This window comes from Streptomyces sp. NPDC005195 (assembly GCF_040608315.1).
Classification (GTDB): Bacteria; Actinomycetota; Actinomycetes; order Streptomycetales; family Streptomycetaceae; genus Streptomyces; species Streptomyces kaempferi.
The window spans coordinates 1-55,882 of sequence record NZ_JBEXHZ010000041.1 but is presented as its reverse complement, the minus strand read 5'-3'; the positions used below and the strand labels follow the sequence as shown (position 1 = coordinate 55,882).

At 70.6% G+C, this 55,882-nt stretch carries 51 protein-coding genes and 2 tRNA genes; 41 read left to right on the top strand and 12 right to left on the bottom strand.

Annotation, left to right across the window (positions count from 1 at the left end; all coding sequences use genetic code 11):
- Positions 1–196: 196 nt before the first annotated feature.
- On the bottom strand, positions 197–610 hold the full coding sequence (locus tag ABZV34_RS29200) for an SsgA family sporulation/cell division regulator (protein ID WP_003959770.1): 414 nt from the start codon (positions 608–610) through the stop codon (positions 197–199).
- A 191-nt stretch (positions 611–801) separates the two neighbouring features.
- Here ABZV34_RS29200 and ABZV34_RS29195 point away from each other — a divergent pair, with 191 nt between their 5' ends.
- The 4 genes from ABZV34_RS29195 (at position 802) to ABZV34_RS29180 (ending at position 2,908) form a co-directional block, all read left to right on the top strand.
- Entirely contained in the window at positions 802–1,236 is a 435-nt protein-coding gene (locus ABZV34_RS29195; RefSeq protein ID WP_356282929.1) for a TIGR02611 family protein, read from the top strand.
- 106 nt (positions 1,237–1,342) lie between these two features.
- Positions 1,343–1,417: transfer RNA gene (locus ABZV34_RS29190), tRNA-Val, on the top strand.
- Positions 1,418–2,350: 933 nt separating this feature from the next.
- Complete coding sequence (locus ABZV34_RS29185) at positions 2,351–2,797, top strand: SRPBCC family protein (RefSeq protein ID WP_356282926.1); 447 nt, start codon at positions 2,351–2,353, stop codon at positions 2,795–2,797.
- Between the two features lie 39 nt (positions 2,798–2,836).
- Positions 2,837–2,908 (top strand) — tRNA-Val (locus ABZV34_RS29180).
- Positions 2,909–3,020: 112 nt separating this feature from the next.
- On the opposite strand, the gene ABZV34_RS29175 is transcribed toward ABZV34_RS29180, so the two are convergent.
- A complete protein-coding gene (locus ABZV34_RS29175; protein ID WP_266697750.1) occupies positions 3,021–3,746 on the bottom strand; it encodes a 3'-5' exonuclease in 726 nt (241 codons plus the stop codon).
- Between the two features lie 170 nt (positions 3,747–3,916).
- Between ABZV34_RS29175 and ABZV34_RS29170 the strand changes: the two genes are divergently transcribed.
- The 3 genes from ABZV34_RS29170 (at position 3,917) to thrS (ending at position 7,788) form a co-directional block, all read left to right on the top strand.
- Positions 3,917–4,483: a DUF4365 domain-containing protein gene (locus ABZV34_RS29170; RefSeq protein ID WP_356282923.1), complete on the top strand. Its 567-nt coding sequence runs from the start codon at positions 3,917–3,919 to the stop codon at positions 4,481–4,483.
- Complete coding sequence (locus ABZV34_RS29165; protein WP_356282920.1) at positions 4,480–5,697, top strand: hypothetical protein; 1,218 nt, start codon at positions 4,480–4,482, stop codon at positions 5,695–5,697. Before ABZV34_RS29170 ends, ABZV34_RS29165 begins: the two co-directional genes overlap by 4 nt.
- Positions 5,698–5,802: 105 nt before the next feature.
- A complete protein-coding gene (gene thrS / locus ABZV34_RS29160; protein ID WP_356282917.1) occupies positions 5,803–7,788 on the top strand; it encodes a threonine--tRNA ligase in 1,986 nt (661 codons plus the stop codon).
- A gap of 79 nt (positions 7,789–7,867) precedes the next feature.
- On the opposite strand, the gene ABZV34_RS29155 is transcribed toward thrS, so the two are convergent.
- Positions 7,868–8,524 (bottom strand): ion channel, encoded by a 657-nt coding sequence (locus tag ABZV34_RS29155; protein WP_356282915.1) that lies wholly within the window; start codon positions 8,522–8,524, stop codon positions 7,868–7,870.
- Between the two features lie 67 nt (positions 8,525–8,591).
- On the opposite strand from ABZV34_RS29155, the gene ABZV34_RS29150 reads away from it, so the two are divergent.
- A complete protein-coding gene (locus ABZV34_RS29150) occupies positions 8,592–9,152 on the top strand; it encodes an HIT domain-containing protein (protein ID WP_356282912.1) in 561 nt (186 codons plus the stop codon).
- Positions 9,153–9,317: 165 nt separating this feature from the next.
- Here ABZV34_RS29150 and ABZV34_RS29145 read toward each other — a convergent pair whose 3' ends face one another.
- Together ABZV34_RS29145 and ABZV34_RS29140 are read right to left on the bottom strand one after the other, a co-directional pair.
- Positions 9,318–11,027 (bottom strand): hypothetical protein, encoded by a 1,710-nt coding sequence (locus ABZV34_RS29145; protein WP_356282909.1) that lies wholly within the window; start codon positions 11,025–11,027, stop codon positions 9,318–9,320.
- A 211-nt stretch (positions 11,028–11,238) separates the two neighbouring features.
- On the bottom strand, positions 11,239–13,437 hold the full coding sequence (locus ABZV34_RS29140) for an elongation factor G-like protein EF-G2 (protein WP_356282941.1): 2,199 nt from the start codon (positions 13,435–13,437) through the stop codon (positions 11,239–11,241).
- A 242-nt stretch (positions 13,438–13,679) separates the two neighbouring features.
- On the opposite strand from ABZV34_RS29140, the gene pgsA reads away from it, so the two are divergent.
- The 15 genes from pgsA to ABZV34_RS29065 all read left to right on the top strand — a co-directional run bounded on the left by pgsA (position 13,680) and on the right by ABZV34_RS29065 (position 29,188).
- Positions 13,680–14,399: a phosphatidylinositol phosphate synthase gene (gene pgsA / locus ABZV34_RS29135; protein WP_356282938.1), complete on the top strand. Its 720-nt coding sequence runs from the start codon at positions 13,680–13,682 to the stop codon at positions 14,397–14,399.
- On the top strand, positions 14,396–15,322 hold the full coding sequence (locus ABZV34_RS29130; protein ID WP_356282906.1) for a phosphatidylinositol mannoside acyltransferase: 927 nt from the start codon (positions 14,396–14,398) through the stop codon (positions 15,320–15,322). Before pgsA ends, ABZV34_RS29130 begins: the two co-directional genes overlap by 4 nt.
- Entirely contained in the window at positions 15,319–16,506 is a 1,188-nt protein-coding gene (locus tag ABZV34_RS29125; protein WP_356282903.1) for a glycosyltransferase family 4 protein, read from the top strand. Before ABZV34_RS29130 ends, ABZV34_RS29125 begins: the two co-directional genes overlap by 4 nt.
- A 75-nt stretch (positions 16,507–16,581) precedes the next feature.
- Complete coding sequence (locus ABZV34_RS29120) at positions 16,582–17,127, top strand: hypothetical protein (protein WP_356282900.1); 546 nt, start codon at positions 16,582–16,584, stop codon at positions 17,125–17,127.
- A gap of 220 nt (positions 17,128–17,347) precedes the next feature.
- Positions 17,348–18,271 carry a pyridoxal 5'-phosphate synthase lyase subunit PdxS gene (gene pdxS, locus ABZV34_RS29115; protein WP_356282899.1) on the top strand — a complete coding sequence of 308 codons (924 nt, stop codon included), beginning with the start codon at positions 17,348–17,350 and terminating at the stop codon, positions 18,269–18,271.
- 12 nt (positions 18,272–18,283) lie between these two features.
- Complete coding sequence (pdxT, locus tag ABZV34_RS29110; protein WP_356282896.1) at positions 18,284–18,886, top strand: pyridoxal 5'-phosphate synthase glutaminase subunit PdxT; 603 nt, start codon at positions 18,284–18,286, stop codon at positions 18,884–18,886.
- A gap of 78 nt (positions 18,887–18,964) precedes the next feature.
- Positions 18,965–19,717, top strand: a complete 753-nt coding sequence (locus ABZV34_RS29105; RefSeq protein WP_356282893.1) for a YebC/PmpR family DNA-binding transcriptional regulator — start codon at positions 18,965–18,967, stop codon at positions 19,715–19,717.
- Positions 19,718–19,846: 129 nt separating this feature from the next.
- Positions 19,847–20,440 (top strand): crossover junction endodeoxyribonuclease RuvC, encoded by a 594-nt coding sequence (gene ruvC, locus ABZV34_RS29100; protein WP_356282890.1) that lies wholly within the window; start codon positions 19,847–19,849, stop codon positions 20,438–20,440.
- On the top strand, positions 20,437–21,045 hold the full coding sequence (gene ruvA / locus ABZV34_RS29095; protein ID WP_356282887.1) for a Holliday junction branch migration protein RuvA: 609 nt from the start codon (positions 20,437–20,439) through the stop codon (positions 21,043–21,045). The genes ruvC and ruvA overlap by 4 nt, the downstream gene beginning before the upstream one ends.
- 66 nt (positions 21,046–21,111) lie before the next feature.
- Complete coding sequence (gene ruvB / locus ABZV34_RS29090; RefSeq protein ID WP_356282884.1) at positions 21,112–22,182, top strand: Holliday junction branch migration DNA helicase RuvB; 1,071 nt, start codon at positions 21,112–21,114, stop codon at positions 22,180–22,182.
- Positions 22,183–22,345: 163 nt separating this feature from the next.
- Positions 22,346–22,846: a preprotein translocase subunit YajC gene (gene yajC, locus ABZV34_RS29085; RefSeq protein ID WP_356282881.1), complete on the top strand. Its 501-nt coding sequence runs from the start codon at positions 22,346–22,348 to the stop codon at positions 22,844–22,846.
- A 142-nt stretch (positions 22,847–22,988) separates the two neighbouring features.
- Positions 22,989–24,746, top strand: a complete 1,758-nt coding sequence (gene secD, locus ABZV34_RS29080) for a protein translocase subunit SecD (RefSeq protein ID WP_356282878.1) — start codon at positions 22,989–22,991, stop codon at positions 24,744–24,746.
- Position 24,747: 1 nt separating this feature from the next.
- Complete coding sequence (gene secF / locus ABZV34_RS29075) at positions 24,748–25,869, top strand: protein translocase subunit SecF (protein ID WP_356282875.1); 1,122 nt, start codon at positions 24,748–24,750, stop codon at positions 25,867–25,869.
- Positions 25,866–26,414, top strand: coding sequence for an adenine phosphoribosyltransferase (locus tag ABZV34_RS29070; protein ID WP_356282872.1), 549 nt, complete (start codon positions 25,866–25,868; stop codon positions 26,412–26,414). The genes secF and ABZV34_RS29070 overlap by 4 nt, the downstream gene beginning before the upstream one ends.
- Positions 26,415–26,668: 254 nt before the next feature.
- Complete coding sequence (locus ABZV34_RS29065; protein ID WP_356282869.1) at positions 26,669–29,188, top strand: RelA/SpoT family protein; 2,520 nt, start codon at positions 26,669–26,671, stop codon at positions 29,186–29,188.
- Between the two features lie 85 nt (positions 29,189–29,273).
- Here ABZV34_RS29065 and ABZV34_RS29060 read toward each other — a convergent pair whose 3' ends face one another.
- Together ABZV34_RS29060 and ABZV34_RS29055 are read right to left on the bottom strand one after the other, a co-directional pair.
- On the bottom strand, positions 29,274–30,503 hold the full coding sequence (locus tag ABZV34_RS29060) for a DUF349 domain-containing protein (protein WP_356282866.1): 1,230 nt from the start codon (positions 30,501–30,503) through the stop codon (positions 29,274–29,276).
- A 135-nt stretch (positions 30,504–30,638) separates the two neighbouring features.
- On the bottom strand, positions 30,639–31,460 hold the full coding sequence (locus ABZV34_RS29055) for a peptidylprolyl isomerase (protein WP_356282863.1): 822 nt from the start codon (positions 31,458–31,460) through the stop codon (positions 30,639–30,641).
- Positions 31,461–31,639: 179 nt separating this feature from the next.
- On the opposite strand from ABZV34_RS29055, the gene ABZV34_RS29050 reads away from it, so the two are divergent.
- Positions 31,640–32,356, top strand: coding sequence for an MBL fold metallo-hydrolase (locus ABZV34_RS29050; RefSeq protein WP_356282860.1), 717 nt, complete (start codon positions 31,640–31,642; stop codon positions 32,354–32,356).
- A gap of 12 nt (positions 32,357–32,368) precedes the next feature.
- Positions 32,369–33,631 carry a histidine--tRNA ligase gene (hisS, locus tag ABZV34_RS29045; RefSeq protein WP_356282857.1) on the top strand — a complete coding sequence of 421 codons (1,263 nt, stop codon included), beginning with the start codon at positions 32,369–32,371 and terminating at the stop codon, positions 33,629–33,631.
- A gap of 107 nt (positions 33,632–33,738) precedes the next feature.
- Here the strand turns inward: hisS and ABZV34_RS29040 are convergent, their stop codons facing one another.
- Genes ABZV34_RS29040 through ABZV34_RS29025 form a run of 4 tightly spaced genes read right to left on the bottom strand, consistent with a single transcriptional unit; the run spans position 33,739 to position 37,293 of the window.
- On the bottom strand, positions 33,739–34,362 hold the full coding sequence (locus tag ABZV34_RS29040; RefSeq protein WP_356282854.1) for a response regulator transcription factor: 624 nt from the start codon (positions 34,360–34,362) through the stop codon (positions 33,739–33,741).
- Positions 34,359–35,588, bottom strand: a complete 1,230-nt coding sequence (locus ABZV34_RS29035; RefSeq protein WP_356282935.1) for a sensor histidine kinase — start codon at positions 35,586–35,588, stop codon at positions 34,359–34,361. Before ABZV34_RS29035 ends, ABZV34_RS29040 begins: the two co-directional genes overlap by 4 nt.
- On the bottom strand, positions 35,585–36,430 hold the full coding sequence (locus ABZV34_RS29030; protein WP_356282851.1) for an ABC transporter permease: 846 nt from the start codon (positions 36,428–36,430) through the stop codon (positions 35,585–35,587). The genes ABZV34_RS29035 and ABZV34_RS29030 overlap by 4 nt, the downstream gene beginning before the upstream one ends.
- Positions 36,427–37,293, bottom strand: a complete 867-nt coding sequence (locus ABZV34_RS29025; RefSeq protein ID WP_356282848.1) for an ABC transporter ATP-binding protein — start codon at positions 37,291–37,293, stop codon at positions 36,427–36,429. Before ABZV34_RS29025 ends, ABZV34_RS29030 begins: the two co-directional genes overlap by 4 nt.
- A 138-nt stretch (positions 37,294–37,431) precedes the next feature.
- Between ABZV34_RS29025 and ABZV34_RS29020 the strand changes: the two genes are divergently transcribed.
- The 3 genes from ABZV34_RS29020 (at position 37,432) to rpsD (ending at position 40,422) form a co-directional block, all read left to right on the top strand.
- Entirely contained in the window at positions 37,432–38,067 is a 636-nt protein-coding gene (locus tag ABZV34_RS29020) for a vitamin K epoxide reductase family protein (RefSeq protein WP_356282845.1), read from the top strand.
- 44 nt (positions 38,068–38,111) lie between these two features.
- Positions 38,112–39,467, top strand: coding sequence for a replication-associated recombination protein A (locus ABZV34_RS29015; RefSeq protein ID WP_356282842.1), 1,356 nt, complete (start codon positions 38,112–38,114; stop codon positions 39,465–39,467).
- A 340-nt stretch (positions 39,468–39,807) separates the two neighbouring features.
- A complete protein-coding gene (gene rpsD / locus ABZV34_RS29010; RefSeq protein WP_217457101.1) occupies positions 39,808–40,422 on the top strand; it encodes a 30S ribosomal protein S4 in 615 nt (204 codons plus the stop codon).
- A gap of 33 nt (positions 40,423–40,455) precedes the next feature.
- On the opposite strand, the gene ABZV34_RS29005 is transcribed toward rpsD, so the two are convergent.
- Entirely contained in the window at positions 40,456–42,615 is a 2,160-nt protein-coding gene (locus ABZV34_RS29005; protein ID WP_356282839.1) for an AAA family ATPase, read from the bottom strand.
- 161 nt (positions 42,616–42,776) lie between these two features.
- On the opposite strand from ABZV34_RS29005, the gene ABZV34_RS29000 reads away from it, so the two are divergent.
- The 13 genes from ABZV34_RS29000 to nusB all read left to right on the top strand — a co-directional run bounded on the left by ABZV34_RS29000 (position 42,777) and on the right by nusB (position 55,805).
- Positions 42,777–43,211: a DUF948 domain-containing protein gene (locus ABZV34_RS29000; RefSeq protein WP_356282836.1), complete on the top strand. Its 435-nt coding sequence runs from the start codon at positions 42,777–42,779 to the stop codon at positions 43,209–43,211.
- Positions 43,212–43,218: 7 nt separating this feature from the next.
- Positions 43,219–43,557, top strand: a complete 339-nt coding sequence (locus ABZV34_RS28995) for a DUF6167 family protein (RefSeq protein ID WP_356282833.1) — start codon at positions 43,219–43,221, stop codon at positions 43,555–43,557.
- Complete coding sequence (alaS, locus tag ABZV34_RS28990; protein ID WP_356282830.1) at positions 43,557–46,229, top strand: alanine--tRNA ligase; 2,673 nt, start codon at positions 43,557–43,559, stop codon at positions 46,227–46,229. Before ABZV34_RS28995 ends, alaS begins: the two co-directional genes overlap by 1 nt.
- A gap of 35 nt (positions 46,230–46,264) precedes the next feature.
- Positions 46,265–46,729 (top strand): Holliday junction resolvase RuvX, encoded by a 465-nt coding sequence (gene ruvX, locus ABZV34_RS28985; protein ID WP_356282932.1) that lies wholly within the window; start codon positions 46,265–46,267, stop codon positions 46,727–46,729.
- A 122-nt stretch (positions 46,730–46,851) separates the two neighbouring features.
- Positions 46,852–48,642, top strand: coding sequence for an endolytic transglycosylase MltG (mltG, locus tag ABZV34_RS28980; protein ID WP_356282827.1), 1,791 nt, complete (start codon positions 46,852–46,854; stop codon positions 48,640–48,642).
- The gene (locus ABZV34_RS28975; RefSeq protein ID WP_356282824.1) at positions 48,623–49,462 is read left to right on the top strand and encodes a shikimate dehydrogenase; all 840 of its coding nucleotides are present in this window, start codon (positions 48,623–48,625) and stop codon (positions 49,460–49,462) included. Before mltG ends, ABZV34_RS28975 begins: the two co-directional genes overlap by 20 nt.
- Before the next feature lie 200 nt (positions 49,463–49,662).
- Positions 49,663–50,847, top strand: a complete 1,185-nt coding sequence (aroC, locus tag ABZV34_RS28970) for a chorismate synthase (protein ID WP_356282821.1) — start codon at positions 49,663–49,665, stop codon at positions 50,845–50,847.
- On the top strand, positions 50,844–51,362 hold the full coding sequence (locus tag ABZV34_RS28965; RefSeq protein WP_356282818.1) for a shikimate kinase: 519 nt from the start codon (positions 50,844–50,846) through the stop codon (positions 51,360–51,362). The genes aroC and ABZV34_RS28965 overlap by 4 nt, the downstream gene beginning before the upstream one ends.
- Positions 51,359–52,450 carry a 3-dehydroquinate synthase gene (aroB, locus tag ABZV34_RS28960; protein WP_356282815.1) on the top strand — a complete coding sequence of 364 codons (1,092 nt, stop codon included), beginning with the start codon at positions 51,359–51,361 and terminating at the stop codon, positions 52,448–52,450. The genes ABZV34_RS28965 and aroB overlap by 4 nt, the downstream gene beginning before the upstream one ends.
- Before the next feature lie 203 nt (positions 52,451–52,653).
- Entirely contained in the window at positions 52,654–53,535 is an 882-nt protein-coding gene (locus tag ABZV34_RS28955) for a Pro-rich N-terminal domain-containing protein (RefSeq protein ID WP_356282812.1), read from the top strand.
- A 100-nt stretch (positions 53,536–53,635) separates the two neighbouring features.
- Complete coding sequence (locus tag ABZV34_RS28950; RefSeq protein ID WP_356282809.1) at positions 53,636–54,742, top strand: aminopeptidase P family protein; 1,107 nt, start codon at positions 53,636–53,638, stop codon at positions 54,740–54,742.
- 59 nt (positions 54,743–54,801) lie between these two features.
- Entirely contained in the window at positions 54,802–55,368 is a 567-nt protein-coding gene (gene efp / locus ABZV34_RS28945; protein ID WP_330303171.1) for an elongation factor P, read from the top strand.
- Between the two features lie 2 nt (positions 55,369–55,370).
- Entirely contained in the window at positions 55,371–55,805 is a 435-nt protein-coding gene (gene nusB, locus ABZV34_RS28940; protein WP_356282805.1) for a transcription antitermination factor NusB, read from the top strand.
- Positions 55,806–55,882: the final 77 nt, after the last annotated feature.

Below are 55,882 nucleotides of genomic sequence, written 5' to 3'. Positions count from 1 at the left end.
GGCGGCGGCCCCCGGGGGGGGGGGCGCGCCCCCCCCGGGCGCGGCGCGGGGGTCTGCCGGGGGCGACGGCGCCGGTGTTCGAGATCTGTTCGGTTGTGCCACATGCTGTCGTGCCTAACTCGGTTGTGCCCTATGCGGTTGTGTTAGCCCGAGCCGTCTCCCCGAGTGGACGGCGCCGGGCGGCTCTGTGGGGTCGCTAGCTCTCGGCCAGGATGTGTGAGAGCTCCGTGTCGAGATCGAAGTGCCGGTGTTCCGTGCCCGGGGGCACGGCGGCATCCGTTCGCTTCAGGAAGGACTCCAGGGCCCGCGCCGGGGCCTCGAGCAGAGCCTCGCCCTCCGGGGAGCTCAGGGCGATGCATACGACGCCCTGACCATGACTTCGGGACGGCCAGACTCGGACGTCGCCGGTTCCGGTGGGCCGATGGAGGCCCTCCGCGAGGAGGTCGCGGGCGAACACCCACTCGACGGTTTCCTCGGCTCCGGTGTGGAAGGTGGCGTGCACGGCGTAGGGATCGGCCGTGTCATACCGCAGTCCTGCGGGAACAGGCAGTGAGGACTCGCTCGACACAACGAGGCGCAGGTGCAGCTCGCAGCTGACCGTGGTGTTCATAAGCGCCAGGGCCTTTCGCTCAGTGTGCGCTCGGGGATTCGCACGTCGGCGAAATCGACATGCCACCTACGGTGCCGTTGTAAACCCCTCTGAGTGTTTTGCGTGCCTTTACGTAACTCATCCGGCCGAGGGCGCCTTCGCCGGATAGGGCCATTCCGGTGACTGGTTTCTCTCCGGTAGGGTTTGGTCGTATGAATACGGGGAGTGACGAGCCGGGCGAGAGTGCCATGGCCGATGGCGAGAGCAAGACCGAGCAGCCGCTCGGTTCGCGGGCGCCGGAATTCATCAAGGCGCGTCCCGCGCTGCACCTGAGCTGGCAGGTGGGCGTTTTCGTCGTGGGGCTCGCGGTGGTCGTCGCGGGCGTGATCATGCTGCCGCTGCCCGGTCCGGGCTGGCTGGTGATCTTCGGCGGCATGGCGATCTGGGCGACCGAGTTCGTCTGGGCGCAGCTGGTGCTCCGCTGGACGAAGCGCAAGGTCACGGAGGCGACGCAGCGGGCGCTCGACCCGGCGGTCCGGCGTCGCAACATCATCCTGACGACCGTCGGCCTCGTGATCATCGCGGCCCTCTGCGCCGTCTACCTCTGGAAGTTCGGCTTCCAGATGCCCTGGAACATCAAAGAGTGACAAAGAGTGACAAGAGGTGGCGGAGAGGCGTCCTCGGGACGGCCCCGCAGCGCCCCTGGCCGGTCGGAGTCACCCTCTGACTTGGGGTAATGTTCTCCCTGCGCCCGGGCGATTAGCTCAGCGGGAGAGCGCTTCGTTCACACCGAAGAGGTCACTGGTTCGATCCCAGTATCGCCCACCAGCACGGCTGGCGGCCCCGATCCACGGATACGTGGACAGGGCCGCCTTCGTCGTTTCCGTGCCAGGTCACGACAGGCCGCGTCACTCTGCGTAGCGCGGCGATGGCGCGTAGCGCGTGATCTCGGCCATGGGGCCGTGTGGCCGGAGAGTGACGTCGAGGGCGGACGAAGATGGCCTCGCCGCTCGCCGCTCGCCGCTCGCCGCTCGCCGCTCGGGGCTGGCCCCGGCCTCGGTGGCGGTGACGGTCGCCTGCGGATCGCACCGGCGGGGTGATGGCGCCTCCGCCGGGGGGGCGGGCGTGGCGGGCAGCGGCCGGCGGCTGCACCCCCCTGTGCCCGCCCCCGCTTCGGGTGACCCGCCGTCAGCCCTCGCGTCTGAACCGCACACCGCCTCCGGGTGGCGTCTCCCGTGCCCGGAGATCAAGGGGAAGTGGGACTTCCAGGATTATGTGGCCTTTTGGGAGAAGTTCCGGACCCGGGCCGCCGGTGGAAATCGGCCGGACGTATTCCGGAACGCGGTCGGCTTGTTGCGGAAGTACGACAAGAGAGGTGTGCTGCCCGACCTCAGGGCGCGGATAGGCGCCGGAAATGCTGGAGTCGAGAAGGTCGGCCAAGTCGGCGTAAAGCAATCGGGTATTCCGGTCGGAACCAACACGATGTCACTTGTCGCCGACGAGGGGGTATTTGAGAAGTCGGGCAGCGGGCCGTGGCGGGGGCTGGACCTGGGGCGGGTACCTCGCCACTCCGAAGAAGATCCACGGCGCCCGCGAGGTGTCCGGCGGCACGGACCGCGTCCGCGTCGTTGACGGGCCGTCGGCCGTCGGTCCGCCACTCCGTCAGACCGCCCCCGTCGAAACCGAGTCCGTGACCCCCGGTGCCAGAACGCGGCACGTACCCGCCTCGTGCTCGCGACCCCGGACCGGCACACTCGGTCCATGGACTGGTGTCACTACCGCTTCCGCAGCCTGTGGGTCCTGCCCGCGCCGCCCGCCGACGTCTACCGCGCTCTCGAACAGGCCGAGGACTATCCCCGCTGGTGGCCCCAGGTCCGCGAGGTGCGCCCGGCCGACGAACGGAGCGGCGTCATCCGTGTCCGCTCGTTCCTGCCGTACGACCTCGTGTTCACCGCACAGGAGGTGCGCAGCGACCCGGTCGCCGGGGTGCTGGAGATCGCGATGTCGGGCGACATCGAGGGCTGGGCCCGCTGGACCCTGTGCCCCGACGGGCCGGGCACCCGCGCCCGGTACGACCAGGAGGTCGACGTGCGCAAGCCCCTGCTGCGGCGGTTCGCCCTGCCGGGACGGCCTCTGTTCCGGCTCAACCACGCCCTGATGATGCGTGCGGGGCGGCACGGACTGAGGACCTCGCTGCGAGCGGTTTGAACGACACCCGCCACAACCTGTATTGTTCAGTGCGTTCCCGGGCGATTAGCTCAGTGGGAGAGCGCTTCGTTCACACCGAAGAGGTCACTGGTTCGAACCCAGTATCGCCCACCGGGAAAGGCCGGTCCGTCGCAGACGGACCGGCCTTCTTGCCTACCCGGACGGACGGCGCCGGTGTCCACGCGGGCCGCCGTGACCTCGCGTGGGCCGTCGCACGCCCCGCTCAAGCCGCCGCGGACAGCTCCGGCCGCAGTGGCCACGACGGATCGACCGACTCCTCCGAGCCGCTGCGCGCGAACCAGGCCTGCAGCCCACGCGCCTGCGCCGCGTGCCACACCGACTGCAAGGTGTGCAGCTCGGCCGGGGAGAGCCGCTCCAGCCGGGGCGCGAAGCGGCGCCCCACCGCCCTCACCACCTCCATCGCGGCCAGCGCGTCGGCCGCCGCGTCATGCGCGCCCTCCAGCGCGACGCCGTAGTGCGCGCACAGGTCGGTGAGCGTGCGCCGGCCCTTGCGGTAGCGGTCCAGATGTTTGTCCAGGACCCGTGGATCGAGCACGCGCAGCGGCGCCGACTCGAACCAGCGGTCGAGACAGGACGCCCGGTGCCGACGCAACTCCCGGTCCAGCAGCGTCAGATCGAACGGCGCGTTCATCACCACCAGTGGGCGGCCCACCGCGGCCTGCTCGTCCAGCACCCTGACTATCTCGTCCATCACCGGCGACGGCCAGCGGCCGTTGCGCTGCAGATGTTCCTCCGTCAGCCCGTGCACCGCCGTCGCGCCCTCGGGCACCGGGACACCCGGGTTCACCAGCCACCGGGTCACCCGGGGGCGGGAACCCGCGGCGTCCTGGACGACGACGGCGGCCGACACGATCCGGTCGGTCTCGACGTCCACGCCCGTGGTCTCCGTGTCGAACGCGGCCAAGGGGCCCTCGTACCAGCACGTCATACGCACACAACTCCTCGTTCACCCACGGCAGCTGACGCACCGTCTTCTGCCCGTTTGGTGATACCCGGGCTGTTTGCGCCGTACGCCGGAAGGAGACAACAGAGGTACGGGTCTTTGCAGTTCAGCGGCCCGTCGCGGGGATTCTCTTGGCTTGGAAGGCTGTTGGACTCATGGCAATCGCGCAGCCCGAGCGGGGTGGGCTGCTGCCCCAGCGGACGGCACCCCATCGCGGCACGCTCGCCACCACCGCCTGCATGGAGACACTGCAGGTCGGCTACCTGCACGCCGTCGCCGCGGCGGCGGGCTGCTCCCTGTCCCAGCCCTTTCCGGACAACGGGATCGACTGGCACGTCAGTCACAGCGGTCCGGGACACACGGTCGACGACGAAGTCACCATCAAGGTGCAGCTCAAGTGCACCTACCAGATCCCGCCGAACCCCCCGGGTCCTGCCTTCTCCTTCACGCTCGACAACGAGCACCTGGCGAAGCTCGCCCGCACCCCGGTCTCGGTGCACAAGATCCTGGTCGTGATGCTCGTGCCCCGGTCCCAGGACGACTGGCTGCGCGCCAGCCACGACCGCCTCGACCTGCGGCACTGCTGCTATTGGATCAACCTCGCCGGGCAGCCCGTCACGGGCCGGCGCAGAACCACCGTCCGCATACCGACCTCGCGCATCTTCGACGACCGGGCCCTGTGCGAGATCATGACGCGGGTCGGGACGGGAGGCAGGCCATGACGCACCGCCCGATCGACGAACCCCTCCGGCCGGTCAGGCCGCACCCCGCCGAGGCCCACTGGACCGAACCGCCCGAACCCGGCCAGGTCGACCCCGCCGTGCTCAGCGCCCTGCTGCACCGGCACGGCTGGCAGCGCCGCGGCGGCGCCGCGGGACGGTACGGCAGGTGGACCCCACCCGGGCCCGGCGGCTCGGGCACCAGTCTGCTCGTTCCGGAGAACCGGGCCTTCCCCGACAGCGACGACCTTCTCGGCGAGGCCCTCGACGCGCTCTCCCGCAGCGGGTCCCCCTCCGCGCGCGACGTGCTGGTCGCCCTCGCCGTGCCCAGCGACGAGATCCGCTGGTGGCGCGATGTCCCGACCGGTCCCGTCGGCGCCACGCCCTGGAGCGTCGAGGAGCGGCTGCGCTCGGCCGCCCGCCAGATGCTGCTCGCGGCCGCCCTCGCCACCCGCGCGCGGGCCGGCTACTACGGCACCCGGTACCGCAGGCCCGCCGCCGCGTCCCTGGAGAACATCCTCGTCGGCGCCGAACCGGGCGGACGCCGGCTCACCGCCTTCGTGCCCGTGGACACCGGCCGGTCGCTGGCCATACGCCTGCACCAGGCCCTGTACGCCGCCCGCGAGGCCATCGACTACCAGCGGGCCACCGGCGGCATGGACGCCTTCGACGCGGCCGTCGAGGCGGGCGTCAGCCATGAACTCACCGAGGCCGTCGTCGCCCTCGTACGCGGTACCGAGGGTGCCCGCGTCGCCGTCGAGTGGGCGCCCGCGGCCGGCGTCCCCGAGGGCTGCGCGGCGCCCGACGAGGCCGTCGAGTTCTCGCCGGGCGACGTGCCCGTGCTGCGCGAGGCCGCGGCCCGGTATCTGCGTGAGGAGCCGTCCGTGCCGGTCAGGATCACCGGCGCCGTGGTGCGGATGCGCAGGTCGGAGCCGCGCGGCGAGGGCACCGTACGACTGCGGGTCATCGCGGGCGCGGAGGTCCCGTACGTGCGCGTGACCCTCGACGAGGAGGCCTACCGGATAGCGGGACAGGCGCACCTCGTGGGGCTGCCGGTGCGGGTGCACGGGCGGCTGGAGAGCCGCGGCGGCTTCCGCAGGCTCACGGACGCCTCCGGGGTCGTACCCGTGCAGGTCGACGAGGCCGAACGCGACCGGCTGATGAAGTCGCTCCAGGAGAATCTGGACTTCTTCGAGGAGGCGTGCAGCGGGGACTGAGCCCGGACCGGCGGGAACCGTTTCGCGGAGGGGGGCCTCGGCTCGGTACGATTCCTGTCTGCGCCCGCGCGTAGCGGTGCGCCCACCTTCAGGCAGGAGAGTCCGGTGTCAGACGTCCGTGTGGTCATCCAACGCGATTCCGAGCGGGAAGAGCGCGTGGTGACGACGGGCACTACGGCCGCCGATCTCTTCCCGGGCGAGCGCACCGTCGTCGCGGCGCGCGTGGCCGGCGAGCTGAGGGACCTCGCGTACGAGGTGCAGGACGGCGAGGAGGTCGAGCCCGTCGAGATCTCCTCACCGGACGGCCTCAACATCCTGCGCCACTCCACCGCGCACGTCATGGCCCAGGCCGTGCAGGAGCTCTTCCCCGACGCCAAGCTCGGCATCGGCCCGCCGGTCAAGGACGGCTTCTACTACGACTTCGACGTCGAGAAGCCGTTCACGCCCGAGGACCTCAAGGCCGTCGAGAAGAAGATGCAGGAGATCCAGAAGCGCGGCCAGCGCTTCTCCCGCCGCGTGGTCACCGACGAGGCCGCCCGCGAGGAGCTCGCCGCGGAGCCGTACAAGCTGGAGCTCATCGGCATCAAGGGCTCCGCGGCCGCCCAGGACGGGGCCGACGGCGCGGACGTCGAGGTCGGCGGCGGCGAGCTGACGATCTACGACAACCTCGACGCCAAGACCGGCGAACTGTGCTGGAAGGACCTCTGCCGGGGTCCTCACCTGCCCACCACCCGGAACATCCCGGCGTTCAAGCTCATGCGCAACGCCGGCGCGTACTGGCGCGGCAGCGAGAAGAACCCGATGCTCCAGCGCATCTACGGCACCGCCTGGCCGTCCAAGGACGAGTTGAAGGCGCACCTGGACTTCCTCGCCGAGGCCGAGAAGCGCGACCACCGCAAGCTGGGCAACGAACTGGACCTCTTCTCCATCCCGGACCAGATCGGTTCCGGCCTCGCCGTCTTCCACCCCAAGGGCGGCATCATCCGCCGGGTCATGGAGGACTACTCGCGCAGGCGCCACGAGGAGGAGGGCTACGAGTTCGTCTACACCCCTCACGCGACCAAGGGGAAGCTCTTCGAGACCTCGGGCCACCTGGACTGGTACGCCGACGGCATGTACCCGCCCATGCAGCTCGACGAGGGCGTGGACTACTACCTCAAGCCCATGAACTGCCCGATGCACAACCTGATCTTCGACGCGCGCGGCCGCTCGTACCGCGAACTGCCCCTGCGCCTCTTCGAGTTCGGGACCGTGTACCGGTACGAGAAGTCGGGCGTCGTGCACGGTCTGACCCGCGCCCGCGGCTTCACGCAGGACGACGCGCACATCTACTGCACCAAGGAGCAGATGGCGGACGAGCTCGACAGGACGCTCACCTTCGTCCTGAACCTGCTGCGCGACTACGGCCTCACGGACTTCTACCTCGAGCTGTCCACCAAGGACCCGGAGAAGTTCGTCGGCTCCGACGAGGTCTGGGAGGAGGCCACCGAGACGCTGCGGCAGGTGGCGGAGAAGCAGGGCCTCCCGCTCGTCCCTGACCCGGGCGGCGCCGCGTTCTACGGCCCGAAGATCTCCGTCCAGACCAAGGACGCCATCGGCCGGACCTGGCAGATGTCGACCGTGCAGCTCGACTTCAACCTGCCCGAGCGCTTCGACCTGGAGTACACCGGTCCCGACGGCACCAAGCAGCGTCCGGTGATGATCCACCGCGCGCTGTTCGGTTCCATCGAGCGTTTCTTCGCGGTGCTCCTCGAGCACTACGCGGGCGCGTTCCCCGCCTGGCTGGCGCCCGTCCAGGCGGTCGGCATCCCGATCGGTGACGCGCACGTGGAGTATCTGCAGAAGTTCGCCACCGAGGCGAAGAAGAAGGGCCTGCGCGTCGAGGTCGACTCGTCCTCCGACCGCATGCAGAAGAAGATCCGCAACGCGCAGAAGCAGAAGGTGCCCTTCATGGTCATCGCGGGCGACGAGGACATGGCGGCCGGCGCCGTCTCCTTCCGCTACCGCGACGGCTCGCAGGAGAACGGCATCCCCCTCGACGAGGCGATCGCCAAGATCGCGAAGATCGTCGAGGAGCGCACGCAGGTCTGACGCGCCGAGTGATCGGACGCGCGGAGTGATCGGACGCGCGGAGTGATCGGAGCCGTACGGCGAGAGGCCCCCGGGGAGTTCACCACCCCGGGGGCCTCTCGTCGTCCTCGCGCGCGAACACGTGCAGCAGCCACGACGAGAACGACCCCGTGACCGCGCCGAGCAGCGCCAGACCGCACGCCATCAGACCCACCGCGATCGTGCGTCCGAGCACGGTCACCGGGACGACGTCCCCGTAGCCCACCGTCGCGAGGGTGGAGCAGGTCCACCACACCGAGTCACCGAAGGTGCGGATCGTCGCATGCGGCGCCGAGTGCTCCTGCTGGTAGACGGCGAGAGCGCCGGCGAAGCCGAGCAGCAGCACCGACAGACCCGCGTAGAAGGCCACGCGCGCGTACAGGGCGAGACGGGGCCGTCCGCGACGGCGCTGCACGGCCTCGTACACCTTGACGACGCGCAGCGGGCGCAGCAGGGGCAGGACGAGCACCAGTGTGTCCAGCCAGTGGGCCGGTACGAAGCGGGGACCCTGGCCGCTCAGCCGCCAGCGCACTCCGTAGTCGACCAGGAACAGAACCCAGGCGGCCAGCAGCGCGGCCAGGCACGCGTCCCGTGCGACGGGCGGCAGACCGTGACCGAGAACCAGCACCGCGTAGGCGGTGAGAAACAGCAGCGAGCAGAGACCGAGCGGGACCTCGGTGTGCCGTTCCCAGCGGGTCTGCGGGCTGTCGTCGTCCACCGGCCCAGCTTGGCCCGGGGCGCATTCCGGAGAGCCCCGCCGACACGCCGCGAACGGGCGAAGCAATATGCTGCACCACATGACGAGTGAGCCGGAGCAGCAGATCGGAGTGGGGACGCAGGACGCGTTCCAGCGCTTGTGGACGCCCCACCGGATGGCTTACATCCAGGGCGAGAACAAGCCCACCGGCCCGGGGGCCGACGACGGCTGTCCGTTCTGCTCGATCCCCGCCAAGTCCGACGAGGACGGGCTCATCGTCAAGCGCGGTGAGCAGGTGTACGCGGTGCTCAACCTCTACCCGTACAACGGCGGCCATCTCATGGTGGTGCCCTACCGCCATGTCGCGGACTACACGGACCTGACCGGTCCGGAGACCGCCGAGCTCGGCGAGCTGACCAAGCAGGCCATGACCGCGCTGCGGGCCGCGTCGGGCGCGCACGGCTTCAACATCGGCATGAACCAGGGCACCGTGGCCGGGGCGGGTATCGCCGCCCACCTCCACCAGCACATCGTGCCCCGCTGGGGTGGCGACACCAACTTCATGCCGGTCGTCGGCCACACCAAGGTCCTGCCCCAACTGCTCGCGGACACCCGCGAGATGCTCGCCGAGGCGTGGCCCAGGCCGTAGCCCGGCCAGGGCTGCGAAGGGACCGGAAAGGGGGCGTGGGAATTCACGCCCCCGGCCTTTCCCAGGGGCCGCCCGACCTCCGTGGCCCGCTCTCCGCCCCGCGCACGCCCGCGCCCCCTGACGGCACACACGCGGGCCGCCGCCTCCGGCTGATCCGCCCGAGGCCTACGCGTCGTAGACGTCGTCCTTCTTCGGTGTCGGGTCCTGCACCGCGCCGCTGAGCACGGAGGTGCGGCCGTCGAACTTCGTGGTGTCCACGTTGTGGCCCTTGAGGAACTCGATGACCGCCTCGTGCACCACCCGGAGCACGGGGGTCGCGGAGCGCAGTACGTCGTCGGTCATGAAGCGGTTCTTCCAGGGCTGGTCGGCCCAGGCGTGCCGCAGTCCGAAGGGCTCGGGAAGGGTCAGTGAGCCGCCGAGCCAGTTCAGGAGCGGCGGGTACCAGGTGAACGGGGCACGGGCCGCGAGCCGTACGACCTCGTCGTTGCCGACCAGCGGGAGCTTCACCGTGCGGGTCTCCCAGAACTTGACCGTCTTGGCGACCTTCTTCTCCTTGGCCGCCGGCTTGCCCATGAACAGGCCGTTCACCGGTCCCAGGGCATGACCCGTGAGCTCGATGCGCAGGGTCTTGTGCAGCACGGTCACCGAGACGAGCATGCTGATCACCAACTGGCCGTCGTGGAGGGTCCACTGGACGCCCAGGTAGTGCCGCTCGCCCTTGTTGTACTGCTGCTTGTTGCAGATGTCCCGGATCTGCTGGAGGTTGACCTGGTGGGCCGTGCTGCCGCTCGGGCGGGTGACGGCCTTGGCGCTCGCCGGGATGTGCGTGACGACCCAGTGCCGGATCTCGGGCTTGGGGAAGCCGCCGGTGGTCAGCGGGCTCGTGTGGAGCCGCTCCATCGCCCGCTCGACGGCGCTGACGACGTCGAAGCTCTGGAACCTGTTGATCTCCGGAGCCGGTACCAGGTGCTTGGCCAGCTCCGCGCTCAGCGACCCCACCTTCTGCATCTGGTCCGAGACGACCGGCACCAGGTCCTCGGCGAGGTGCCAGTGCCCCCAGCGGGTGCCCATGCCGAGGATGCCCTTGGGGCCGGCGTAGAAGACCGAGTTCGACCGCTGCTCGTCGCGCAGCTCGCCGAACGCCTGGCGCAGCCGCTCGGCCCGGGTGTCGCCGGGGCTGCTGGGGACGGACTCGGGGACCCGGGCGCCCACGGTGCTGCCGGAGAGGAGGTTGTTCCAGCGGACGCGCAGGTCCTTCGCGGTGCGCTCGCAGATCTGCTTCGCCAGCAGCCAGCCGACGACCGGCGCGACGATCGCGCCCCGCACGTACCAGGCCAGGGGACCGGTGAAGGGCAGCCGGATCATGGCGATCACGGCGACGACGCCCACGGCGACGAGGAGCGCGGTGGCGAGGGCGGAGGCCCGCTTGTCCTCGCGCTTGGAGACGGCTGTCCGTATCTGGAAGACCAGCAGCCACAGCAGCAGCCCCGGCAGGAAGAGCAGACCGCAGAGCGTCATCACGACCGTCAGGCGGGTGTCGCGCTCCTTGCGGAGGCGGTTGGCCGCCAGACAGTGCTCGACCACCGCCTGCGGCTCGATGCCGAAGGACTGGACGACCGGACTGCGGCCGACGCCCAGCATGCGGGTCACCACCGCCTGGGCGAAGGCCTCGCCGAGGTTGGGCCGGAAGATCGTCGCCCACTTGCGGCCCGGGTTGACCTTCGACTCGTGCCACTCGTTGTTGGCCTCGAGGATCTTCCCGGCCTCGTCGTCCCGGTACGCGGCCGAAGCCAGGGCGTACGTCGCCGTCTCGTCCGAACCCGAGCGTGGAACCTGTGGCCCGAAGATGTCCTCGAAACCGGTTGGAACCGTCATTCCCGCCCCCATCGCCGCCGGTGTCGCTTCTGCGGCTTTTCCCGACTTCCCTGCCCCGCACACCTGTTGATCAGTCAGTCATGGTGATCGAGTCACCACGTCATCAGTCATCAGCTTGATCAGGTCATCAGCGTATCGGCAGGCGGCGGCCTTCGTCGGCGGACGGCCGAAGCCGCCCGCCGAGGGTGAACCGGAGCGCGTCCGGTGTGAACTACAAGGCCTCCCGCGTCCGTTCGCGCATCCTTTCGGCGATCTGCGGCGGCATCGGCTCGTGCCGCGCGTAACTGCGCTGGAAACGTGCGGTGCCGTGCGAGAGCGAGCGCAGATCGACGGCGTACCGGCCGATCTCCATCTCCGGCACCTCGGCCCGTACGAGCGTGCGTCCGCCGCTCGTCTGCTCCGTGCCGACGACCCGGCCGCGCCGCCCCGAGAGGTCGCTCATCACGGCGCCCACGTAGTCGTCGCCGACCATGACGGTCACTTCGGCGACCGGCTCCAGGAGATGGATCCTCGCCTCGGCGGCGGCCTCGCGCAGCGCCAGCGCGCCCGCGGTCTGGAAGGCGGCGTCGGAGGAGTCCACCGAGTGCGCCTTGCCGTCGAGCAGGGTGATCCGCACGTCGATGAGCGGATGGCCCGCGGCCACGCCCCTGGCCGCCTGGGCGCGCACGCCCTTCTCGACGGACGGGATGAACTGCCGGGGCACCGCCCCGCCGACGACCTTGTCCACGAACTCGATGCCCGAGCCGTTCGGGAGGGGTTCGACCTCGATCTCGCAGATCGCGTACTGGCCGTGGCCGCCGGACTGCTTCACATGGCGCCCGCGCCCCGCGGACCTGGCCGCGAACGTCTCCCGCAGGGAGACCTGGTGCGGGACCACGTCGACCTGGACGCCGTACCGGCTGCGCAGCCGCTCCAGGGCGACGTCCGCGTGCGCCTCGCCCAGACACCACAGGACCACCTGGTGGGTGTGCTGGTTCTGTTCCAGGCGCATGGTGGGGTCCTCGGCGACCAGTCGGCCGAGCCCCTGGGAGAGCTTGTCCTCGTCGGCCTTGCTGTGCGCCTCGATGGCGAGCGGCAGCAGCGGGTCGGGCATCTGCCACGGTTCCATCAGCAGGGGGTCGTCCTTGGCCGAGAGCGTGTCGCCCGTCTCCGCCCGGTTGAGCTTCGCCACGCACGCCAGGTCGCCCGCGATGCAGTGGGTGAGGGCGCGCTGCTGTTTGCCGAACGGCGCGGACAGCGCGCCGACGCGCTCGTCGACGTCGTGGTCCTCGTGGCCGCGGTCGGTGAGCCCGTGCCCCGAGACGTGCACCGTCTCGTCGGGGCGCAGGGTGCCGGAGAAGACGCGGACGAGCGAGACCCGGCCGACATAGGGGTCGCTGGCCGTCTTCACGACCTCCGCGACCAGCGGACCGTCCGGGTCGCAGGCCCTGACCTCGCGCGCCGCGCCGTCCGGGGTGGTCACCGCCGGTGCCGCGCGCTCCAGCGGGGTCGGGAAGCCGCCGGTCACGAGCTCCAGGAGCTCGACCGTGCCGAGTCCCTGCCGGGCGCCGTCGGCGGCGGGCGCGGCGGCCAGCACGGGGAAGAACGCCCCGCGCGCCACGGCCCGCTCCAGATCCTGCACCAATGTCTTGAAATCGATCTCCTCGCCGCCGAGATAGCGGTCCATGAGGGTCTCGTCCTCGCTCTCGGCGATGATTCCCTCGATCAGCCGGTTGCGCGCCCGCGCGATCAGCGGCAACTGCCCGTCCACCGGCTCGGCCTCCTCGCGCTCACCGGACGAGTAGTCGAACAGCCGCTGGGACAGCAGTCCGATCAGCCCGGTCACCGGCGCGTGCCCGTCCGGGCCCGGCTCTCCGTGCAGTGGCAGATAGAGCGGCAGTACGGCGTCCGGGTCGTCGGCGCCGAAGGCCTCCGCGCAGATCCTGGTCATCGTGTCGAAGTCGGCGCGGGCCGATTCGAGGTGGGTGACCACGATGGCCCGCGGCATGCCGACGGCCGCGCACTCCTCCCACACCATCCGGGTCGAGCCGTCCACGCCGTCCGAGGCCGAGACCACGAAGAGGGCCGCGTCCGCGGCGCGCAGACCGGCCCTGAGCTCCCCGACGAAGTCGGCGTATCCGGGGGTGTCGAGGATGTTGATCTTGTATCCGTCCCAGCTGACGGGTACCAGGGAGAGCTGCACCGAGCGCTGCTGCCGGTGCTCGATCTCGTCGTAGTCGGATACGGCGGTGCCGTCCTCCACCCGGCCCGCCCGGTTCACGGCTCCCGCTGTCAGCGCGAGAGCCTCCACCAAAGTCGTCTTGCCCGATCCGCTGTGGCCGACCAGCACCACATTCCGTACGGATGCGGGGTGGTCGGCCGCCGTAGCCCTGCCGGCGGCTCCGGGGTGTGCGTTCGCCTTGTCGCCCATGGCCTTGCCTCCCGTGCACGGTGAGGTCTCTGTGGGCGCGGGCACGACGGATCCTTCCCCGGACCGGGTCCAGGGGTACCCCCAGCGGTACGGCTCCGATGACGCCCGCGGTGACTTCGAGCTTTGCACTCGCGTCACGGTGCGTCCATACGGAGGACGCGATCGCGCCGTGCCGTCCGCGAGTCCCCGCGTGACACGGGGTGCGGGTGCCCGGCCGTCGCACATGCGCGCGCGTGACTACGATGGGCCAGCCGGGGGCCAGCAGGGGCCGCCCGGCGACACCGAACCTCGGGAAGGCCATGCTGAACAAGTACGCGCGTGCATTCTTCACGCGTGTCCTCACACCGTTCGCCGCGTTTCTCATCCGCCGGGGGGTGAGCCCCGACACGGTCACCCTCCTGGGCACGGCCGGAGTGATGGCGGGCGCGCTGGTCTTCTACCCCCGGGGAGAGTTCTTCTGGGGCACGATCGTCATCACGCTCTTCGTCTTCTCCGACCTCGTCGACGGCAACATGGCGCGCCAGCTCGGCCGCTCCAGCCGGTGGGGGGCCTTCCTGGACTCCACGCTCGACCGGGTCGCCGACGGGGCCATCTTCGGCGGCTTCGCGCTCTGGTACGCGGGCAACGGCGACAACAACGTGCTCTGCGCCGTCTCGATCTTCTGTCTGGCCAGCGGGCAGGTGGTCTCGTACACCAAGGCCCGCGGCGAGTCGATCGGTCTGCCGGTCGCCGTCAACGGGCTGGTGGAGCGCGCCGAACGCCTGGTGATCTCCCTGGTCGCGGCGGGCCTCGCGGGGCTGCACAAGTTCGGGGTCCCGGGCATCCAGTGGCTGCTGCCCGTCGCGCTGTGGATCGTCGCCGTCGGCAGCCTGGTGACGCTCGTCCAGCGGGTCGTCACGGTCCGCCGGGAGTCCGCAGAGGCCGACGCGGCCGCCGCGCACAACAGCGGGGCCACGTCGTGACCAGCCTCCAGGACAGACTGGTGGACGGGGCGTACGCGCTCGGCTGGAGCACCGTCAAAACGCTCCCGGAGCCGGTCGCCGTACGTCTCGGCCGCACCATCGCGGACATCGCCTGGAGGAAACGCGGCAAGGGCGTACTGCGCCTGGAGAGCAACTACGCGCGCGTGGTGCCCGACGCGGGTCCGGAACGGCTCGCGGAGCTCTCCCGGGCGGGCATGCGCTCCTACCTCCGTTACTGGATGGAGTCCTTCCGCCTTCCCGCCTGGAGCCGGGAGCGCGTGGCGACGGGCTTCGACCCCAGGGACGCGCACTACCTGACGGACGGCATCGCCTCCGACCGGGGTGTCATCCTCGCCCTCCCGCACATGGGCAACTGGGACCTCGCGGGCGCGTGGGTCACCACGAAGCTGGAGACGCCCTTCACCACCGTGGCCGAGCGCCTCAAGCCGGAATCGCTGTACGACCGCTTCGTCGCCTACCGCGAGGGCCTCGGCATGGAGGTCCTCCCGCACAGCGGCGGCACCGCGTTCGGCACCCTGGCCCGGCGGCTGCGCGACGGGGGCATGGTCTGCCTGGTCGCCGAACGCGATCTGTCCGCGTCCGGCGTCGAGGTCAAGTTCTTCGGAGAGGCCACCCGGATGCCCGCGGGCCCGGCGCTGCTGGCCCAGCAGACCGGCGCGCTGCTCCTCCCGGTGACGCTCTGGTACGACGACTCACCGGTGATGCAGGGCCGTGTGCATCCCCCCGTCGAGGTCCCCGAGACAGGTACCCGGGCCGAGAAGACGTCTGTCATGACACAGGCGCTGGCCGACGCCTTCGCCACGGGTATTTCCGACCATCCGGAGGACTGGCACATGCTGCAGCGCCTGTGGCTCGCCGACCTGGAGCCCCGCCCCGAACCGTCCGACGGGGAGCGGCCGTGAAGATCGGCATCGTCTGCCCGTACTCGTGGGACGTACCGGGCGGCGTCCAGTTCCACATCCGCGACCTCGCCGAGCACCTCATCCGTCTCGGGCACGAGGTCTCCGTCCTCGCCCCCGCGGACGACGAGACACCCCTGCCGCCGTACGTCGTCTCGGCGGGGCGCGCGGTCCCGGTGCCCTACAACGGCTCCGTGGCGCGCCTGAACTTCGGCTTCCTGTCGGCGGCCAGGGTGCGGCGCTGGCTGCACGACGGCACCTTCGACGTGATCCACATCCACGAACCGACCTCGCCGTCCCTGGGACTGCTCGCGTGCTGGGCCGCGCAGGGGCCCATCGTGGCCACCTTCCACACCTCCAACCCGCGCTCCCGGGCGATGATCGCGGCCTACCCGATCCTGCAGCCCGCGCTGGAGAAGATCAGCGCGCGGATCGCGGTGAGCGAGTACGCGCGGCGCACGCTCGTCGAGCATCTGGGCGGGGACGCGGTCGTCATCCCGAACGGCGTGGACGTCGACTTCTTCGCCCGCGCCAAACCCCAGCAGGAGTGGCAGGGCGACACACTCGGGTTCATCGGCCGCATCGACGAGCCCCGCAAGGGTCTGCCCGTCCTCATGAAGGCGCTCCCGAAGATCCTCGCCGAACGCCCCGCGACCAGACTCCTGGTGGCCGGCCGGGGCGACGAGGAGGAGGCCGTCGAGTCCCTGCCCGCCGAGATGCGCTCACGGGTCGAGTTCCTCGGCATGATCAGCGACGAGGACAAGGCCCGCTTCCTGCGCAGCGTCGACGTGTACGTGGCACCCAACACCGGCGGCGAGAGCTTCGGGATCATCCTGGTGGAGGCCATGTCCGCGGGGGCGCCGGTGCTCGCCTCCGACCTCGACGCCTTCGCCCAGGTGCTCGACCAGGGAGCGGCCGGGGAACTGTTCGCCAACGAGGACGCGGGCGCGCTGGCCGCCTCCGCCCTACGCCTGCTCGGTGACCCCGGGCGCCGTGCCGAACTGCGCGCCCGGGGCAGCGCCCACGTACGGCGCTTCGACTGGTCCACGGTCGGCGCCGACATCCTGTCCGTGTACGAGACGGTGACGGACGGGGCGGCGGCGGTGGCGGCGGACGAACGGACGGGGCTGCGGGCACGGTTCGGGCTGGCCCGGGACGAGCGCGGGGGAGTGGGCGGAGGGCGTTGACGCCCTCCTGCGTGGCCGACGCCCGCGCAGGGGACGTGAGGGGCGGGTGACCACGCCCGAGTAGCCTTGCGGCCCGTGACCGCAACCTTGATCTGGATCCTCGTCGGCCTCGCCGCGATCGGCCTCTACCTGAGCTGGACCGCGGGGCGTCTCGACCGGCTGCACGCCCGGATCGACGCCGCGCGCGCCGCACTCGACGCGCAGCTGTTGCGCCGGGCCTCGGTCGCGCAGGAGCTGGCGACCTCCGGGGTGCTCGACCCGGCCGCCTCGATCGTGCTCTACGAGGCGGCGCACGCCGCCAGACAGGCGGAGGAGGAGCAGCGCGAGGTCGCCGAGAGCGAGCTGAGCCAGGCTCTGCGGGCCGTCTTCGGAGAGACGCAGCAGGTGGAGGCCGTGCGGGAGGCGCCGGGCGGGGACGCGGCGGCGAGTGAGCTGGCGCAGGCCGTGCGGCGGGTGCCGATGGCCCGGCGGTTCCACAACGACGCCGTGCGGGCGGCACGGGCGTTGCGCAGGCACCGCACGGTGAGGTGGTTCAGGCTGGCCGGTCATGCGCCCTTCCCGATGGCCTTCGAAATGGACGACGAGCCACCTACCGCGCTGGCGGACCGGCCCACCACCTGAGCCGCCCGCTGTCTCGCCGTCCCTGGGGGCTCCGCCCCCGCACCCGCCGTTCGCCCCGGACGGCGGGGTCTGGGGCGGAGCACCCAGGAGGAGGGGCCGGGCAGGGGCGACCGGGGCGGGAAAACGAGCCACCGGGTCCCCATTGGCCCTTGCAGTGGCCTGGTCCACTCCCGTTTCCTCGGTATTGCAGCAACCCTCTTTCACCGAGTGAGGTCAACCCGTGTCCAGCACGCTCCCCACCCCCGCCCGCCCCGAAGACGACGCGGCGACCGGCACCGCCCGAGTGAAGCGCGGCATGGCCGAGCAGCTCAAGGGCGGCGTGATCATGGACGTCGTCAACGCCGAGCAGGCGAAGATCGCCGAGGACGCGGGCGCCGTGGCCGTCATGGCGCTCGAGCGGGTGCCCGCCGACATCCGCAAGGACGGCGGCGTGGCCCGGATGTCCGACCCGAACATGATCGAAGAGATCATCGAGGCCGTCTCCATCCCGGTGATGGCGAAGTCCCGCATCGGCCACTTCGTCGAGGCCCAGGTCCTGCAGTCCCTCGGCGTCGACTACATCGACGAGTCCGAGGTCCTCACCCCGGCCGACGAGGTCAACCACTCCGACAAGTGGGCGTTCACCACCCCCTTCGTCTGCGGTGCCACCAACCTGGGCGAGGCCCTGCGCCGCATCGCCGAGGGCGCCGCCATGATCCGCTCCAAGGGCGAGGCCGGCACCGGCAACGTCGTCGAGGCCGTCCGTCACCTGCGTCAGATCAAGAACGAGATCGCCAGGCTGCGCGGCTACGACAACAACGAGCTGTACGCCGCGGCCAAGGAACTGCGCGCCCCGTACGAGATCGTCAAGGAGGTCGCCGAGCTCGGCAAGCTCCCGGTGGTGCTGTTCTCCGCGGGCGGCGTCGCCACTCCGGCCGACGCGGCACTGATGCGCCAGCTCGGCGCCGAGGGCGTCTTCGTCGGCTCCGGCATCTTCAAGTCAGGCGACCCGGCCAAGCGCGCCGCCGCCATCGTGAAGGCCACCACCTTCTACGACGACCCGAAGATCATCGCGGACGCGTCCCGCAACCTCGGCGAGGCCATGGTCGGCATCAACTGCGACACCCTTCCCGAGGCCGAGCGCTACGCCAACCGCGGCTGGTAGGACACACCCCTCATGAGCACCCCCGTCATAGGCGTCCTGGCCCTCCAGGGCGACGTACGGGAGCACCTCATCGCCCTGGCCGCGGCCGACGCCGTGGCCAGGGCGGTACGGCGCCCCGAGGAACTCGCCGAGGTGGATGGCCTGGTCATCCCCGGCGGTGAGTCCACCACCATCTCCAAGCTGGCCCACCTCTTCGGCATGATGGAGCCCCTGCGCGCGCGTGTGCGTGAAGGGATGCCCGTGTACGGCACCTGCGCCGGCATGATCATGCTCGCCGACAAGATCCTCGACCCGCGCTCGGGGCAGGAGACCATCGGCGGCATCGACATGATCGTGCGCCGCAACGCCTTCGGACGCCAGAACGAGTCCTTCGAAGCGGTGGTCGCCGTCGAGGGCGTCGAGGGCGACCCCGTGGAGGGCGTCTTCATCCGTGCGCCCTGGGTCGAGTCCGTGGGTGCGGAGGCCGAGGTGCTGGCCACCCACGAGGGCCACATCGTCGCCGTGCGCCAGGGCAACGCGCTCGCCACCTCGTTCCACCCCGAACTGACCGGAGACCACCGCGTGCACGGCCTGTTCGTCGACATGGTGCGCGCGAACCGGACACCCGGCTCCTAGTAGGATCTGGGAATCCCCCAGGCTCTTAAAGTGTGGGGGAGTTCGTACAGGATCGGGTTACGCGAAGGAGACAGGCAGATGTCCGGCCACTCTAAATGGGCTACGACGAAGCACAAGAAGGCCGTGATCGACGCCAAGCGCGGCAAGCTCTTCGCGAAGATGATCAAGAACATCGAGGTGGCGGCCCGCACGGGCGGCGCCGACGTGTCCGGCAACCCGACGCTCTTCGACGCCATCCAGAAGGCCAAGAAGAGCTCGGTCCCGAACAAGAACATCGACTCGGCGGTCAAGCGCGGCGCCGGCCTCGAAGCCGGTGGCGCCGACTACGAGACGATCATGTACGAGGGTTACGGCCCGAACGGCGTCGCGGTGCTCATCGAGTGCCTCACCGACAACCGTAACCGCGCCGCCTCGGACGTCCGCGTCGCCATGACCCGCAACGGCGGCAACATGGCCGACCCGGGTTCCGTCTCGTACCTCTTCAACCGCAAGGGCGTCGTCATCGTCCCCAAGGGTGAGCTGACCGAGGACGACGTCCTGGGTGCCGTGCTCGACGTGGGCGCCGAGGAGGTCAACGACCTCGGTGAGTCCTACGAGGTCATCTCCGAGGCGACCGACCTGGTCGCCGTGCGCACCGCGCTCCAGGACGCCGGGATCGACTACGACTCCGCCGACGCCAACTTCGTCCCGACCATGCAGGTCGAGCTCGACGAGGAGGGCGCCCGGAAGATCTTCAAGCTGATCGACGCGCTCGAGGACAGCGACGACGTGCAGAACGTCTTCGCCAACTTCGACGTCAGCGACGAGGTCATGGAGAAGGTCGACGCCTGAGCGCCGACAGCCGAACGGGCCGACGGGACACACCCCGTCGGCCCGTCGCGTTGTCAGTGGCACCCGATAGCCTGCACGAACAGGCGTCACCGGTGGGTGACCGGGGGAGATCGACGAAGGGGGACCGGGGTGCGGGTACTGGGTGTCGACCCCGGACTGACCCGATGCGGTGTCGGCGTGGTCGAGGGAGTCGCGGGCCGGCCCCTGACCCTGCGCGGGGTCGGTGTCGTACGCACCCCGGCGGACGCCGAGTTGGGCCTGCGCCTCGTCGCCGTCGAGCAGGGCATCGAGCGGTGGCTCGACGAGTACGCGCCCGAATACGTCGCGGTGGAGCGGGTGTTCAGCCAGCACAACGTCCGTACGGTGATGGGCACCGCCCAGGCCAGCGCCGTCGCCATGCTCTGTGCCGCCCGGCGCGGCATCCCCGTCGCCCTGCACACCCCGAGCGAGGTCAAGGCCGCCGTCACCGGCAACGGACGCGCGGACAAGGCCCAGGTCGGCGCGATGGTCACCCGGCTGCTCAGGCTGGACGCGCCGCCCAAGCCCGCCGACGCCGCCGACGCTCTCGCGCTGGCGATCTGTCACATCTGGCGCGCCCCCGCCCAGAACCGGCTCCAGCAGGCCGTCGCACAGAACCGACTCCAGCAGGCGGCCGCCCTGCACGCGGCGCAAGCGGCGTCGCAGGCCGCACCGCACCACGCATCGAAAGGCCGTACCGCATGATCGCCTTCGTCAGCGGCCCGGTCGCCGCTCTCGCCCCCGACTCAGCGGTGGTGGAGGTCGGCGGCATCGGCATCGCCGTCCAGTGCACGCCGGGCACCCTCGCCGCGCTCCGCATGGGACAGCCGGCCAGGCTCGCCACCTCCCTGGTCGTCCGCGAGGACTCCCTGACCCTGTACGGCTTCGCGGACGACGACGAGCGCGGGACCTTCGTGCTGCTCCAGACCGCGAGCGGTGTCGGCCCCCGCCTCGCCCAGGCCATGCTCGCCGTGCACACCCCGGACGCCCTGCGCCGGGCGGTCGCCACGGGGGACGAGAAGGCCCTCACCGCCGTACCCGGCATCGGCAAGCGGGGAGCCCAGAAACTCCTGCTGGAGCTCAAGGACCGGCTCGGCGAGCCGCTCGGCCGGGGCACCGGGATCGGCGCCCCCGTCAGCACCGGCTGGCGCGAGCAGCTGCACGCCGCGCTCATCGGCCTCGGGTACGCCACCCGCGAGGCCGACGAGGCGGTCTCCGCGGTCGCTCCGCAGGCCGAGGCCGAGGAGGGCGCGCCCCAGGTGGGCCGGCTCCTGAAGGCCGCCCTGCAGACCCTCAACCGCGCCCGCTGACCCGGCGGCCCCCGCCCGACCCGACCGGCGCCCGCCGACCCACCACCACACCGCGAGGCACACGCAATGAACTGGGACGACACGACCGACGAGACCGCCGCCGACCGGCTCGTCGGCGCGTCCGCCGACCGTGAGGACCAAGCCGTCGAGGCGGCCCTGCGCCCCAAGGACCTGGACGAGTTCATCGGTCAGGAGAAGGTCCGCGAGCAGCTCGACCTCGTGCTGCGCGCCGCCCGCGCCCGCGGCGCCACCGCCGACCACGTCCTGCTCTCCGGCGCCCCCGGCCTGGGCAAGACCACCCTCTCGATGATCATCGCGGCCGAGATGGGCGCCCCCATCCGCATCACCAGCGGCCCCGCCATCCAGCACGCCGGGGACCTCGCCGCGATCCTCTCCTCGCTCCAGGAGGGCGAGGTGTTCTTCCTGGACGAGATCCACCGCATGTCCCGGCCCGCCGAAGAGATGCTCTACATGGCCATGGAGGACTTCCGCGTCGACGTGATCGTCGGCAAGGGCCCGGGAGCCACCGCGATCCCCCTGGAGCTGCCGCCGTTCACCCTGGTCGGCGCCACCACCCGCGCGGGACTGCTGCCGCCCCCGCTGCGCGACCGCTTCGGCTTCACGGCGCACATGGAGTTCTACGAGCCCGCCGAGCTGCAGCGTGTCATCCACCGCTCCGCGAACCTCCTCGACGTCGAGATCGGCGCCGAGGGCGCCGCCGAGATCGCCGGCCGTTCCCGCGGCACCCCCCGTATCGCCAACCGTCTGCTGCGCCGGGTCCGGGACTACGCGCAGGTCAAGGCCGACGGCATCATCACCCGTGAGATCGCCGCCGCCGCGCTGAAGGTCTACGAGGTCGACGCCCGTGGCCTCGACCGCCTCGACCGAGGAGTCCTGGAAGCCCTGCTCAAGCTCTTCGGCGGCGGTCCGGTGGGGCTGTCCACGCTCGCGGTCGCCGTGGGGGAGGAGCGGGAGACCGTGGAGGAGGTCGCCGAGCCCTTCCTGGTACGCGAGGGACTGCTCGCCCGTACGCCCCGTGGTCGCGTCGCGACTCCGGCCGCATGGGCACATCTCGGGCTCACCCCGCCCCAGCGGGCCATGGGGGGAAACGGACAAGGGGACCTGTTCGGGGCGTGACGGCGCGGGCACTCGCGGGGTCAGGAACCCCGGTGCCATGCTGAGCGTTGTTCCCTGAGTGCGGACTCGCTTAGACTCCGCCGGTGCCGCCCTAGTCGACGGCTTACATACCCCCATCCAGCAGGCCGCTCACCATCGCGGTCGAAGAAGGAAGTTCCGACCCGTGAGTCTCGTGACCCTCCTCCCGTTCATCGTGCTCATCGGGGCCATGTTCCTGATGACCCGGTCTGCCAAGAAGAAGCAGCAGCAGGCTGCTTCCATGCGCAACGACATGCAGCCCGGCTCCGGCGTGCGCACGATCGGTGGCATGTACGCCACTGTCAAGGAGGTCAACGAGGACTCGGTCCTTCTTGACGCGGGTCCCGGCGTGGACCTCCTCTTCGCGAAGAACTCGATCGGCGCCGTCCTCACCGACGACGAGTACAACCGCATCGTGCACGGCGCCGAGCACGACATCGAGGCCGACGGCCCGGTTGTCCCGGACGACGCCTCCTCCCTCACCGAGACCGACGAGCCCGCCGCCGACGCCTCTTCCGACGCCTCCGACGACAAGCCCATCGACCTCGGCAAGAAGGACGCCGCGGACGAGCCCGCCGACGCGAAGGCGGCCGAGGGCGACGCAGCAGAGCCGAAGAAGACCGACGGCGAGACCGGCGCGAAGTAGCATCCCCCGGGGAACACGGCGCGATCCGCTCGCGCCCCGTGAACCCCAGGGACGTGCCTCTGTCGCACGGAGTCCCGACACCATGTCATGGCCGCCCACGCGCTGACCCCGCGCGAGGCGGCCCGAGAGGGAGTACGAGAAGGTGGCAGCACCGAAGAAGGGCCGGAGCGCGAGTGCCCAGAGCAGGCCGGGGCGCTCGCTCGCCCTCATCCTGATCGCCATCGTGGCGCTCACCGGGGGGATGTTCCTCTCCGGGCATTCCACCCCCCGTCTCGGCATCGACCTCGCCGGCGGCACCAGCATCACGCTGGAGGCGAAGAACGAGCCGGGCCAGCCGAACGCGATCAACAAGACCAACATGAACACCGCGGTCGACATCATGAACCGCCGTGTCAATGGTCTTGGTGTCTCCGAGGCAGAGGTCCAGACCCAGGGCGATCGCAACATCATCGTCAACGTCCCCAAGGGCACGAACTCCGAGGAGGCCCGGAAGCAGGTCGGTACCACCGCCAAGCTCTACTTCCGCCCGGTGCTGGCCACCGAGGTCTCCGGGAAGGCCGTGCCGGCCAGCCCCTCGCCGAGCGCCTCCAGCAGCGACTCCTCGAAGGACAAGGCGAGCGACAAGGCGACGTCGTCGAGCTCCGCGACTCCGTCGGCCACTGCCACCTCCCAGGGCCGTGCGGTCACCGACGCCCTGAAGGCCGATGCCACGCCGTCCACGAGCGCCTCGGCGAAGGCGTCGGCCTCCACCGCCGCCACGCCGTCGCCGAGCGGCAGCGTCGACCCCGCGACCGCCAAGCTCCAGGCCCAGTACGCCGCGCTCGACTGCACCGACAAGGCCGTCCGCGCCAAGACCGGTGACGGCATCAAGCCCACCGACCCCACGGTCGCCTGCGGCAAGAACTCGTCGGGCCAGTGGCAGAAGTACGTGCTCGGCGCCGCCGAGGTCTCCGGCACGGACATCAAGAGCGCCGCGGCCGTCTTCGACACCCAGAGCGCCGCGGGCTGGAAGGTCACCATGGACTTCACGTCCGGTGGCTCCAACAAGTTCGCCGACATCACCGGCAAGCTCGCGAAGAACCAGTCCCCGCAGAACCAGTTCGCCATCGTCCTCGACGGTGAGGTCGTCTCCGACCCGTACGTCAGCCAGGCGCTGACCGGCGGCAACGCGGAGATCTCCGGCAGCTTCACGCAGACCGAGGCGCAGGCCCTGGCCAACATGCTGAAGTACGGCGCGCTGCCGCTCACCTTCAAGGAGGCGAGCGTCACCACCGTGACGGCGGCCCTCGGCGGCGAGCAGCTGCACGCCGGTCTGATCGCGGGCGCGATCGGCCTGGGCCTGGTCATCATCTACCTGGTGGTCTACTACCGGGGCCTGTCGGTCATCGCCATCGCCTCCCTGATGGTCTCCGCCATCCTCACGTACGTGATCATGGCGTTGCTCGGCCCCGCCATCGGGTTCGCGCTGAACCTGCCGGCGGTCTGCGGCGCGATCGTCGCGATCGGTATCACGGCGGACTCGTTCATCGTGTTCTTCGAACGCATCCGGGACGAGATCCGCGAGGGCCGCAGCCTGCGCCCGGCCGTCGAGCGTGCCTGGCCGCGCGCCCGGCGCACCATCCTGGTCTCCGACTTCGTGTCGTTCCTCGCCGCCGCGGTGCTCTTCATCGTCACCGTCGGCAAGGTCCAGGGCTTCGCGTTCACCCTCGGTCTGACCACCTTGCTCGACGTGGTCGTCGTCTTCCTCTTCACCAAGCCGTTGATGACGATCCTCGCCCGCAAGAAGTTCTTCGCGAGCGGTCACAGCTGGTCCGGACTGGACCCGAAGCGACTGGGCGCCCAGCCGCCGCTGCGCCGCACCCGTCGCGCGTCCGCCCCCGTCGACACGAAGGAGGCGTGAGATGTCGAAACTCGGCACCCTCGGCGCCCGGCTCCACCGCGGTGAGATCGGCTACGACTTCGTCGGCAAGCGCAAGATCTGGTACGCCATCTCGATCCTGATCACCATCACGGCCATCCTCGGTCTGACGGTGCGCGGCCTGAACATGGGCATCGAGTTCCAGGGCGGAGCCGTCTTCACGACGCCGAAGCACATGTCGTCGTCGGTGAACCAGGCCGAGACGTACGCGCAGGACGCCTCCGGTCACGACGCCATCGTCCAGAAGCTCGGCGACGGCAGCCTGCGCATCCAGATCGCGGGCATCGACACCGACAAGTCGGACCAGATCAAGGACCAGCTCTCCAAGGACCTGAAGGTCGACTCGGAGAAGATCAACGCCGACCTGGTCGGTCCCAGCTGGGGTGACCAGATCGCCAACAAGGCCTGGGAGGGCCTGGCGATCTTCATGGTCCTCGTCGTGATCTACCTGGCCATCGCGTTCGAGTGGCGCATGGCCATCGCCGCTCTGGTCGCCCTGATCCACGACATCACCATCACGGTCGGCATCTACGCCCTGGTCGGCTTCGAGGTCACCCCGGGCACCGTGATCGGTCTGCTGACGATCCTCGGTTACTCGCTCTACGACACGGTGGTCGTCTTCGACAGCCTCAAGGAGCAGACGAAGGACATCACCAAGCAGACCCGGTACACGTACAGCGAGATCGCCGACCGCTCGATCAACGGCACCCTGGTCCGTTCGATCAACACCACGGTGGTCGCGCTGCTGCCCGTCGCCGGCCTGCTGTTCATCGGTGGCGGCGTGCTCGGCGCGGGCATGCTCAACGACATCTCGCTCTCGCTGTTCGTCGGCCTCGCCGCCGGTGCGTACTCCTCGATCTTCATCGCCACGCCGCTCGTCGCCGACCTCAAGGAGCGCGAGCCGCAGATGAAGGCGCTCAGGAAGCGCGTGCTCGCCAAGCGCGCCCAGGCCGCCGCGAAGGGCGACCCCCTGGACGAGCCGGTCTCGGCCGTCCCGCTCGACGACGACGAGTCGGACGACGCCACACCGGCGGTCGTCGGCCCGCGCAACCAGCCCGCGTCCCGCAACCGGGGCCGCGGCCGACCTTCGGGGAAGCGCCGATGACCGAGCTGACGGACGTCTCCACGCTGCTGCTCAGCCGTATCCGCGACGTGGCCGACTATCCGGAGCCGGGCGTGATGTTCAAGGACATCACGCCCCTGCTGGCCGACCCGGTGGCCTTCGAGGCGCTCACCGGCGCGCTCGCGGAGATCGCCGTCCGCACCGGGGCGACGAAGATCGTCGGCCTGGAGGCCCGCGGCTTCATCCTCGGTGCCCCGGTCGCCGTCCGCGCCGGGCTCGGCTTCATCCCCGTACGCAAGGCGGGCAAGCTCCCCGGAGCGACCCTGTCGCAGACGTACGACCTGGAGTACGGCTCCGCCGAGATCGAGGTGCACGCCGAGGACCTGGACACGGGCGACCGCATCCTGGTCGTCGACGACGTCCTCGCCACCGGCGGCACCGCCGAGGCCTCGCTCCAGCTCGTCCGCCGGGCGGGCGCCGAGGTCGCGGGCGTCGCCGTCCTGATGGAGCTCGGCTTCCTCGGCGGCCGAGGCCGCCTGGAACCCGCTCTCGCGGGCGCTCCGCTGGAGGCACTCCTCCAGATCTGAGCAATCCCCAACAGCTCGGAACGGTTCGGAACAGCTCGGAACAGCTCGGGAAAGACCCAGGAAAGCTTCAGGTAAGGCCTGGGACACCCGTGGGACACCGTCGGAGGCGGGCCCGGAGGAATCCGGTGCCCGCCTCTCGCGTTCCCCCTGTACGGGCCGTCCCCACGGCCCAGAGCGAGCCCGGCGCCCAGGATCGCTACCATGGGGTCTCCGGAGCCTGACCGGGGGACCCGGAACGCGCACGAGGAGCCCTCTTGCCAGACGAGGCCCAGCCACTCACCGCCGCCAAGCCCGAGCCCGCCCCGGGCGGCACGGACACGCCCGCGAAGAGCGCCGCTCCCGGGCCGGTCGAGCACGCCCAGTCCGCGCCCGACGACAAGGCGGCCGAGCAGCCCCGCCCCAAGCCGGCCCCTGCCGAGCGCGTGGCGAGCACCCCGGCGGTCCGTTCGGCCCCGAGTCAGCCCGCGCGCACCGGTGGCTCCTCCAACCGCGTCCGCGCCCGCCTGGCCCGGCTCGGCGTGCAGCGCTCGAACCCGTACAACCCGGTCCTGGAGCCCCTGCTGCGGATAGTGCGCAGCAACGACCCCAAGATCGAGACGGCCACGCTCCGCCAGGTCGAGAAGGCCTACCAGGTCGCCGAGCGCTGGCACCGCGGCCAGAAGCGCAAGAGCGGCGACCCGTACATCACGCACCCGCTCGCCGTCACCACCATCCTGGCCGAGCTGGGCATGGACCCGGCCACCCTGATGGCGGGTCTGCTGCACGACACCGTCGAGGACACCGAGTACGGCCTGGACACCCTCAAGCGCGACTTCGGCGACCAGGTCGCCCTGCTCGTCGACGGCGTGACCAAGCTGGACAAGGTCAAGTTCGGTGAGGCCGCGCAGGCCGAGACCGTGCGCAAGATGGTCGTCGCCATGGCCAAGGACCCGCGCGTCCTGGTCATCAAGCTCGCCGACCGCCTGCACAACATGCGCACGATGCGCTACCTCAAGCGTGAGAAGCAGGAGAAGAAGGCGCGCGAGACCCTGGAGATCTACGCGCCGCTCGCCCACCGCCTGGGCATGAACACCATCAAGTGGGAGCTGGAGGACCTCGCCTTCGCGATCCTCTACCCCAAGATGTACGACGAGATCGTGCGCCTGGTCGCCGAGCGCGCCCCCAAGCGCGACGAATACCTCGCCATAGTGACCGACGAGGTCCAGTCCGACCTGCGCGCCGCCCGGATCAAGGCGACCGTCACCGGCCGTCCGAAGCACTACTACAGCGTCTACCAGAAGATGATCGTCCGCGGCCGTGACTTCGCGGAGATCTACGACCTGGTGGGCATCCGTGTCCTCGTGGACACCGTCAGGGACTGCTACGCGGCCCTCGGCACCGTGCACGCGCGATGGAACCCGGTACCCGGCCGGTTCAAGGACTACATCGCGATGCCCAAGTTCAACATGTACCAGTCGCTGCACACCACGGTCATCGGGCCGAACGGCAAGCCGGTCGAACTCCAGATCCGTACGTTCGACATGCACCGCCGTGCCGAGTACGGCATCGCCGCGCACTGGAAGTACAAGCAGGAGCCCTCCGCCGGCGCTTCCAAGGTGCGCACGGACGCCCCGAAGAGCGTCAGCAAGGACAAGGACGCGGTCAACGACATGGCGTGGCTGCGCCAGTTGCTCGACTGGCAGAAGGAGACCGAGGACCCCAGCGAGTTCCTGGAGTCGCTGCGCTTCGACCTGTCCCGCAACGAGGTCTTCGTCTTCACGCCCAAGGGCGACGTCATAGCGCTCCCGGCGGGCGCGACTCCCGTGGACTTCGCCTACGCGGTCCACACGGAGGTCGGTCACCGCACGATAGGCGCCCGGGTCAACGGACGCCTCGTCCCCCTCGAATCGACCCTGGACAACGGCGATCTGGTGGAGGTCTTCACCTCCAAGGCGGCCGGCGCCGGACCCTCCCGCGACTGGCTCGGCTTCGTCAAGTCCCCGCGCGCCCGCAACAAGATCCGCGCCTGGTTCTCCAAGGAGCGCCGGGACGAGGCGATCGAGCAGGGCAAGGACGCCATCGCCCGCGCGATGCGCAAGCAGAACCTGCCGATCCAGCGCATCCTGACCGGCGACTCCCTGGTGACGCTCGCGCACGAGATGCGCTACCCCGACATCTCCTCGCTGTACGCGGCCATCGGCGAGGGCCATGTCGCCGCGCAGAGTGTCGTGCAGAAGCTGGTGCAGGCCCTCGGCGGCGAGGAGGCGGCCACCGAGGAGATCGACGAGAGCGTCCCGCCCGCCCACGGCCGCGGCCGCAAGCGGCGATCGAACGCCGACCCGGGTGTGGTCGTCAAGGGCGTCGACGACGTGTGGGTCAAGCTCGCGCGCTGCTGCACCCCGGTTCCCGGCGACCCCATCATCGGCTTCGTCACCCGGGGCAGCGGCGTCTCGGTCCACCGCAACGACTGCGTCAACGTGGAGTCCCTGTCGCGCGAGCCCGAGCGCATCCTCGAGGTGGAGTGGGCGCCCACCCAGTCCTCGGTGTTCCTGGTCGCCATCCAGGTGGAGGCCCTGGACCGCTCCCGGCTGCTCTCCGACGTCACCCGCGTCCTGTCCGACCAGCACGTCAACATCCTGTCCGCGGCCGTCCAGACCTCCCGCGACCGTGTGGCGACCTCGCGCTTCACCTTCGAGATGGGCGACCCCAAGCACCTGGGGCACGTCCTGAAGGCGGTACGGGGCGTGGAGGGCGTGTACGACGTGTACCGGGTGACCTCGGCACGCAGGCCCTAGCCGCTCGTCGGCATACGAAGAGGGGCTCCCGTACCGGTGTACGGGAGCCCCTCTTCGTATGCCCTGGTAAGAGGGCGACGGTCTGTCAGCCGCCGAACTCCTGCAGCCCCTTCAGCGCCTGCTCGAGCAGCGCCTGGCGGCCGTCGAGCTCCCGCTGGAGCTTGTCGGCCTTGGAGGTGTTGCCCGCGGAGCGCGCCGCCTCGATCTGGCCCTGGAGCTTGTCCACGGCGGCCTGCAACTGACCGGTCAGCCCCTCGGCACGCGCGCGTGCCTCCGGGTTGGTCCGGCGCCACTCGGCCTCCTCGGACTCCTGCAGGGCCCGCTCCACCGTGTGCATCCGGCCCTCGACCTTGGGCCGGATGTCACGCGGCACATGGCCGATGGCCTCCCAGCGCTCGTTGATCGAGCGGAAGGCGGCCCGGGCGGCCTTCAGATCCTGCACCGGGAGGAGCTTCTCGGCCTCCTCGACCAGCTCCTCCTTGAGCTTCAGGTTCTCCGACTGCTCCGCGTCCCGCTCGGCGAAGACCGAACCGCGCGCCGCGAAGAACACGTCCTGGGCGCCGCGGAAGCGGTTCCACAGGTCGTCCTCGTGCTCGCGCTGGGCGCGGCCCGCGGCCTTCCAGTCCGCCATCAGATCGCGGTAGCGCGCCGCCGTCGGACCCCAGTCCGACGAGGCGGACAGCGACTCGGCCTCCGCGACCAGCTTCTCCTTGATCTTGCGGGCGTCCTCGCGCTGCGCGTCCAGCGAGGCGAAGTGCGCCTTGCGGCGCTTGGAGAACGCCGAGCGCGCGTGCGAGAAACGGTGCCACAGCTCGTCGTCCGACTTGCGGTCGAGCCGCGGCAGCCCCTTCCACGTGTCCACCAGGGAACGCAGCCGCTCACCGGCCGCCCGCCACTGGTCGCTCTGCGCCAGCTCCTCCGCCTCGACGACGAGCGCCTCCTTGGAGTGCCGCGCCTCGTCGGACTGCTTCGCCCGCTGGACCTTGCGCTCCTCGCGGCGCGCGTCCACCGTCTCGACGAGCTTGTCCAGCCGTACCTTCAACGCCGCCAGATCGCCGACCGCGTGGTGGGCGTCCACCTGCGAGCGGATGTGGTCGATGGCGGTCTGGGCGTCCTTCGCCGACAGGTCGGTGGTCTTCACTCGCTTCTCGAGGAGGCCGATCTCCACAACCAGGCCTTCGTACTTGCGCTCGAAGTAGGCCAGCGCCTCATCAGGGGAGCCGGCCTGCCAGGAACCGACGACCTGCTCGCCGTCGGCCGTACGCACGTACACGGTCCCCGTCTCATCGACGCGGCCCCACGGGTCGCTGCTCACAGCGCCTCCTCCACATGATGCCTGCGAGGGCCTTCAGTGCCCCCGGGCATCGTCCACAGTTTCGTCACGGCCAACATAGGCGACCAGCACGGCGGCTGTCCGCATCCAGCGCGACCGAAATTCCGTAGTCGACGGTCAGGATTTCGTCACGGTCATCTTGTTGACCACGACCGTCGCGTTCGGCGCCCCGTCGCCCTGGCCTGTGCTCTCGCCGGCCGCGGCGATCTTCTTGAGGACCGTCAGACCGGACTTGGAAATAGTTCCGAACGGTGTGTAACTGGGCGGGAGCTGACTGTCCTGGTAGACGAGGAAGAACTGGCTGCCGCCGGTGTGCTTCTGGCCGGTGTTGGCCATCGCGACCGTGCCGGCCGGGTAGACGCCGCCCTTGAGGGATTTGTCCTTCAGGTTCTCGTCCGGGATCGTGTAGCCGGGGCCGCCGCTGCCGGTGCCCTTCGGGTCACCGCACTGCAGCACGTAGATGCCGTTCGTGGTGAGCCGGTGGCACTTCGTGTGGTCGAAGAAGCCCTTGTCCGCGAGGAAGCCGAAAGAGTTCACGGTGTGCGGAGCCGCCGCCGCGTTGAGCGCGATGTCCACGTCTCCGCAGGTCGTGGCCATCTTCATGGTGTAGTCCGCGGACTTGTCGATGGTCATCGCCGGCTCCTTCTTCCAGCTCAGCGACTTCACCGCGCCCTCGGCCGGCTTGTTGCACGGATCCGGCGCCTTGCTGGTCGGGGAGGCGCTCGGCGTGACCTCCGCGCCGGCGTTGGCCTTCTTGTCGTCGTTCTTGAAGACCCCGGTCGCGTACGACACCACACCGCCGACGACGACCACGCCGAGGACCGACGCGATCACCGTGTTCCGCGTGTGTGACTTGCGCCGCGCGGCCGTGCGCCGCTGCTGCTGCCGCAAGAACTTCTCCCGGGCGAGCTGACGCCGCCGCTGTTCCTGGGTGACCACCGGGTTATCTCCTCGTGCGTCTCGTACGTCAGTGGGACGCGTGCGTCTGTTGAGCCGATCGCGTGCGTGTGCCCCGTACCGTATATGGGTTGGCTGAGGAAACGGCAGCGCCGGTAGGCTCTGAGCCACAGCCGCCCGCTCCGTACGAGACATCGCGTACGCCATCCCGAAGGACGATCGTGCTCATTGCCGGGTTCCCCGCCGGGGCCTGGGCGACCAACTGTTACCTGGTCGCCCCCGCCGCGGGTGAGGAGTGCGTGATCATCGACCCGGGCCATCAGGCCACCCAGGGAGTCGAGGACGCGCTCAAGAAGCATCGGCTCAAGCCCGTCGCGGTCATCCTCACCCACGGCCACATCGACCACGTCGCCTCGGTCGTCCCGGTGTGCGGAGCGCACGGGGTACCGGCGTGGATCCACCCCGAGGACCGGTACATGATGAGCGACCCCGAGAAGGCGCTCGGCCGGTCCATCGGGATGCCGCTGATGGGTGAGCTGACGGTGGGTGAGCCGGACGACGTCAAGGAGCTGGCCGACGGTGTCGGACTCGAACTGGCCGGTCTGGAGCTGTCCGTCGCGCACGCGCCCGGTCATACCAAGGGGTCGGTGACCTTCCGGATGCCCGAGAGCGCGGACGTCCCGTCCGTGTTCTTCTCCGGGGATCTGCTGTTCGCCGGCTCCATCGGACGCACCGACCTGCCCGGCGGTGACATGGACGAGATGCTCGGTTCGCTGGCCCGCGTGTGCCTGCCGCTCGACGACTCGACCGTGGTGCTGTCGGGGCACGGTCCCCAGACCAGCATCGGCCAGGAGCGCGCCACCAACCCGTACCTGCGGCAGGTGGCGGCAGACCGTCAAGAGCCCGGCCCGCGGCCGGCTCCCCGACGAGGAATGTGACGAGAGACCTTCGTGAGCACCTTCAAGGCCCCCAAGGGCACCTACGACCTGATCCCGCCGGACAGCGCGACGTACCTCGCGGTCCGAGAGGCCATCGCGGCGCCGCTGCGCAACTCCGGCTACGGCTACATCGAGACGCCCGGCTTCGAGAGCGTCGAACTGTTCGCGCGCGGGGTCGGTGAGTCCACCGACATCGTGACCAAGGAGATGTACGCCTTCGAGACCAAGGGCGGCGACCGGCTGGCGCTGCGCCCCGAGGGCACCGCGTCCGTGCTGCGCGCCGCGCTCGAGGCGAACCTGCACAAGCTCGGAAACCTCCCCGTGAAGCTCTGGTACTCCGGCTCGTACTACCGCTACGAGCGTCCCCAGAAGGGCCGTTACCGCCACTTCTCACAGGTCGGTGCCGAGGCCATCGGCGCGGAGGACCCGGCGCTCGACGCCGAGCTGATCATCCTGGCGGACCAGGCGTACCGGTCGCTCGGACTGAGGAACTTCCGGATCCTCCTCAACTCGCTCGGCGACAAGGAGTGCCGTCCGGTGTACCGGGCCGCGCTCCAGGACTTCCTGCGCGGTCTCGAACTCGACGAGGACACCCTCCGCCGGGCCGATATCAACCCCCTGCGGGTCCTCGACGACAAGCGTGACGACGTGCAGAAGCAGCTGGTCGGCGCGCCGCTCCTGCGCGACTTCCTGTGCGACGCGTGCAAGGCGTACCACGAGGAGGTGCGCGAGCTGCTCACGGCCGCGGGCGTGGTCTTCGAGGACGACGGCAAGCTGGTGCGCGGTCTGGACTACTACACCCGCACCACCTTCGAGTTCGTCCACGACGGTCTCGGCTCGCAGTCCGCGGTGGGCGGCGGCGGCCGCTACGACGGTCTCTCCGAGATGATCGGCGGCCCCGAACTGCCGTCGGTCGGCTGGGCGCTGGGCGTCGACCGTACGGTGCTGGCGCTGGAGGCCGAGGGAGTGGAGCTCGAACTCCCCGCGTCCACCAGCGTGTTCGCGGTGCCGCTGGGGGAGGAGGCCCGCCGGGTGCTCTTCGCCAAGGTCACGGAGCTGCGCAAGCTGGGGATCGCCGCCGACTTCTCGTACGGCGGCAAGGGGCTCAAGGGCGCGATGAAGAACGCGAACCGGTCCGGGGCGCGCTACACGATCGTCGCCGGTGAGCGGGATCTCGCCGAGGGCGTGGTGCAGCTCAAGGACATGGAGTCCGGCGAGCAGACCGCCGTCGGCGTCAACGAGATCGTGGCCGAACTCGAGGTCCGGCTCGGCTGAGCGTGCCTCCCGCCCCCGTCCGCCCTGCCGTGAGGCGACCCTCCCGGTGCGGGCGGCGGGGGCGGTCCGCTCCTCCCGTGCCGCCGGGCGTTCGAGGAGGGGCCAGGTCAGTCCAGGAAGCCGAAGCGCATCGCGCTCGTGACCGCCGCCGTGCGGTCGTCGACTCCCAGCTTGCCGAAGACCCGCAGCAGATGGGTCTTCACCGTGGACTCGCCGATGAACAGCCGGCGCCCGATCTCGGCGTTCGTGCACCCCTCCGCCACCAGCCGCAGCACCGCGGTCTCCCGCTCCGACAGCCGAGGCCGCTCCGGCTTCGTACGGAGCCGGTCCACGAGCCGGGCGGCGACGGTCGGCGCCAGCACCGTCTCGCCCCGGGCCGCGGCCCGCACGGCGTCGGCCAGCTCCCCACGGGGCAGGTCCTTCAGCAGATACCCCGCGGCACCGGCCTCGACCGCCCGCAGGATGTCCCGGTCCGTCTCGTACGTCGTCAGCACGATCACCCGGCAGGGCAGCCCCGCCTCGGTCATCCGGACGATCGAGTCGACGCCCCCGCCCCCGGGCATCCGCAGGTCCATCAGCACGATGTCGGGGCCCAACTCCGCGGCCAGCGCCTCCGCCTGGGGCCCACTGGACGCGTCGGCGACCACGTCCAGATCGGGTTCGGCGCTGAGCATCGCGCGCAGCCCCTCGCGTACCACGGGATGGTCGTCGGCGAGGACGATGCGGATCACGGGGTGCTCCTCTCAGGGGGTACCGGAAGCTCGACGGTCACGGTCGTACCGTCCCCGGGCGCACTGCGCACCGACGCCGTGCCGCCCACCTCCGCGGCGCGGGCGCGCAGCCCCGCGAGACCGTAGCCGTCGGCCGGTGCGGCGGTGTCGAAGCCGCAGCCGTCGTCCCGGACGGAGAGGGTCAGCACGTCGACGGCGTAGGCCAGCGCGACGGCGACATCCGGCGAACCCCCCGCGTGCTTACGGGCGTTGGCCAACGCCTCCTGACAGGAGCGCAGCACGACCACCTCCGGTCCCGCGGGCAGCGCGCGCACCGGACCGGTCACGTCGACCGTGGCGTCGTGACGTGCGGCGAGCCGGCGCAGCGCGTCCGGCAGCGAGGCGCCGTCGAGGTCGGCGGGGGCGCCGCCGGCGACCAGGGCGCGCGCCTCGGCGAGGTTCTGCCGCGCCGTCTCCGCCATCAGGGACAGATGGCGGCGGGCCCGCGGCAGGTCGTGGTCGAGCTCCGCCTCGACCGCCTGGACGAGCATCAGCAGGCTGGTGAAGCCCTGCGCGAGCGTGTCGTGGATCTCCCGGGAGAACCGCTCCCGCTCGGCCAGCGCGCCGTGCGCGGCCGAGAGCCGGGACAGCTCGTGCCGGCTGACGTCCAGCTCGGCGATGAGCGCGGCCCGATCCTGGCTCTGTTCGATGACCCGGATGGTCCAGCTGCCGACGGCCGCCGAGAAGACGAGGGTGACCACGGCGAAGAGCGAGTTGAAGAACACCTCCTGGCCGGCGGGCCGCCACAGCAGCGCCCAGCCCACCACCGGCGCGACGTTGATGACGCTCATCGCCGCCAGCGCCCAGCGCAGCCGCAGCGCCATGAAGCACTGCGGCACGAGCGCGAAGGTCATCAGCCGGGTCTCCCCGACGAGTATCGCCGAGGGCAGGAACAGCGTCATCGCCCCGGCGAGATAGCCGAGGGCCCGTCGCTCGGCGGGCGGGTCGTCGCCCAGGACGGGGCGGCCCACCACCACGTACCAGGGAATGAGCGGGACGAGCAGCGCGGCCGCGACGACCCGTGGGCACCAGCCCGGATGTCCCGTGCCGAGCACGAACACCAGGGTGGCCACCCACACGGTCGCGAAGTACGAGTCCCAGAGACGGAACGAGCGGTCCCAGGTGTACGACCCCTTGGTCCCGCTCGCACCGCCCGCCGCGCCCGTACCGCCCGGCGGGTGGGTCACCCGTCGCGCCGGTTCTTCCAGCGGAAGGTCAGCAGACACAGCACCAATCCTCCGACGCACCAGGCCCCCAGCACCAGGGCGATCCGCCCGAACTCCCAGGCGCCCGCCTGTTCCAGGACCTTCGCCGACTCCGGCAGGAAGACCCCGCGCAGCCCCTGGCACATCCACTTCAGCGGGAACAGGGCGCCTATGTTCAGCATCCAGTCGGGGATCGTGTCGATGGCGATGTACACCCCGGAGATGAACTGCAGCACCAGGAAGGGGAGGACGACCACGGAGGTGGCGCTCTTGCCCGACTTGGGGACCGAACTGACCGCGATGCCGAGCAGGGCGCACGCGGTCAGACCGAGGACGAATATCCAGCCGAACTCGGCCCACCTGCCCACGTCCGAGGGGAGTTTCACGTCGTACAGCGTCGTTCCCACCAGGAGCAGGATCGCCGTCTCCAGGAGACCGGTGACCAGGACCAGCCAGATCTTGCCCAGGAAGTACGCGGCCGGGGGCATCGGCGTGCCGCGCAGCCGGCGCAGCACCTTCTCGTCGCGTTCGATGGCGATCGAGATGCCGAGGGACTGGAAACTGGTGGACATGATGCCCGCGGCCATCATCGCGGGGACGTACAGCTGCGAGGCGGTGATGCCCGCACCCCGCACGTCGTCGCTGAAGATCGAGGCGAAGAGGAACAGGAAGACGACCGGGAAGGCGAAGGTGAACACCACCTGGTCGCGCTGGCGGAAGAACTGCCTGATCTCCAGGACACCACGCCGCAGGCCGAGGCCCCAGGCGCCGGGGAGGGGGCCGGTACCGGTCTTGTCGCGGGATCGTACGGCGGTCGTGGTCATCGCGCGTTCTCCTGTCCGGTCAGGCGGAGATAGACGTCCTCCAGGGTGGGGCGGGTCACCGTCAGCCCCGGGATCTCGCCGTCGAAGCGGCGGGTGAGCTCCGCGACGGTGCGGGTGGGGGTGTCGGTGTGCTCGGCACGGGGGGTGCCGTCGGCCTCCGTCCACCGGACGGTCGCCCCGGTGCCGAAGCGCTCGCGCAGCGCGGCGGGCTCGCCCTGGGCGACGACCCGCCCGCGCGCGACCACGGCGAGCCGGTGCGCGAGTGCCTCCGCCTCCTCCAGGTAGTGGGTGGTGAGCAGGATGGTGGTGCCCTCGTCGGCCAGCTTCCTGATCAGGTCCCAGAACTGGCGGCGCGCGGCCGGGTCGAAGCCGGTGGTCGGCTCGTCCAGGAGCAGCAGCTCGGGGCCGCCGATCACACCGAGCGCCACGTCCAGCCGCCTGCGCTGACCGCCCGAGAGCGCCTTGATCCGGCTGTCCGCCTTCGCTTCCAGACCGACCAGGCCGATGACCTCCTCGGGGTCGCGGGGCCTCGGGTAGTAGCGGGCGAAATGCCGTACGGTCTCGCGCACCGTCAACTCGGCGGGCGCGGATTCGTCCTGCCAGACGATGCCGACCCGAGAGCGCCAGGCGCGCGTCCCCGTCGCCGGGTCCGAGCCCAGGACGGAGACCTCGCCCGCGTCCCTGGCGCGGTTGCCCTGGAGGATCTCCACCGTCGTGCTCTTGCCCGCGCCGTTGGGTCCGAGCAGGCCGAACACCTCGCCCCGGCGGATTCCGAGGTCGACACCGTCGACGGCGGTCACGTCGCCGTACCGCTTGCGCAGCCCGCGTACGTCCACCGCGAGCTCTTCCGCGTGTGTTGTCATGGCCCCGAGCTTCCCCCCGAACCGAACGTTCCGGGACGACCGCGCGTACCTCCTTATGTCCATCGAACGGTGGACACACCCGCGGGTACGGCACAATGTCCGTGCCCGCAGGCCCTTCGAAGCTACGGAAACGGCGTGATGAGCAAGACGACAGTCAAGGACGTCTCCACCGAACCGGAACGCGTCGACGGTCCCCGGACGGCCGGCGGCAGCCGTGCGCTCGCCCTGTTGCTGGTGATCACCGGTGCGGCCGGTCTGCTCGCCGCGTGGGTCATCACGATCGACAAGTTCAAGCTGCTGGAGAACCCGAACTTCGTGCCGGGGTGCAGCCTGAACCCGGTCGTCTCCTGCGGCAACATCATGAAGAGCGCGCAGGCCTCGGCCTTCGGGTTCCCCAACCCGATGCTGGGCCTGGTGGCGTACGGCATCGTGATCTGCGTCGGGGTGAGCCTGCTGGCGCGGGCCGCCTTCCCGCGCTGGTACTGGCTGACCTTCAACGCCGGCACCCTCTTCGGCGTCGGATTCTGCACCTGGCTGCAGTTCCAGTCGCTGTACCGCATCAACTCGCTGTGCCTGTGGTGCTCGCTGGCCTGGGTCGCCACGATCATCATGTTCTGGTACGTGACCTCGTTCAACGTACGCAACAGCTTCCTGCCCGCCCCGCGCCTGCTGAAGAGCTTCTTCGGCGAGTTCACCTGGGTCCTGCCGGTCGTGCACATCGGCATCATCGGCATGCTGATCCTGACCCGCTGGTGGGACTTCTGGACGAGCTGACAGCGCCGAGGGGATTGTCAGTGGGGTGACATAGGGTTTCGTCCGTGGAGCCCGACCTGTTCACCGCCGCAGCCGAAGAACGCCAGGAGAAGGACCCCTCCGGGAGCCCCCTGGCCGTCCGGATGCGCCCGCGCACCCTCGACGAGGTCGTGGGCCAGCAGCATCTGCTGAAGCCGGGTTCACCCCTGCGCAGACTGGTCGGCGAGAGCGGCGGCGGCCCCGCCGGACCGTCCTCCGTGATCCTCTGGGGCCCGCCCGGCACCGGCAAGACGACCCTGGCGTACGTGGTCTCCAAGGCCACCGACAAGCGCTTCGTGGAGCTCTCCGCGATCACCGCGGGCGTCAAGGAAGTGCGCGCCGTCATCGAGAGCGCCCGCCGCGCCACCGGCGGCTTCGGCAAGGAGACCGTCCTCTTCCTGGACGAGATCCACCGTTTCAGCAAGGCCCAGCAGGACTCCCTGCTCCCGGCCGTCGAGAACCGCTGGGTGACCCTCATCGCGGCGACCACCGAGAACCCGTACTTCTCGGTGATCTCCCCCCTGCTTTCCCGTTCCCTCCTGCTCACCCTCGAACCGCTCACCGACGACGACCTGCGCGGACTGCTGCGCCGGGCGCTCACCCACGAGCGCGGTCTCAAGGAATCCGTCACCCTCCCCGAGGACACCGAGCGGCATCTGATGCGGATCGCCGGCGGTGACGCCCGCCGCGCCCTGACCGCCCTGGAGGCCGCGGCGGGGTCCGCGCTGGACAAGGGCGAGCCGGAGATCACCCTCCAGACCCTGGAGGAGACCGTCGACCGCGCCGCGGTGACGTACGACCGCGACGGCGACCAGCACTACGACGTGGCGAGCGCCCTCATCAAGTCCATCCGCGGCTCGGACGTGGACGCCGCGCTGCACTACCTGGCCCGGATGATCGAGGCCGGCGAGGACCCCCGCTTCATCGCCCGCCGGCTCATGATCTCCGCCAGCGAGGACATCGGCCTGGCCGATCCGCACGCGCTGCCGACAGCCGTCGCCGCCGCCCAGGCCGTCGCCATGATCGGCTTCCCCGAGGCCGCGCTCACCCTGAGCCACGCCACCATCGCCCTGGCCCTGGCACCGAAGTCCAACGCCGCGACGACGGCGATCGGCGCCGCCATGGAGGACGTACGCAAGGGCCACGCGGGCCCGGTGCCGATGCACCTGCGCGACGGGCACTACAAGGGCGCGGCCAAGCTCGGTCACGCCCAGGGGTACGTGTACCCGCACGACCTGCCCGAGGGCATCGCGGCCCAGCAGTACGCCCCGGAGGAGCTCAGGGACCGGGAGTACTACACGCCGACCCGGCACGGCACGGAGGCGCGCTACGCGGACGCGGTGGAGTGGACCCGCAAGCAGCTCGGTCGAGGGCGGTCCTGACCACCCTGTAGGATGACCCGAAGCGCTGCGTCCCGTGTCCGGCTCCGGTCGGCACCACCAGAACGGGACATTCAGCCGGAGCCCCCGCCTCCACGGGGGGATTCCAGGAGCGTCGCGCACCGTCGAAGGTGTCGCGGGCAACCCACCACCACCCGGATTCCCGGGACCGGTCGGTGGGTCACTCGCGTGCTGCACGTATGTGCCCAGACCCAGGAGCGGCTGCCCGCCCCGTCCGCGTGGATCCTCACGTCGGCGAGGAGGGTTTCCCGGGCTGCGGATTGCGACCTCCTCTAACCCTGGTGAAGCCGTATTCGCATCAGAGACATGAGGTGTTTGGTTCATGCCGAACCAGTCCCGCCCCAAGGTCAAGAAGTCGCGTGCCCTCGGCATCGCGCTGACCCCGAAGGCCGTCAAGTACTTCGAGGCCCGCCCCTACCCGCCGGGCGAGCACGGCCGCGGCCGCAAGCAGAACTCGGACTACAAGGTCCGTCTGCTGGAGAAGCAGCGTCTGCGCGCGCAGTACGACGTGTCCGAGCGCCAGCTCGTCCGCGCCTACGAGCGTGCCGCCAAGACGCAGGGCAAGACCGGTGAGGCCCTGGTCATCGAGCTCGAGCGCCGTCTCGACGCGCTGGTGCTGCGTTCGGGCATCGCCCGCACGATCTACCAGGCCCGCCAGATGGTCGTCCACGGCCACATCGAGGTCAACGGTGGCAAGGTCGACAAGCCGTCGTTCCGTGTCCGTCCCGACGACGTCGTGATGGTCCGCGAGCGCAGCCGCAGCAAGACGCTGTTCGAGGTCGCCCGCGCCGGTGGGTTCGCCCCCGACGGCGAGACCCCGCGCTACCTCCAGGTGAACCTCGGCGCCCTGGCGTTCCGCCTGGACCGCGAGCCGAACCGCAAGGAGATCCCGGTGATCTGCGACGAGCAGCTCGTCGTCGAGTACTACGCCCGCTGATCGTCATCCCGCGGACGTAGCACCACCAGCGCGTCAGCCCGTCGTCCCGCCGCCCTTCGAGGTGTGCGAGACGGCGGGCTGCTGCGTGTCCGGGGCCGGCCTGCGCGGTGCGGGCACCGCGCCCGGCGGCCGCTGTCCTGGCCGCCGCAGCGCCCGCGCCACCGCCGCCTCCCGCCCGAGCCGCTCCCCGGCCCGTACGCACTCCTCGTAGCCTTCGTCGCCCAGCTGTTCCCGGGCGTCCGCCTCGCACCGCTCGTGCGGCACGTTGTAGTAGGCCGAACCGAACAGCGGCAGCCCCACCGACGGCCACAGCCGGGCCGCGGCACCCTGGAGCACCGCGGCCTCGGCCGGATCACCCTGCACCGTGGTGACGAGCGCGAGCAGTTCCAGCGCGAGGACCGTGCCGAGCAGGTCGTGGAAGGTGTGCGCGATGTCCAGGCACCGGACCAGGAGTTCCCCGGCGCGCGCCGGATCACCCGCTGCGAGGGCCTCGTACGCCAGCACGTACAGCGCGTACGCCAGCGCCCAGCGCTCCCCGTGGTCCTCGCACACCCGGCGGACGTCCTCGCACAGCCTCACCGCGGCCGGCAGGTCGCCCTGGAACGCCAGCGCCATCGCCAGCTCGACCTGCCCCATCAGCACGTTGCTGTTGAGCTCACCGATCTCGTGATAACGGTCGAGCGCCGAGCGCAGCAGGGTCTCCGCCCGCCGCATGTCGTCGCCTACCAGCGCGAGACAGCCGGCGCGGTGCTCGGCATAGGCGAGGGCGGTGGGGTTACCGGTGCGCAGCGCCTCCTCGCGGCACTCCTGGAGCGCGGTCAGCGCGGACACCGTGTCGCCCTGCAGGATCGCCACATAGCCGAGCACCCACAGGGCCTTGAGCCGCGACTGGTCACGGTCGCTGTCGAGTTCCACGCCGCGTTCCAGCCAGTGCCGCCCCTCCGCCAGCCGGCCGCAGCCCACCCAGTAGAACCACAGGCTGCCCGCGAGGTACTGGCCCAGATGCGTCTCACCCGGCTCGGTCAGGCAGTACTCCAGGGCGCGGCGCAGATTCGGCAGCTCCGCCTCGACCCGCGCGGCCACCTCGGCCTGCCGCGGTGAGAACCAGTCCAGCTCGCACCAGGTCGCAAGTCCCATGTACCAGTCGCGGTGGCGGCGGCGCAGCCGTTCCGCGTCCCCCGACGCCGCCAGCCAGTCCGCGCCGTACGCCCGGACCGAGTCAAGCATCCGGTAGCGCGGACCCGCGGGCGTCTCCTCGCGGGCCAGCACGGACTGCGCGAGCAGCGCACCGAGCACGTCGAGGACGTGGTCGGCGTGCAGCCCGTCGCCGCCGCACACGTACTCGGCGGCCTCCAGATCGAACCGGCCGGCGAACACCGAGAGCCGTGACCACAGCAGCCGCTCCTCGGACGTGCACAGTTCATGGCTCCAGCCGATCGCCGTACGCAGGGTCCGGTGCCGGGGCAGAGCGTCCCGCCCGCCACCCGTCAGCAACCGGAAGCGGTCCTCGAGACGGGAGAGCAGCTGGGCGGGGGAGAGGGCGCTCAGCCGGCCCGCGGCCAGCTCGACGGCGAGCGGGATCCCGTCGAGACGGCGGCACAGCTCCCGTACGTCCGACCGGTTGCCGTCGTCCAGCGCGAACCCGGGGACCCGGGCCGCCGCCCGCTCCTCGAAGAGTTCCACGGCCTCCGCGTCGCCCAGTGGCGCCAGCGGGAACAGCCGTTCGCCCTCGATCTCCAGCGGCCTGCGCCCCACCGCGAGCACCCGCAGCCCGGGTGTGTGCCGCAGAAGCTCGCCCACCAGTGCGGCACACGCGTCCACCAGATGCTCGAACCCGTCGACGACGAGGAGGAGTTGGCGCCCGGCGAGTCGGTCGAGCAGGAGTTCGCGCGGCGCCCGCGACGTCTGGTCCGTCAGGCCGAGGGACTCCACGACCGCGTACGAGACGAGGTCCGGATCCCGTACGGCGGCCAGCTCCACCCGCCACGCCCCGTCCGCGCGCGCCGCCGTCCGCGCGGCGAGGCGCGACTTGCCGACGCCGCCCACGCCGGTCACCGTGACCAGCCGGGACCCCTCCAGCGCCTCGGTCAGCCGCGTGAGTTCGGCCGAGCGGCCGACGAACGCGTCGAGTTCCAGGGGCAGATTGCCGCGCGGCGTGCCGTCGGTGGGCCGGGGCCGGTCAAAATGCTGCATGGGACACGGAGAGTACTGACATGTATGCGTTCCGTACAATCGCTTCGCGCAACTCCGGCCCCCTCGGCCGTTAATGCGGTACGGGGCGACGGCCCCGGCGCGATAGGCTCGGGGGACGACTTTTCGATGTTCAGGCACGTACTTAGGGAGCGGGTGCGACAGTGTCCGGTGGTGAGGTGGCCGGGATCCTGGTGGCCGTCTTCTGGGCGATCCTGGTGTCGTTCCTCGCCGTCGCGCTGGCGAGACTGGCCCAGACGCTCAGGGCGACCACCAAGCTCGTGGCGGACGTGACCGACCAGGCCGTCCCGCTGCTGGCCGACGCCTCGGAGGCGGTGCGCTCCGCACAGACCCAGATCGACCGGGTCGACGCCATCGCGTCGGACGTCCAGGAGGTGACGTCGAACGCGTCGGCGCTCTCCACGACCGTCGCCTCCACCTTCGGCGGCCCGCTGGTCAAGGTCGCGGCGTTCGGCTACGGCGTCCGCCGCGCCATCGGCGGCCGCAAGGACAATGTGCCCCCCAAGGCCTCCCGTCGTACCGTGATCGTGGGCCGCACCGTCCCGTCCGCGCGACGGGGAAAGCGGAAGAAGGACTGACGCAGCGATGTTCCGCCGTACGTTCTGGTTCACCGCCGGCGCAGCCGCGGGTGTGTGGGCCACCACCAAGGTCAACCGTAAGCTCAAGCAGCTGACTCCCGAGAGCCTCGCCGCCCAGGCCGCGAACAAGGCGGTCGCGGCGGGGCACCGGCTCAAGGAGTTCGCGCTCGACGTCCGCGAGGGCATGGCCCAGCGGGAGGCCGAACTCGACGAGGCGCTCGGGCTGGACGCGTCCGTCGACCACGAACTCCCCGCACCCCGGCGGTACGCCGCCATCGAGAACCGTAACGATCCGAGGTATGTCGAGAGGTCGACGTACTCGCACAACCGGAATGAGGACCACTGATGGAGTCGGCCGAGATTCGCCGCCGCTGGTTGAGCTTCTACGAGGAGCGCGGTCACACCGTCGTTCCCTCGGCGTCGCTCATCGCGGACGACCCGACTCTGCTCCTGGTCCCCGCGGGCATGGTCCCCTTCAAGCCGTACTTCCTCGGCGAGGTCAAGTCGCCGTGGTCGCGCGCCACCAGCGTGCAGAAGTGCGTGCGCACGCCCGACATCGAAGAGGTCGGCAAGACCACCCGCCACGGCACGTTCTTCCAGATGTGCGGCAACTTCTCCTTCGGCGACTACTTCAAGGAAGGTGCCATCACCTACGCCTGGGAGCTGCTCACCTCGCCCCAGGACAAGGGTGGTTACGGGCTCGACCCCGAGCGGCTGTGGATCACGGTCTACCTCGACGACGACGAGGCCGAGTCCATCTGGCGCGACAAGATCGGTGTCCCCACCGAGCGCATCCAGCGCCTCGGCAAGAAGGACAACTACTGGTCCATGGGCGTCCCGGGTCCCTGCGGCCCGTGCTCCGAGATCAACTACGACCGCGGTCCCGAGTTCGGAGCCGAGGGCGGCCCGGCCGTCAACGACGAGCGGTACGTGGAGATCTGGAACCTGGTCTTCATGCAGTACGAGCGCGGCGAGGGCATCTCGAAGGAGGACTTCGAGATCCTCGGCGAGCTGCCCAGCAAGAACATCGACACCGGCCTCGGCCTGGAACGCCTCGCCATGATTCTGCAGGACGTGCAGAACATGTACGAGATCGACACCTCCATGGCCGTCATCAGGAAGGCCACCGAGCTGACGGGCGTCGAGTACGGCGCCGCCCACGCGTCCGACGTCTCGCTGCGGGTGGTCACCGATCACATGCGGACGTCCGTGATGCTCATCGGTGACGGTGTGAGCCCCGGCAACGAGGGCCGCGGATACGTCCTGCGCCGCATCATGCGCCGCGCCGTCCGCAACATGCGGCTGCTCGGCGCCACGGGCCTCGTCGTCAAGGACCTCATCGACGTCGTCATCGAGATGATGGGCCAGCAGTACCCCGAACTGGTCAGTGACCGCCGACGGATCGAGACCGTGGCCCTCGCCGAGGAGGCCGCCTTCCTCAAGACGCTGAAGGCCGGCACGAACATCCTCGACACGGCCATCACGGACACCAAGGACTCCGGCGGCAAGGTGCTCGCCGGCGACAAGGCGTTCCTGCTCCACGACACCTGGGGCTTCCCGATCGACCTCACCCTCGAAATGGCCGCCGAACAGGGCCTCTCCGTGGACGAGGACGGCTTCCGCCGTCTGATGAAGGAACAGCGGGACAAGGCCAAGGCCGACGCCCGCGCCAAGAAGACCGGTCACGCCGACGTGGGCGCCTACCGGCAGATCGCCGACGCCGCCGGCGAGACCGACTTCATCGGGTACGACCGGACCGAGGGGGAGTCGAGAATCGTCGGCATCCTGGTCGACGGTGTGTCGTCGCCCGCCGCCACCGAGGGCGACGAGGTCGAGATCGTCCTCGACCGCACCCCGTTCTACGCCGAGGGTGGCGGCCAGATCGGCGACACCGGGCGCATCAGGGTGGACAGCGGCGCGATCGTCGAGGTCCGCGACTGCCAGAAGCCCGTCCCGGGCGTGTACGTCCACAAGGGCGTCGTCCAGGTCGGCGAGGTCACCGTCGGCGCCCAGGTCCAGGCCACCATCGACATCCGTCGGCGGACGGCCATCGCCCGCGCCCACTCGGCCACGCACCTCACCCACCAGGCCCTGCGCGACGCCCTCGGCCCGACGGCCGCCCAGGCCGGTTCCGAGAACCAGCCGGGCCGCTTCCGTTTCGACTTCGGTTCGCCCTCGGCCGTCCCCACGGCCGTCATGACCGACGTCGAGCAGAAGATCAACGAGGTGCTCGCCCGGGACCTGGACGTGCACGCCGAGATCCTGAGCCTCGACGAGGCCAAGAAGCAGGGTGCCATCGCCGAGTTCGGCGAGAAGTACGGCGAGCGTGTGCGGGTCGTGACGATCGGTGACTTCTCCAAGGAGCTGTGCGGCGGCACGCACGTCCACAACACCGCCCAGCTCGGCCTGGTCAAGCTGCTCGGCGAGTCCTCGATCGGTTCCGGTGTGCGCCGCATCGAGGCCCTGGTAGGCGTCGACGCCTACAACTTCCTCGCCAAGGAGCACACGGTCGTCGCCCAGCTCCAGGAGCTGATCAAGGGCCGCTCGGAGGAGCTCCCGGAGAAGGTCTCCGCCATGCTCGGCAAGCTGAAGGACGCCGAGAAGGAGATCGAGAAGTTCCGCGCGGAGAAGGTCCTGCAGGCCGCCGCCGGTCTCGCCGGGTCCGCCAAGGACGTCCGCGGCGTCGCTCTGGTCACCGGCCAGGTTCCGGACGGCACGGGCGCGGACGACCTGCGCAAGCTGGTCCTCGACGTCCGCGGCCGCATCCAGGGCGGCCGGGCCGTCGTCGTGGCCCTGTTCACCACCGCGGGAGGCAAGCCGCTCACGGTCATCGCCACCAACGAGGCGGCCCGCGAGCGCGGTCTCAAGGCCGGCGACCTGGTCCGTACGGCCGCCAAGACCCTCGGCGGCGGCGGTGGCGGCAAGCCGGACGTCGCGCAGGGCGGCGGCCAGAACCCGGCCGCCATCGGTGAGGCCATGGACGCCGTCGAACGCCTGGTCGGCGAGACGGCCAAGTGAGCGCGGACGGTCCGGGCGGCGAGGACGGCCGGGGCATGCGCCGCGGCCGCCGGCTCGCGATCGACGTCGGGGACGCGCGGATCGGGGTCGCCTCGTGCGACCCCGACGGGATCCTCGCGACTCCGGTCGAGACCGTGCCGGGACGGGACGTGCCCGCCGCGCAGCGCCGGCTGAGGCAGCTGGTCGAGGAGTACGAGCCGATCGAGGTCGTCGTCGGACTGCCTCGCTCCCTCAAGGGGGGCGAGGGCCCGGCCGCCGTGAAGGTCCGTGGCTTCGCGGAGGAACTCGCCCGGTCGATCGCGCCGGTCGCGGTGAGACTCCTCGACGAGAGAATGACCACGGTGTCGGCCAGCCAGGGACTGCGCGCCTCGGGTGTGAAGTCCAAAAAGGGCAGGTCGGTCATCGATCAGGCGGCCGCTGTGATCATCCTTCAGCAGGCCTTGGAATCCGAACGAGTGTCAGGTAATCCGCCTGGCGAGGGCGTCGAAGTGGTCATCTGATCGCGATACGGTAACGTTCCGCGCGATGTGGTGGTGTTCGAACAGCCACCGCACAGCAAATGAGGCGAACGGGAGCCGAGCCACCACGCCAGCGGCCACCGCCTCGCGGCTCTAGGGGATCGATGACTGAGTATGGCCGGGGCCCAGGCTCCGAACCGTGGCATCCGGAGGACCCGTTGTACGGGGACGGCGGATGGGGAGGACAGGCCGCCGACGGCCAGTCCCCCTACGGCGGCCAGCCGCAGCACTATCCGCAGCAGCCGCAACAGCAGCAGCAGCCGCCGCAACAGCAGGCGCAGCAGCAGGCGCAGTACGGCGACTGGAGCGACGGTCAGCAGGGCGGCTACGGCCAGCAGCACCCGGGTCAGCAGCAGTACCACGACCAGGGGCAGCAGCAGCACTACGGCGGCCAGGGGCAGCAGCAGTACGCGGGGCAGTACACCGGCCACGACCAGCAGCCGTACGCCGACCCGGGTCAGCAGCAGTACCAGGGTCAGGACCAGCAGCAGTACCACGACGGCGGCTGGGCCAACGGGACACCGCACCAGGTCGCCTACGGCGCCGACCCGGCCGACCCGTACGCGAACCAGGCCGCCGCCTACGGTGGTCAGCAGCCCGACTTCTACAACACCCCCGACGCGTACCCGCCGCCGGAACCGCCCGCGCGCCGCCGTGCCGAGCCCGAACCGGCCCCGACCGACTGGGACCCGGGCCCGGACCAGGGCGAGCACGCCTTCTTCGCGGAGGGCGACGATGACGACGACTCCGACGACGACGATCCGAAAGCCGGCCGCGGCGACCGGAAGGGCCGGGGCGGCAAGGGCGGCACGACCAAGAAGCGCCGCAGCGGCTTCGCCTGCCTGGTGGTGGTGCTCGTCTTCGGCGGCGGTGTCGGCGGTGTCGGTTACTTCGGGTATCAGTTCTACCAAAAACGTTTCGGCCCGGCTCCTGACTACGTGGGCGGCGGCACCGGCGAGGTGACCGTCAACATTCCCAAGGGCGCGGGCGGTTTCGCGATCGCGCAGGCGCTGAAGGAGAAGGGCGTCATCAAGAGCGTCGACGCCTTCGTGTCCGCGCAGCAGACCAACCCCGACGGGACGAAGATCCAGGCCGGGGCCTATCTGCTGAAGAAAGAGATGTCGGCCGCCAGTGCCGTCAAGCTCATGCTCGACCCCAAGAGCCAGAACAACGTGGTCGTCGTTCCGGGCGAGCGCAACATCCTCGTCTACAAGAAGATCGACGAGAAGCTCTCACTTCCCGACGGCACCACCGCCAAGGTCGCCAAGAAGGAATACAAGACCTTCGGACTGCCCAGCTGGGCGAACAACAACAAGAACATCAAGGAACCGCTGGAAGGATTCCTCTACCCGGCGACCTATCCCGCCGCCAAGGGGATGAAGCCGGAAGCCGTCCTGAAGCAGATGGTCACGCAGGCCCTGGAGAACTACAAGAAGCTGAACGTCGAGGCGAGGGCCAAGGAATTCGACCTCGCCGACCCGCTGCAGCTCGTCACGGTCGCCAGCATGGTCCAGGCCGAGGGCAAGACCCACGACGACTTCCGCAAGATGGCAGAGGTGATCTACAACCGCCTCAAGTCCACGAACACACAGACCAACGGGCTGCTCCAGTTCGACTCGACCTTCAATTACCTGAAGGGCCAGAGCAACATCCACATCAGCGAGTCCGAGATCAACAAGAACAAGGACCCGTACAACACCTACACGAACAGCGGTCTGCCGCCCGGTCCCATCGGAAACCCCGGTGACGACGCGTTCAAGGCGGCGCTGAACCCGACCGACGACGGCTGGCTCTACTTCGTGGCGACCGACGGTCAGAACAACACCGAATTCGCCAAGACCTACGCCGAATTCCAGAGGCTCAAGGACAAGTTCAATGAGAGCTCGGGCCACTGACGCCCGGCGGGCAGCGGTCCTCGGTTCGCCGATCGCCCATTCCCTCTCGCCGGTGCTGCACCGCGCCGCGTACCGGGAACTGGGACTCGACGACTGGTCCTACGACCGATTCGAGGTCGACGAGAAGGCGCTGCCGGGTTTCCTGGAGGAGCTCGGCGGTGAGTGGGCGGGCCTGTCGCTGACCATGCCCCTCAAGCGGGCCGTCATCCCGCTGCTCGACGGGATCAGCGGGACGGCGGCCTCCGTCGAGGCCGTCAACACCGTCGTCCTCACCGACGACGGACGTCGCGTCGGCGACAACACGGACATCCCCGGGATGGTCGCCGCGCTGCGCGAGCACGGCATCGAGCAGGTGGAGTCCGCCGCCGTCCTGGGCGCCGGAGCCACCGCCTCGTCCGCTCTGGCCGCCCTGGCCCGCGTCTGCACCGGAGAGGTCGTCGCGTACGTCCGCAGCGCCGAGCGCGCCGCCGAGATGCGGCAGTGGGGCGAACGGCTCGACGTGACGGTCCGTATCGCGGACTGGGCGGACGCCGAGCGGGCCCTGCGCGCCCCGCTGGTGATCGCCACGACCCCGGCGGGCGCCACGGACGCGCTGGCCGCCGCGGTCCCCGAGCGGCCCGCGACCCTCTTCGACGTGCTCTACGACCCGTGGCCCACCGAACTGGCCGCCCGCTGGTCGGCGTACGGCGGCGCCGTCGTCGGCGGCCTCGACCTGCTCGTGCACCAGGCCGTGCTCCAGGTCGAGAAGATGACCGGACGCTCCCCGGCCCCCCTGGCCGCCATGCGGAAGGCGGGCGAGCACGCGCTCGCCAGACGCTGAGCAGCCCCCGGCCGGTCCCGTCGGGCATCCTCCGGCCCGACCGGACACGTCCGCCTGATGGACCTGAGGCCGGAAGGGAGGTCCGGCCATGGGAGGATCGGGGGTGGCGGACCCGGGCCGCGCACCCGGTCGCGCCGTCGCCGTACGCGAGGACGCGTGTACGCAGCAGCAGTACCAGGGCGCGAGCATGAGGAGCACCGTTGAGCAGGTTGCGCTGGCTGACCGCGGGGGAGTCCCACGGTCCCGCACTTGTCGCGACGCTGGAGGGTCTTCCCGCCGGCGTTCCGATCACCACGGACATGGTGGCGGACCACCTCGCCCGGCGGCGCCTCGGCTATGGACGCGGTGCCCGGATGAAGTTCGAGCGTGACGAGGTCACCTTCCTGGGCGGAGTCCGGCACGGCCTCACCCTCGGCTCGCCGGTGGCCGTCATGGTCGGCAACACCGAGTGGCCCAAGTGGGAGCAGGTCATGGCGGCCGACCCGGTCGCCCCGGAGATCCTCGCCGAACTCGCCCGCAACGCCCCGCTGACCCGGCCCCGGCCCGGCCACGCCGACCTCGCGGGCATGCAGAAGTACGGCTTCGACGAGGCCCGGCCGATCCTGGAACGCGCCTCCGCCCGGGAGACCGCCGCCCGCGTGGCCCTGGGCGCGGTGGCCCGCTCGTACCTCAAGGAGACGGCCGGGATCGAGATCGTCTCGCACGTCGTCGAGCTCGCCGCGGCGAAGGCACCGTACGGCGTCTACCCCAGGCCCTCGGACGTCGAGAGGCTCGACGCCGACCCCGTGCGCTGCCTCGACAGCGACGCGTCGAAGGCGATGGTCGCGGAGATCGACCAGGCCCACAAGGACGGCGACACGCTCGGCGGGGTCGTCGAGGTGCTCGCGTACGGCGTGCCCGTGGGCCTCGGCTCGCACGTCCACTGGGACCGGCGGCTCGACGCCCGGCTCGCCGCCGCGCTCATGGGCATCCAGGCCATCAAGGGCGTCGAGGTCGGGGACGGCTTCGCACTGGCCCGGGTGCCCGGCTCCATGGCCCACGACGAGATCGTCCACAGCGAGGACGGCATCCGCCGCACCACCGGCCGCTCCGGCGGCACCGAGGGCGGTCTCACCACCGGCGAGCTGCTGCGCGTCCGCGCCGCGATGAAGCCGATCGCGACCGTGCCGCGCGCGCTCGCCACCATCGACGTGGCCACCGGGGAGGCCGCCAAGGCCCACCACCAGCGCTCCGACGTGTGCGCGGTGCCGGCCGCGGGCATCGTCGCCGAGGCCATGGTCGCCCTGGTCCTCGCGGACGCGGTGGCGGAGAAGTTCGGCGGCGACAGCGTCCCCGAGACGCGGCGCAACGTCGAGTCGTACCTCGAGAACCTGGTCGTACGGTGACCGCGGGACCGCTGGTCGTGCTGGTCGGCCCGATGGGTGTCGGCAAGACCACGGTGGGCGCGCTGCTCGCCGAGCGGCTCGGCTGTGCCTACCGGGACACCGACGGCGACATCGTGGCCGAACAGGGCCGCACCATCGCCGACATCTTCGTCGACGACGGCGAGCCGGCCTTCCGCGCCATCGAGAAGCGCGCGGTCGGCCGCGCGCTGGCCGGCCACGACGGCGTACTGGCGCTCGGCGGCGGCTCGATCCTCGACGAGGACACCCGCACGCTGCTCACCGGGCACCGGGTCGTCTACCTCTCGATGGAGGTCGAGGAGGCGGTCCAGCGCACCGGCCTGAACGTGGCCCGGCCGCTGCTCGCCGTCAACCCGCGACGGCAGTGGCGCGACCTGATGGAGGCACGGCGCCACCTGTACACCGAAGTCGCCAGCGCGGTCGTGCCCACCGACGGCCGCACCCCCGAAGAGGTCGCCCAAGCCGTCCTCGACGCACTGGAGTTGAAGGAAGCATGAGCGAGGCAGTGACGCGTATCCAGGTCGGCGGCACCGCGGGCACCGACCCCTACGAGGTCCTGGTCGGCCGTCAGCTCCTCGGCGAGCTCGGCGGACTGATCGGCGACCGGGCCAAGCGCGTCGCGGTCGTCCACCCCGAGGCGCTCGCCGAGACCGGCGAGGCACTGCGCGCCGACCTGGCGGGGCAGGGCTTCGAGGCCGTCGCCATCCAGGTGCCGAACGCGGAGGAGGCCAAGACCGCCGAGGTCGCCGCCTACTGCTGGAAGGCGCTGGGCCAGTCCGGCTTCACCCGCACCGACGTGATCGTCGGCGTCGGCGGCGGCGCCACCACCGACCTGGCCGGTTTCGTCGCGGCGACCTGGCTGCGCGGGGTGCGCTGGATCGCCGTCCCCACCACCGTGCTCGGCATGGTGGACGCGGCGGTCGGCGGCAAGACCGGTATCAACACCGCCGAGGGCAAGAACCTCGTCGGCGCCTTCCACCCGCCGGCGGGCGTGCTCTGCGACCTGGCCGCCCTCGACTCGCTGCCGGTCAACGACTTCGTCTCCGGCCTCGCCGAGGTCATCAAGGCCGGTTTCATCGCCGACCCGGCGATCCTGGAGCTCATCGAGTCCGATCCGGAGGCGGCCCGCACACCCGCGGGCCCGCACACCGCCGAGCTGATCGAGCGCTCCATCAAGGTCAAGGCCGAGGTCGTCTCCGGCGACCTCAGGGAGTCGGGGCTGCGCGAGATCCTCAACTACGGGCACACCCTCGCGCACGCCATCGAGAAGAACGAGCGCTACAAGTGGCGGCACGGCGCCGCCGTCGCCGTCGGTATGCACTTCGCCGCGGAACTCGGCCGGCTCGCGGGCCGGCTGGACGACGCCACCGCCGACCGGCACCGCACGATCCTCGAATCCGTGGGTCTCCCGCTGAGCTACCGCCACGACCAGTGGCCCAAGCTCCTGGAGAACATGAAGGTCGACAAGAAGTCGCGCGGCGACCTGCTGCGCTTCATCGTCCTCGACGGGCTGGCCAAGCCGACCGTCCTGGAGGGCCCCGACCCGGCCGTGCTCCTCGCCGCGTACGGCGAAGTGGGGGAGTAACACCCAACGGGCCCTCACTTGGGCAGGTTTGCCCTCGCCTCCTGGGCACTTCCCGCCTTCCCCGGCCGTTCACACAACGGCGGCCGGGGAAGGTACCGTTCGGTAGGGGCGTCTCCCGCGCCCTCTAGGGTGGGGGAGAGCGGGTCGGGACCGAGGCTCCGCTCGCCAGCGCCCATCGCCTGTACGAGACGGAGTGGCACCGGATGCAGCACGCAGTGGGGGCTCCGCTGCCGCCGCCCCACCAGCCGGGGCACGGACCGGGCGCCGGCTGGTCGCCGGCCGCGCACCACCCGGGGCACCCCGGCGGACACCCCGGTCCAGCACCCACGAGCGCACCCGCTCCCGGTTTCGCGGGGCCGCCGCCGGGACCTCCGGCGCCGCCGTCGCACCTGCCGCACCCCGCGTCGCCGCAGCACGCCCCCGTGCCCGTGCCCGTGCCCGACAGCACGGGACATGTGCAGCTACCCCCGGGCGGCCCGGTCGGCATGCCGAGCGCAGCCCCCGCCCTGGGCGCCCCCGATCCCACGGCGACCACGCTCGCCGTGCTGCTCATCGGCCCGGCGGGCGCGGGCAAGACCAGCGTCGCCAAGTACTGGGCGGACCACCGCCGCGTGCCGACGGCCCACATCAGCCTCGACGACGTACGCGAATGGGTGCGCTCCGGGTTCGCCGACCCCCAGTCCGGGTGGAACGACCACTCGGAGGCGCAGTACCGCCTGGCCCGCCGCACCTGCGGCTTCGCCGCGCGGAACTTCCTGGCGAACGGCATCTCCTGCATCCTCGACGACGCCGTCTTCCCGGACCGCCCGGTCGTCGGCCTCGGCGGCTGGAAGCGGCACGTCGGGCCGGGCCTGCTGCCCGTCGTCCTGCTGCCGGGCCTGGAGATAGTCCTGGAGCGCAACGCGGAGCGCTCCGGAAACCGCCGCCTCACCGACGAGGAAGTCGCCCGCATCCACGGCCGGATGGCCGGCTGGTACGGCTCCGGGCTGCCCATCATCGACAACTCGCAGCTCGACGTACCGGCCACGGCCCGGGTCCTGGACGACGTACTCGCCCGGTCGATCGCCAGCCCCCCGCAGTGGTAGCCCGGTCCTGACGGCTCGAAACGTGGGGCCCCGTGCCCCCACCCGCCCGTCCGGCCCCGCTGAACCGGCGGTATCCGGTCGGCGCTCGTAGGCTCGATTCATGTCAGAGGTGTACGCGGTACGCCGCGAGCGGCTGAGGGAGCGCTGTACGGCGGGCGGCAGCGCGACCGCGCTCGTCACGCGCCCCGCCAACGTGAGGTATCTCGCGGGGGCGGCCCCGCGCGGTGCCGTCCTGCTGCTCGGCAGGGGAGAGGACCTGTTGCTCTGCGCGGGTCCGCTGGGCGACGAGGCCGGGGCGGGACGTCCGGACGAGGCGCTGCGCGTACAGGCGTTGTCGGGTCCGGGCGGTGACCCGGCCGTCGCCGCGGCCGATGTCGTCACCGCTCAGGGAGCCGACTCGCTGGCCGTGGAGGAACACCACCTGACCGTGACCCGGCACCGGGCCATGGGGTCGGTGGCGCCGCGACTGCGCCTGAGTGACCTGGGCGCCGCGGTCGAACAGCTGCGGGTGATCAAGGACGAGGAGGAGATCTCCTGTCTGCGGGTCGGCGCCGAGATCGCCGACCAGGCGCTCGGGGAACTCCTCGAATCCATTCTCGTCGGCCGGACGGAGCGTCATCTCGCCCTCGAACTGGAGCGCCGGCTGGTCGACCACGGCGCCGACGGACCGGCCTTCGCGACCTCGGTGGGCACCGGGCCGAACTCCGGGAGATGCGGGCACCGGCCCACGGACCGGCGGGTCGAGGAGGGCGATTTCCTGTCCGTCTGTCTCGGCGCGACCTATCGTGGCTACCGCTGCGAGGTCGGCCGTACCTTCGTGATCGGCACCTCGCCCGCGGACTGGCAGATCGCCCTCTACGACCTCGTCTTCGCCGCCCAGCGGGCCGGACGCGAGGCGCTGGTGCCGGGCGCCGCCTACCGTGACGTGGACCGTGCGGCCCGTCAGGTGCTCGACTCCGCGGGGTACGCGGAGGCCCTTCCCACACTCACGGGGCACGGTGTCGGGCTCGAAATCGACGAGGACCCGCAGTTGGCCCCCGCGGCCATGGGTAAACTGGACGCTTGCGTGCCGGTCACCGTCGAACCGGGGGTCCACCTCCCGGGCCGGGGCGGTGTCCGGATCGATGACACGCTCGTCGTACGCCCCGAGGCGGACGGCGGACCCGAGCTACTCACCATCACGACCAAGGAACTGCTCGCGCTCTAGCCCCCCGGCTGTGCGCGTGTCCCGGGGTCGTCCACGTCAGTCCAGGAGATTCCGCAACCGTGGCTTCCACGAACGACCTCAAGAACGGCCTGGTGCTCAAGCTCGACGGAGGCCAGCTCTGGTCCGTCGTCGAGTTCCAGCACGTCAAGCCCGGCAAGGGCCCGGCCTTCGTGCGCACCAAGCTGAAGAACGTGCTCTCCGGCAAGGTCGTCGACAAGACGTTCAACGCCGGCGTCAAGGTCGAGACGGCCACGATCGACAAGCGCGACATGCAGTTCTCGTACATGGACGGCGAGTACTTCGTCTTCATGGACATGGACACGTACGACCAGCTCATGGTCGACCGCAAGTCCGTCGGTGACGCCGCCAACTTCCTGATCGAGGGCTTCACGGCCACCGTGGCGCAGCACGAGGGCGAGGTGCTCTTCGTCGAGCTGCCCGCCGCCGTCGAGCTCGTCATCCAGGAGACCGAGCCGGGTGTCCAGGGCGACCGCTCCACCGGTGGCACCAAGCCCGCCATCCTGGAGACCGGCCACCAGATCCAGGTCCCGCTCTTCATCACCACCGGTGAGAAGATCAAGGTCGACACCCGCACCAGCGACTACCTCGGCCGGGTGAACAGCTAACCGTGGCTGCCCGCAACACGGCCCGCAAGCGCGCCTTCCAGATCCTCTTCGAGGGCGACCAGCGCGGCGTGGACGTCCTGACGGTCCTCGCGGACTGGATCCGGCACTCCCGGAACGACACCCGGCAGCCACCGGTCAGCGAGTACACGATGGAGCTGGTCGAGGGCTACGCCACCAAGGCGAGGCGCATCGACGAGCTCATCGCGACGTACGCCGTCGACTGGACGCTGGACAGGATGCCGGTCGTCGACCGCAACATCCTGCGCCTCGGCGCCTACGAGCTGATCTGGGTCGACGGAACCCCCGACGCGGTGGTGCTCGACGAGGCGGTGCAGCTCGCCAAGGAGTTCTCCACGGACGAGTCGCCCTCGTTCGTCAACGGACTGCTGGGCCGGCTCAAGAACCTCAAGCCGTCGCTCCGCCGGGACGAGGCCTGACCGAGGCTCGTCCGTACAGCCTGGACACAGGTAGGAGATCGCCGGAGGGCCCGCAGCGCGTTCGCTGCGGGCCCTCC

Excerpts from the sequence above, each read along its gene's own strand:
- ABZV34_RS29200 (WP_003959770.1), bottom strand. The coding sequence starts at position 610 with ATGAACACCACGGTCAGCTGCGAGCTGCACCTGCGCCTCGTTGTGTCG.
- ABZV34_RS29195 (WP_356282929.1), top strand. The coding sequence starts at position 802 with ATGAATACGGGGAGTGACGAGCCGGGCGAGAGTGCCATGGCCGATGGC.
- ABZV34_RS29185 (WP_356282926.1), top strand. The coding sequence starts at position 2,351 with ATGGACTGGTGTCACTACCGCTTCCGCAGCCTGTGGGTCCTGCCCGCG.
- ABZV34_RS29175 (WP_266697750.1), bottom strand. The coding sequence starts at position 3,746 with ATGACGTGCTGGTACGAGGGCCCCTTGGCCGCGTTCGACACGGAGACC.
- ABZV34_RS29170 (WP_356282923.1), top strand. The coding sequence starts at position 3,917 with ATGGCAATCGCGCAGCCCGAGCGGGGTGGGCTGCTGCCCCAGCGGACG.
- ABZV34_RS29165 (WP_356282920.1), top strand. The coding sequence starts at position 4,480 with ATGACGCACCGCCCGATCGACGAACCCCTCCGGCCGGTCAGGCCGCAC.
- ABZV34_RS29150 (WP_356282912.1), top strand. The coding sequence starts at position 8,592 with ATGCTGCACCACATGACGAGTGAGCCGGAGCAGCAGATCGGAGTGGGG.
- ABZV34_RS29145 (WP_356282909.1), bottom strand. The coding sequence starts at position 11,027 with ATGACGGTTCCAACCGGTTTCGAGGACATCTTCGGGCCACAGGTTCCA.
- ABZV34_RS29140 (WP_356282941.1), bottom strand. The coding sequence starts at position 13,437 with ATGGGCGACAAGGCGAACGCACACCCCGGAGCCGCCGGCAGGGCTACG.
- pgsA (WP_356282938.1), top strand. The coding sequence starts at position 13,680 with ATGGGCCAGCCGGGGGCCAGCAGGGGCCGCCCGGCGACACCGAACCTC.
- pdxT (WP_356282896.1), top strand. The coding sequence starts at position 18,284 with ATGAGCACCCCCGTCATAGGCGTCCTGGCCCTCCAGGGCGACGTACGG.
- ABZV34_RS29105 (WP_356282893.1), top strand. The coding sequence starts at position 18,965 with ATGTCCGGCCACTCTAAATGGGCTACGACGAAGCACAAGAAGGCCGTG.
- ruvA (WP_356282887.1), top strand. The coding sequence starts at position 20,437 with ATGATCGCCTTCGTCAGCGGCCCGGTCGCCGCTCTCGCCCCCGACTCA.
- ruvB (WP_356282884.1), top strand. The coding sequence starts at position 21,112 with ATGAACTGGGACGACACGACCGACGAGACCGCCGCCGACCGGCTCGTC.
- secF (WP_356282875.1), top strand. The coding sequence starts at position 24,748 with ATGTCGAAACTCGGCACCCTCGGCGCCCGGCTCCACCGCGGTGAGATC.
- ABZV34_RS29070 (WP_356282872.1), top strand. The coding sequence starts at position 25,866 with ATGACCGAGCTGACGGACGTCTCCACGCTGCTGCTCAGCCGTATCCGC.
- ABZV34_RS29030 (WP_356282851.1), bottom strand. The coding sequence starts at position 36,430 with ATGACCACGACCGCCGTACGATCCCGCGACAAGACCGGTACCGGCCCC.
- ABZV34_RS29025 (WP_356282848.1), bottom strand. The coding sequence starts at position 37,293 with ATGACAACACACGCGGAAGAGCTCGCGGTGGACGTACGCGGGCTGCGC.
- ABZV34_RS29020 (WP_356282845.1), top strand. The coding sequence starts at position 37,432 with ATGAGCAAGACGACAGTCAAGGACGTCTCCACCGAACCGGAACGCGTC.
- rpsD (WP_217457101.1), top strand. The coding sequence starts at position 39,808 with ATGCCGAACCAGTCCCGCCCCAAGGTCAAGAAGTCGCGTGCCCTCGGC.
- ABZV34_RS29005 (WP_356282839.1), bottom strand. The coding sequence starts at position 42,615 with ATGCAGCATTTTGACCGGCCCCGGCCCACCGACGGCACGCCGCGCGGC.
- ABZV34_RS28995 (WP_356282833.1), top strand. The coding sequence starts at position 43,219 with ATGTTCCGCCGTACGTTCTGGTTCACCGCCGGCGCAGCCGCGGGTGTG.
- alaS (WP_356282830.1), top strand. The coding sequence starts at position 43,557 with ATGGAGTCGGCCGAGATTCGCCGCCGCTGGTTGAGCTTCTACGAGGAG.
- ruvX (WP_356282932.1), top strand. The coding sequence starts at position 46,265 with ATGCGCCGCGGCCGCCGGCTCGCGATCGACGTCGGGGACGCGCGGATC.
- mltG (WP_356282827.1), top strand. The coding sequence starts at position 46,852 with ATGACTGAGTATGGCCGGGGCCCAGGCTCCGAACCGTGGCATCCGGAG.
- ABZV34_RS28975 (WP_356282824.1), top strand. The coding sequence starts at position 48,623 with ATGAGAGCTCGGGCCACTGACGCCCGGCGGGCAGCGGTCCTCGGTTCG.
- aroB (WP_356282815.1), top strand. The coding sequence starts at position 51,359 with ATGAGCGAGGCAGTGACGCGTATCCAGGTCGGCGGCACCGCGGGCACC.
- ABZV34_RS28955 (WP_356282812.1), top strand. The coding sequence starts at position 52,654 with ATGCAGCACGCAGTGGGGGCTCCGCTGCCGCCGCCCCACCAGCCGGGG.
- ABZV34_RS28950 (WP_356282809.1), top strand. The coding sequence starts at position 53,636 with ATGTCAGAGGTGTACGCGGTACGCCGCGAGCGGCTGAGGGAGCGCTGT.